Raw genomic sequence first — 55991 nt, forward strand, 5'->3', positions numbered from 1 at the left:
CCGCATGTCGAGAATGTCGTCGGCCTGCAACTCGGTGAGATCGAAGCGCGCCATCAGCGCCGGCCTGGGATCGTCGCTGTTGCGGATGGTCTCGATCACCTCGTCGAGGTTGAGCAGCACCTGCTGCCGACCTTCGAGGATGTGGATGCGCGCGTCCACCTGTTCCAGGCGATGCTTTGAACGACGCTGCACCGTGTCGCGGCGGTAGGCGATCCACTCGCGCAGAATGTCCATCAGCCCCTTCTGCCGAGGCTTGCCGTCGGCGCCGATCATCACCAGGTTGATCGGCACGCTGGTCTCTAGGCTGGTGCGGGCGAGCAGGGTGTTGACGAACTCGGCCTGATCGATGCGCGAGCTGCGCGGCTCGAACACCAGCCGCACCGCGGCTTCGCGGCCCGACTCGTCGCGCACCGTGTCGAGCAGATTCAGCAGGGTGGCTTTCAGTGCGATCTGCTCGGGCGCGAGCGCCTTCTTGCCAGGGCGGATTTTGGGGTTGCTGAGTTCCTCGATTTCTTCGAGCACCATCTGCGTGCTGGTGCCGTGCGGTAGTTCGTTGATCACCAGTTGCCATTGGCCGCGCGCGAGTGCTTCCACCGTCCAGCGGGCGCGCACCTTCAGGCTGCCGCGGCCGACGGCATAGGCGGCGGCGATGTCCTGCGGGCTGGAGATGAGCTGGCCTCCGGTGGCGAAGTCGGGCCCGGGCATCAGCGCCAGGGCGTCGGCAAGTTCGAGGCGGGGATTCTTGAGCAGGGCGACGCAGGCGCTGGCCACCTCGCGCAGGTTGTGCGCCGGAATCTCGGTGGCCATGCCCACGGCGATGCCGCTGGCGCCGTTGAGCAGCACGAAAGGCAGTCGCGCGGGCAGCAGCCGGGGCTCGGTGGTCGAGCCGTCGTAATTGGGAATGAAGTCGGCGGTGCCCGCGTCGATTTCGCCCAGCAGCAGCCGGGCGATGGGCGCCAGGCGCGCCTCGGTGTAGCGCATGGCGGCGGCGCCGTCGCCGTCGCGCGAGCCGAAGTTGCCCTGACCGTCAATCAGCGGATAGCGCTGCGCGAAGTCCTGCGACAGCCGCACCAGGGCGTCGTAGGCGGCCTGGTCGCCATGCGGGTGGAAGCGGCCGAGCACGTCGCCCACCACCCGCGCCGACTTGACCGGCTTGGCATCGAACGCCAACCCCATGCGCCACATGGCGTAGAGAATGCGCCGCTGCACCGGCTTCAGACCGTCGCACACATCGGGCAGGGCGCGGCCCTTGACCACGGAAATGGCGTAGTCGAGATAGGCGCGGCGTGCATAGTCGCCCAGCGCCAGCGAGTCGGTGTCGTCTTCAGGCCGGTTGTCGAATTCGAGGGTGGCTTGTTCGCTCATATCAGATGTCCACTTCGATCTGGTCGCCGTATTCCTCCATCAGCCCGCGGCGCGCCTGGGCTTCACCTTTGCCCATGAGCTGATGGAACAGAGCTTCTGCGTCGTCGGGCCGCACGCGGTACAGACGGCGTGTGTCGGGGTTGAGGGTGGTGTCCCAGAGTTGCTCGGCGCTCATTTCGCCCAGGCCCTTGAAGCGCGAAATCTGCCAGGCGCCGTCCTTCAGGCCGTCCTTGCGCAGTTTGTCTTGTGCGGCCTGCAGTTCGGCGTCGTCGAGCACGTAGATCTTCTGCGCCGGTTTCTTGCCGCGCGCGGGCGCGTCGAGGCGGTAGAGCGGGGGGCGGGCCACGCAGACATGACCGCGCTCGATGAGCTTGGGAAAGTGGCGGAAGAACAGGGTGAGCAGCAGCACCTGGATGTGCGAGCCGTCCACGTCGGCGTCGCTCAGAATGCAGATCTTGCCGTAACGCAGGTTGCTTAGGTCTGGCACGTCGTCCTTGCCGTGCGGATCGACGCCGATGGCCACGGCGATGTCGTGGATCTCGGTGTTGGCGAACAGCCGGTCGCGTTCGACCTCCCAGGAATTGAGCACTTTGCCGCGCAACGGCAGCACGGCCTGGAACTCCTTGTCGCGGCCCATTTTGGCCGAGCCTCCAGCGGAATCGCCCTCCACCAGAAACAGTTCGGTGCGTTCGGTATCGCGGCTTTCGCAGTCGGTCAGTTTGCCTGGCAGCACGGCCACGCCCGAGCCTTTTTTCTTCTCTACTTTCTGCGCCGCGCGCAGGCGGCTCTGCGCCTGGCGGATGACCAGTTCAGCGAGCTTTTTGCCCTGATCGACCCGCTCGTGCAACCAGAGTTCGAGCGTGGGCCGCACGGCCTGGCCGACCAGGCGCAGCGCATCGCGGCTATTGAGCTTTTCCTTGATCTGACCCTGGAACTGCGGATCGAGCACCCGCGCGGAAAGCACAAAGGACGCCCGCGCGAACAGGTCTTCTGGCAACAGCTTCACGCCCTTGGGCTGCAGGTTGTGCAGTTCGATGAAGCCCTTCACCGCCTGGAACAGCCCCTCGCGCAAGCCGGCTTCGTGCGTGCCGCCAGCCGGGGTGGGAATGAGGTTGACGTAAGACTCGCGCAGCACCGCGCCCTCTTCGGTGAAGGCCACGCACCAGGCCGCGCCCTCGCCTTCGGCGAAACTCTCCTGCTCTGAAGCGCTGGCGTAGTGCTCGCCTTCGAACAGGTCGATGAAGGGCTCGGCGGGCAGGCTGCTGAGCAGATAGTCGCGCAGTCCGCGGGCATATTCCCAGTGCGTGGTGTCGTCGGTTTTTTCCTGAATCAGATCGACCTTCACCCCGGGCAGCAGCACCGCCTTGCTGCGCAGCAGATGGGTGAGTTCGGCCAGCGGAAGATGCGGGCTGTCGAAGTATTTGGCATCGGGCCAGACGCGCACACGGGTGCCGCTTCTGCGCTCATCGCGTGCGGCCTTGCGCACCGCCAGGGGTTCGATAACGTCGCCACCTGCAAACACCAGATGCGCCACCTGGCCGTCGCGCCAGACCGTCACTTCAAGCCGTGCCGCCAGTGCATTCGTGACCGAAACGCCCACGCCGTGCAGCCCGCCCGAAAAGCTGTACGCGCCGCCCTGCAGCTTGTCGAACTTGCCCCCTGCATGCAGCCGGGTGAACACCAGCTCGACCACCGGCGCGTTCTCTTCCGGGTGCAGACCGAAGGGGATGCCGCGACCGTCGTCTTCCACGCTGATGCTGCCGTCGGCGTGCAGGGTGACGGCGATGTGCTGGCAGTACCCGCCCAGGGCTTCGTCAGCGCTGTTGTCGATGACTTCCTGCACGATGTGCAGCGGGTTGTCGGTGCGGGTGTACATGCCCGGCCGCTGGCGCACGGGCTCCAGGCCCTTGAGCACGCGGATGGACGATTCGGAATAGGCGGGAGGTCGGCGACTGGCCATGGAGGGTCAGAAAATTATCCACAGGGGTGCCACCGGTGCCCAGTTATCCCCAGCGGCTGGGGAAAATGTCACACCGGATGGGCGGAAAGCCCTGATTTCATGCGGGTTGATCGGGCTGCCCAAAAAAAAGGCAGGCCGTTGTGTCGGTCAGTTCTGCGCGGCGCGAGGTCGCGCAGAACTGAGTGAGGATTGTAGGCAGGGGCGCGAGTAGGGAAAACCAGGGAAGAACAACGGGAAACGCGAGGGGACGCGCAGGCCCTTACTGCATTTCCAGATCGGGCAAGACTGCGTCGAGTCCGGCCTGGGCGCATTCCTCGTCGACCTTGCCGTCCGGCGCGCCGCTCACGCCCACGGCGCCGTACATCCGGCCCCCGGCTTCGATCGGCACGGAACCCGCGGTGAAGGCCAGGCCGTCGCCCAGCAGCGCCAGGGGCGACGCGGCTTGCGGCCCCATGGCGGTGCCTTTGATGCCGAACATGGCGGCGGTGTAGGCCTTTTGCCGACTGATGGCCAGCGAGACCGGCGGGGCCAGGGTGTCGCGCAGCGTGGCCTGCACGATGCCGTTGCGATCGACCACGGTCACGCTGACCTGCAAGCCCTTGGCGCGACAGGTCTTGATGGCGCCCTGCGCGATGCGCTCGGCGGTCTCAAGGGTAAGTCGGTGGACCGTGACGGTGAGCGGCTCGGCCGCGAAGGCGGGTGCGGACAGCAAGGCGCACAGACCGAGCGCCGCGGGCAAACGAAGGGAAGCTTTCATGTTGTCTCCTGCAGAATTTTTTTGGGAATGGGCAGGCAGTGTGCGTGGCGCAGTATGGCACAGCAAAAGCCGCTTTGCCTGCGGGCAGGAAGGCCGGTTCAGCGAGCCATCAGCCCACCCCGAAACCCTTCGCTTCGCTCGGCTCTCTGTTCTGGGCACTATGGACTCTTGGGACGGTCCGGCGAGATTCTCATGAGTCTGTCAAGCGTGGGCGCGATCGCCTGGGCGATGCGTTCCATGCCTTGCGCATCCGGGTGGAGCAGCACAGTTTGATGCGCCACGTGCCCTTCGAGATAGAGCGAGGGATCGGGCTGGCCTTGGGCGTCGAGCAGCACATGGCCGACATTCAGGAAGGTCACAAAGGGGCTGTGGGCATAACGCTGGGCCAGCGCGGCGTTGATCTTGAGGGTTTCGGCGCTGATCCAGGCCGAGCGCTTGCTGGGCAGCACGCCGAGCAGCAGCACCGCGGTGTGCGGCAGCAACTGGTGCACCTTGTCCACCACCGCCTCGATGCCCGGCACGGTCAGGTGTGCGCCCCAGTGCGGCCGTCCCAGATTGTTGGCGCCGATCAGCAGAGTGCAGACCTTCGGAGACAGCCCCTGCACCTGCCCGTGATCGAGCCGCCACAACACACTGGCGGTGGTATCGCCGATGAAGCCGAGATTGAGCGGCTGGTAGCGTCCGTATTCGCGTTGCCAGATGGGCTGGTAGTCGGCCCAGGGCTGCGGGCTGCTGCGCTCCCAGTTCTGGGTGATGGAGTCGCCCAGCCAGACGAGTTCTGGCTGGCTGCGGCGCACCTGTTGCAGCGACGCTTCAAAGCGCTTGCGCCACCACGGCAGATCCATGCGGCCGATGGGCGTCGCGGCCAGATTGACTGCGGCTCGCGCCTGGGCGGCTTTCAGCCACGGGCTGAACAAAAGCGTACCTGCCGCGGCCCTCAGCAGTAAGCGACGCTGCATCGCAGGCGACGAGAAGGACGGTTCGGGGTCGGGCAGTGGGGGCATGGGAGAGGGTTCAGTAAGAGAAACAGCCAGAGAAACGCCGCGCTTACGGTGCTGAGTTCGTGAAGCAGTGCGCAATTTTCAACAATTCCTAGCGCTGCGTGACAGGCTACGGGCCGACAACGTGACGGATTTCACGGACAGGGCGACGCAACTTCCAGAGAATCCAGTCAAGCCAGAGCAGTCAGCGAATCTGGTGCAGGAATAATGCTTATCTTTCGTTGATTTCTCCAGTTTGTCTGGATTGTCAACAAGTTTGGTTCTTTGCTGACAATTATCAACCGATTTTTTGGGATGTTTTTCTCTTCATGAAATGTCGTTTTCTGCCCTGAAACTTTGACTCACTGACCCTACTGCAACGCCCTCATGTGCTCCGTGTCCACCCGCTCCGTGATTCGCTGGCTGCTCTGGTCAGTGGGCCTCGCTGCGTGTTACATCCTGGTGGCCTGGCTGGTGCTCGGGGTGCGGTCGAGCGAGCTCATTCTGTGGCCTTCGGCGGCCGTGGCGGCCTTCGGCCTGATTGCGCGCGGGCCGTCGATGGTGCCGGCCATCGCGCTCGCGTCCTGGGTGAGCGACTACATGCTGTTGGGCTGGGGACTGCAGGCCAGTGCCTTGATCGCGGCGGGCGACGTCCTCGGGCCGCTGCTCGGTCTGTGGCTGTTGCGGCGACGCGCGCGTTGGCAGGGTTTCGAGACGACGGCCGACGGTCTCTGGTTCATCGGCGCCATGGGCGTAATCGGCGCGGGGGTCTCTGCGGCCGTGGGGGCCGCTGCCGCGGCCACCTTCGGTTTTGGCCGGACGCCCGTTTCGCCTGATCTGGGCGTGCAATGGTGGGTGACCGATATGGCCAGCATCGTGGTGCTCACCCCCGCCGCCGAACTGCTGCGCCGGGCGTCGCTGCAGACCTTGCGGGCGGCGTTCAACGGGGAAATGGTGTGGCTGCCGGCGCTCGCGGTGATCGGCACCCTGCTGGTCTATCTCATGCCAGTCGGCCAGAGCGCGCTGCCCATCGGGCTGGCGAGCCTGGTCATGTTGCCGCTGCTGTGGTCGGCGATGCGTCTGCCGCTGGCGGTTTCAGCTGCCTTGAGCGCGGTCATCAGCCTGCTGATCGTGACGGCGACCGTGCTGCAGCAAGGCCCGATGTACAGCATGCTGGGCAGCGACCGCTTCATGTCCATGCAGATCATTCTGCTGGCGTTCGCCAGCGCCATGCTGCTCGCCGGATTGCTGGCCAACGAGCGGACCGTGGCACTCAAACAGGTGCGCGACATCAATGCCACGCTGGAAAAAAAGGTCAACCGCCGCACCGCCGCGCTGCAGATCAGCCAGGCCACCACACAGGCGCAGTTGCGGTTTCAGGAATCGCTGCTCAACGCCCTGCCCAACCCGGTGGCGTTCAGCGATCCGCAGGGGCGGTTCACCCGGGTGAACGTCGCCTTCAACCTGCTCGTCGGGCTCAGCGGCCCGGAAATTCACGGCCGCACCGGGACGCAGATCCTCGGCACGACGCTGGGCCGCATCTGGGAAGACATGGACAGCGAGTTGCTTTCCGGCAGCCTGCAGGTCACGCGCGAAGCGCCTTATCTGCATCCCGATCATGAGCCCACGGTGTGGATTTTGAACAAGGCGCTGGTGCGCGACGCGGTCAGCCGCCAGATCGTGGGCGTGGTCACCAGCATGCAGGACATCACCGCCATCAAGCAGTTGCAGCAGCAACTCAGCGAAGACGAGCAGCGCTTTCGCTTCCTCGCGGAAGAGTCGCCGGTGCCGCTGGTCATCACCCGCACCAGCGACGCGGCGCTGCTGTTTTCCAACAAGGCCGCCGACAGCCTGTTCCGCGGCTCGTATGCGGAGCACGCCGGGCAGTCGATGCGGCCTCTTTGGGGCGATTCGGTCGATCGCGATCAACTGCTGGCTCGGCTGCAGCGCGAAGGCGGCATCGTGCGCGGCGTGGAGGCCCAATTCCGTCGGTTCGACGGCACCGAGGTCTGGCTGCTGCTGTCGGTCACCCGGGGGCGTTACCGCGACGACGACGCGCTGATCTTCGCCTTCAAGGACATCACCGAGGCCAAGGCGCGCGAAAGCGAATTGCGCAATCTGGCCTACACCGACACGCTCACCGGCATTCCGAACCGCCGCTACTTTCTGGCCCGCGCCGCACTGGAGCTGCGCCGCGCGCAGCGTGAGGGCAGCCCGTTCGTGGTGCTGGCGCTGGACATCGACCGTTTCAAACAGATCAACGACCGCTTCGGCCATCAGGTGGGCGACGCTGTCATTCGCTGTTTTGCGCAGACCTGCATGCAGCAGTTGCGCGGGCCCGATCTGTGTGGACGGCTGGGGGGCGATGAGTTCGCCATTCTGCTGCCGCAGACCACGCGGCAGGTCGCGTTCGATGTGGCGCAGCGCCTGCGGCTGTCCATCCAGGAAGCCAGCTGCCTGCCCACGAGCGCGCCTGATGGCTTGACGCTGACCACCAGCATCGGCATTGCCGAGTTCCTTCCCACGTCCACCCTGATGGACGCCGACGAATTGCTCGACCGCGCCGACCAGGCGCTCTACCGCGCCAAACAAGCCGGACGCAACCGGGTGGAAATCTGGACGGGTGAAGCCCCGGCGCCGGTGTGAGGCGGGGCGCCCGATCAGCCCGTTTATTAGCCCTGTTTTTGATCGAGCAACCAGCGGTAGAGCGCATCGCGCTTCAGCCCGGTGAGGTCGGCCGCCACCGCCGCCGCGCGTGAGGCGGGCAACTCCTGCGCCAGCCGCTGCAGCAGGGCGATGGCTCGGGTGTCGAGTTCCGCCACGGCCGCGCGCGGCTGCAGCAGCAGCACGAATTCGCCCTGCGCCCGCCGGGGAGCGGCATCGAGCCAGTCGAGCGCGGCTTGCGGCGTGCAGGGCAGCAGGGTTTCGAACTGTTTGCTCAACTCCTTGGCGAGGACGAGTTGCGCTTGCGCGTCCAGCTCCAGCAAGGTGAGCAGGCAGTCGCGCAGCCGGTGCGGGGCTTCGAAAAACACCGTCACCCGCGTAGCCTGTAGCGCGGCCTGCAGAAAGGCGCGCAGTGCCACGACCTTTTCGGGCGCGAATCCCGCGAAGCAATAACCCGAGTGCAGATCGAGGCCGCTGGCGCTGAGCGCCGTCGTCACCGCGCTGGCACCCGGCAGGGGCATTACCCGCAGCCCTGCGGCATGAGCGGCGGCGGCGATGCGGCTGCCCGGATCGCTGATGCCCGGCGTGCCCGCGTCGCTGACAAAAGCCACGCGCTCGCCCGCGGCCACCGCGGCGACGATGTGCTGCGCGGCCTGCGCCTCGCGGTGCCGGTCGCAGCGCAGCGTGGGTTTGCGCAGACCGTAGGCTTCGAGCAGACGCTGCGCCATTCGGGTGTCTTCGGCCGCGATGCGGTCGGCATGGTGCAGTACGGCCAGGGCGCGCAGGCTGATGTCGGCCAGGTTGCCGATGGGCGCGGCCACCATGTAGAGCGCGGGCGGAAAATCCTGCTGGGCGCAGAATTCCAGTGCGGTTTGGAGGGGAGTGGACATGGCGGGCATGTTGCAAATGTGGAAGCAGCGCGCGGCGCGCCGTCTGGGGCAGTCGGCAGAAGCGCAGGCCTGCGCCGAGCTGCAGGCCCGCGGCTTGCGGCTGGTCGAGCGCAATTATCGGGTGCGGGGCGGCGAGATCGACCTGATCATGCGCGCGGCCGACGGCACGCTGGTCTTTGTCGAGGTACGCGCCCGCAGCAACGCGGCGGCGTATGGCGGGGCGGCGGGCAGTGTCGATGCGCGCAAACGCCGCCGTATTGTGCTGGCCGCGCGTCACTATCTGGCGCGTCTGGTCGAGGAGCCGACATGCCGTTTCGATGTGGTTGCGCTGGAAGCGGGCAAGCTGGAGTGGCTGCCCGGCGCGTTTTCGGCGGAAGAATGATGACGCAGGCAGGACAACACGCGGGCCGCACAGGCACTCGACCCCGACTAACATCGCCCTTTTGTCTCTCAGTCACATCATGCTAGAGCAGCGTATCCAGCAGCATTTTTTCGACAGCGCCGATCTGAAGTACCAGGCGGCCGAGGCGCTGACCGGGCCGATCGCGCGCGCCGTCGATGTGCTGGCGACGGCGGTGTCGAATGGGCACAAGATTCTGATCTGCGGCAACGGCGGATCGGCCGCCGACAGTCAGCATCTGGCCGCTGAACTGGTCGGCCGCTTCGAGCGCGAGCGCCCCGAGCTGGCCGCCATCGCCCTCACCACCGACACCTCCACCCTCACCGCCGTGGCGAACGATTACGGTTTCGACCATGTGTTCGCCAAGCAGGTGCGGGCGCTGGGTCTGCCCGGCGACGTGCTGGTGGCGTTCAGCACCAGCGGCAATTCGTCGAGCATCGTCGAAGCCGTGCGGGCCGCGCAGGCCAGAGAGATGAGCGTGCTGGCGCTGACCGGGCGCACTGGCGGCCGGGTGGCCGGCCTGCTGCGCGAAGCGGATGTGCATATCGCCGTGCCCAACGACCGTACCGCCCGCATCCAGGAGGTGCATCTGTTGACATTGCATTGCCTTTGCGATGGCTTAGACTGGGTGCTGATGGGCGAACCGGAGTCTTTGGCATGACACAGATGAACGTGGATATTTGTTCTAAATCGACTTCCGCTGCGAGCGGCGTGCGTCGTTCGCGCGGTTTGTGGCGCGCGGCCAGTCTGCTGGCCGTCGTGCTCGCGGCCACGCAGTTGCAGGGCTGCTTCGTGCTGGGTTTGGGCGCGGTGGGCACCACCGCCTATGTGGCAACCGACCGACGCACGGCGGGCTCCATCCTCGAAGACAACACCATCGAGCTCAAGGCGGACAACCGCATTTCTTCCGCCCTGGGCGCCGGTGTCAATGTGCGCGCCGTGAGCTACAACCAGCAGGTGCTGCTGGTCGGCCAGGTGCCGAGCGAGGCCGATAAACAGAAGGCCGAAGGGGTCGTCAAGGGCGTGCCCAATGTCAAGGCCGTGCTCAACGAAATCGACATCGGGCCTGTGGCCGACCTCAACCGCAGCGCCACCGACACCCTCATCACCACCAAGGTGCGTGCCCGCCTGATCGACGCCCGCGATATTTTCGGCAATGCGTTCAAGGTGACCACGTCCAATAGCGTGGTCTATCTCATGGGCATCGTCACGCAGCGCGAGGCCGACCGCGCCGTGCAGATCGCACGCGACACCACGGGCGTGTCGAAGGTCGTGACCATGTTCAACATCATCAGCGAGCAGCAGTTGCAGGACATGCGCAACCCGCAAAAGGAAAACGCACCGCCGCCCGAGCCACGCGGCAATAATCCTGCCTAAATTTTTTCTACCTCTCTCTTAACCCAAGGACTGATTATGAGTTTGCGCGACGTGCCTGCGGGCAAAAGCCTGCCTGACGACTTCAACGTAGTGATCGAGATTCCCGCGCACGCGCCGCCGGTGAAGTACGAGGTGGACAAGGCCAGCGGGACGCTGTTCGTCGATCGCTTCATGTCCACCGCGATGCACTACCCGTGCAACTATGGCTACATTCCGCAGACCCTGTCGGAAGACGGCGACCCGGTGGACGTGCTCGTGGTCACCACCATTCCGCTGGTGCATGGCTGCGTGGTGCGTTGCCGCCCCATCGGCATGCTGAAAATGACCGACGAAGCCGGGGTGGACGCCAAGCTCATCGCCGTGCCGGTGGAAAAACTGCTGCCGCAGTACCGCCACATCCAGAAGCCCGAAGACCTGCCGCCCGAACTGCTCAAGCAGATCGAGCATTTTTTCAACCACTACAAAGACCTCGAAGCGGGCAAGTGGGTGAAGACCGAAGGCTGGGCCGGGATTGATGCCGCGCGGGCCGAAATCACCGCCAGCGCCGCGCGCTACACGGCCAAATAATCGTCGTCAGTAAAAACAAAGGCCACTCTCGGGTGGCCTTTGTCGTCTTTGTCTTTTGTGGCGCCGCAGTTTCAGTTGCTTTTATCACGCAGCCGCTTGAGCAGCGACGAGGTGTCGAGCCGCCCGCCGCCTGCCGCCTGCACATCGGCATAGAACTGATCGACCAAGGCAAGGACCGGCAGCCGCGCGCCGTTGTGGCGGGCCTCCTGCAGACACAGACCGAAGTCCTTGCGCATCAGATCGACGGCAAAGCCGAAGTCGTAGCGGCCTTCGATCATGGTCGAGCCGCGGTTGTCCATCTGCCAGCTCTGCGCCGCGCCTTTGCCGATCACCTGCAGCACCGTGGACAGATCCAGCCCGGCGTGCTCGCCAAAGGCGATGGCCTCGGCCAGGCTTTGCACCACGCCGGCGATGGCGATCTGGTTGACCATCTTGCAAAGCTGCCCGGCGCCGTTGTCGCCCAGACGGGTGACGGCGCGGGCGAACGCGGCAATCACCGGCTGCGCCCGCTCGAACGCTGGGGCCTCGCCGCCGCACATCACGGTGAGTGTGCCGTTCTGCGCACCGGCCTGCCCGCCCGAGACGGGGGCGTCGAGAAAAAATAGGCCGCGTTCGCGCGCCGCAAGGCCCAGCTCGCGGGCGACATCGGCCGAGGTCGTGGTGTGGTCGATGAACACCGCGCCGGGCTGCATGCCGGCGAAAGCGCCGTCTGGGCCGAGGGTCACGGCGCGCAGGTCGTCATCGTTGCCGACGCAGGAGAACACGAAGTCGGCCCCCGCCGCGGCTTCGCGCGGTGTCGCCGCTGAATGACCGCCGTTGCGGCGCACCCAGTCGTGGGCCTTGCTCGCGGTGCGGTTGTAAACAGTCACGCGGTGCCCGACGCGGGCCAGATGCCCGGCCATCGGGTCGCCCATGACGCCCAGGCCGAGAAAAGCGACGGTGTGAGTTGCGGAGTCAGGGAGGGTGGGAGTATTCATAGGTTAGGAAAGCGTTTGGAAAAATGGATCACAGCAGCCAGAAGCAGCCCATCGCCACTGCGGTGGGCAGCAGGGCGGCGGCCAACAGGCCCAGCGGCTGCACCGCTCCTTCGTCAAAACAGCTGCGCAGCAGGGCGATGCCAGCCGGATTGGGGGCGTTGGCGATGACCGTGAGGCCGCCGCCGCTGACCGCCCCCGCCACCAGCGCGTATTTGAATTCGGGGCTCAGTCCCTGCACCAGCGAGCCGAGGTAGGTCAGCGCCGCGTTGTCGGTGATGGCCGTCAGCGCCGTGGCGCCGAAAAATACCGCCGTGGCATCCATGCGGGTGAGCAGCGGTTGCAGCCACCATTGCTGCAGGCCGCCCAGCACCACCAGCCCGCCCAGAAAGAAGCCCACCAGCATGCCTTCCTTGAGCATCAGGGCGTCTTGATAGCGCGCGTAGGCGGTGGCAAAACCGACGAAAAACAGCAGCAGGGGAATGAACACCGCCGGGTGGTGAGCGAACACCACGACGGCCACCAGAAACAACAGGTGGATGCCGATGACGCTCAGCGGCGCGCGTTGTTGTGTGGGGTCGGGCGTATCCACCGCGGCCGGTCGCGCCAGCCCGGCCAGTTCGCGGCGGAACATCAGGGTGGCGCCCACGGCGTTGATGGCCACCGCGATGGCGGCTTTCCAGCCGAAATGGGTGAACATGAAACCCAGATCCCACTGCCAGGTCGAGGCCACCATGAGCACCGGCGGCGCGGCGAAATGGGTGAGCGTGCCGCCGATGGATACGTTGACGAACAGCACCCCCAGGGTGAGGTATTTGAGCCGCAGCGACACTTCGGCGCGAAAAATGCGGTCGCGCAGCAAAAGGGCGGCCAAGGTCATGGCTGCGGGTTCGGTGATGAACGAACCCAGCAGCGGCACGAGCACCAGCAGAAGCAGGTAAAACATGATCGCGCCCGGCAGGGGAAGGGCGCGCTCCAGCCCGTTGACGACGTCGCCCGCAGCCTGAAGAATGGGCCGGGTGCCTGCGATGACCATGATGGCGAAGACGAACAGCGGCTCGGTGAAATCGCGCGAGTCGATGTAGCCCACCGCTTCATGCTGCCCCAGCGTGGCGAACAAAAACACCATGAGCACCATGGCCCAAAACCCAAACACCACCTCGACCTCGCCGAGCAGATGCCACAGCCCGGCGTGCGCGGGCTGGCGGTGCGCCAGGCCCTCGAAGAATTTGGTGGAAAAGGTATGGATCACCGCAATGGCAAACAGGGCGGCGCCTACGTACTGAACATAAGCGGGGGTCGAGTCGGTCATGGGTTCGGGTGGATTGAGTTGCGCAACAAGCAGGGATGGTATCGGCCGAAGCGGCGCCGCGCCGCGGGGTGGAGCCATAATGCAGTGCATCCAATCTTTCGCGAGGTTTTGATGTCTGCCACTGCTTCGTCCGTCTGGAGGCGACTGCGCCGCGTGCTGCTCAGCCTGCCGGTGCTCATTGTGGCGGGCCTGTTCGTGTTTTACGTGGCTTTTGGCTACCTTGCGGTCGGGCCGCTGGCCGAGCATTACATCCCCAAGCTGGCGCAGTCGCGGCTCGACAGCCGGGCCACGGTGGGCAAGGTGGCGTTCGACCCCCTGCACCTGAATCTCACGGTGGACCAGCTGCAACTGAGCACGCCGCAAGGGGTGCCGCTGGCGGGGTTTGGCAAGCTGTTCGTTGATTTCGCCCCGGTCAGCCTGTTTCGCTGGGCGTGGACGTTTCATCAAATCCGCGTCGATCAGCCGCAGGTGAACGTGGCCATTGCGCAAGGCGGCGCGATGAACTGGGACGCTCTGGTGCGCGCCCTGCAGCGCGGCCCCAAACCGGCCAAACCTTCCGACACCCTCCCGCGCGTGGTGATCGAGCAGTTGCAGATCGCAGGCGGCACGCTGCGCTACGCCGATGCCAACCGCCCCCATCCCTATGCCACGCAGTTGACGCCTTTGAACGTGCAGGTCAACGATCTGTCCACTCTGCCCAAGGCGCGCGGGCAATACGCCATCAGTCTGGTGCTGCCCGAGCAGAAGGCCACGCTGCGCTGGAAGGGCTATGTGGGCGTCAATCCGCTGGTGTCCGGCGGGCAGGCGGAACTCACCGGGCTCGACCTGGCAGCCGCGGCGCGGGCCGTGCCGAATCTATCGAGCAGCTTGCAGATCACCTCGGGCACGGCGTCGATTCATGCGGCCTACAGCGCGGTGCAGGGGCAGCAAGGCTGGCTGTGGGCGATCAATGACCTCGGCGCGCAAATTCAGACCTTGGCCGCGCGGGTGGGCGCCGCCGCCGTGCAGTGGCAAAGCCTGAAACTGGATGGGGCAAAAATCGATGGCGCCAAACGCACCGTGTCGATGCAGTCTTTGTCGCTGGACGGATTGAGCGCCGCCTCAGGCAGCGATCAGCTGCAGTTCCACACTGCGCAACTACAAGGTGGGCAACTCGACTGGGCTCGGCAACACGCAGGTTTCGGGCCGCTGCGCGTGCAAGACATCAGCGGGCAGATCGGCCAGGCCGCACTGCAGGCGGGCAGCCTGCAGACGCAGCCGGGCACGGTCGATCTGGCCCAGCGCACCCTGCAACTGCCGCAAATCACCCTGCAGAACAGCCAGTTGCGCGCAGAAGTTGCACAGGCGGCGCCTTGGCTTTCGCTGCCCATGCTGCAGGTCGATGCGGTGCAGGCCGATCTGGCGCAGCGCCGCCTGCAACTCGGCGCCGTTCAGCTCGACGCGGCCCGAGTTCAGCTCAAGCGTCTGGCGAACGGGCAGATCGATCTGCTGCAGGCCATGAGCGCTTCCAAAGCGTCGAAGCCGCCGAGCCCGCCCGCTTCAGTTCCCGCCTCAGTGCCCACTTCAGCGCCTGCATCAGCCGTTCAAGCCGCTCAGCCCGCACCCGCCTGGACCTTGGAAGTGCAGCGCGTCGCCACCCGGGTGCAGGCGCTGGATTACACCGACCAGAGCTTCAAGGCGCCGCTGCAACTGCAGCTCAGCGACCTCAAGATGAACTCCGCGGCCAAGGTGGTGCTGCCTGCGGGCAGCCCGGCGCAGGTTCAGGCCAAAGACCTGCAACTGCAACTCGGCGCGATGCAGCTCGACAGCGCCCGTCAAGCGCTGGCGCGGTGGAAAAGCCTGCAACTCGGCTCCAGCGAAATCAGTCTGCCCGCGTCCGGCGTGGCCCATATTCGCGCCGGGGCCCTGCAAGTGGACGGCTTCAATACCGAGGTGACTCTGGCGCAGAACGGCCTGAACTGGGCGCAGGCCTTTGTGCCCCTGTCCGCGACCCCCGCCTCCGCAGCGCCACGACCCGCCAAGCCTGCCGCACAAAACCCGGCTGCCAAGCTGCCCGATCTGCAACTCAAAAGCCTTGCTCTGCGCGACTTCTCGGCTCAGGTCGAAGATCGCCAGACTTCCGCGCCCCTCCGTCTGGATGTGGTGCAGGGTCAGGCCAGCGCCCGCAACCTCAGTCTGGATTTGCGCAAACCCGTTGCGCTGCAAGTGCGCTTCGCGCTCAAGCAGGGCGGGCAGTTCAGCGCCCGCGGCCAGGTCGTCCCGCAACCGCTGGCCGGTTCGCTGCAGGTGCAACTTCAGCAGCTTGCGCTCACCCCCTACGGCAGTCTGCTGGCGCCTTATGTGCGGCTGCTGCTTACCAGCGGAACCGCCTCGGCCGACGGCACGGTGAAGCTGGGCAAGGGCCAGGGCAGCGTGCCGAAGGTGAGCTATGACGGCCGTGCGCAGATCGACAACCTCGCGCTGGTCGAGCCCGAAGGGCGCACGCCGTTTCTGGGCTGGCGCAAGCTGGCGGCCACCGGGCTGAGCGTCGATAGCGCGCCGCTGTCGGTCAGCATCAACGCGCTGCAGGCGGTGGAGCCCTATGGTCGCATCGTCATCAACCCCGACCGTACGCTCAATGTGCAGGCCATCCTGCTCACGCGCAAAGCCGCCCAGAGCCCGCCGCCTGCCGCTGTGGGCCACAGTGCGGAAAAGCCCTTGCCGCTGGCGCTGCGCATCGACCGCACCGCCATCGAAAATGCCGACGTGGACTTCACCGATCAGTCCATCAAACCCGACTTCCGGGTGCGCATGCAAAAGCTCTCCGGGGTGATCAACGGTCTGTCAGACGCGCCCGATAGCAGCGCCCAGATCGAACTCGACGGTCAGGTCAACGACTACGGCTCGGCCAAGGTGCGGGGGCAGTTGCAGCCCTTCCGCGCCACCCAGAACACCGACGTGACGCTGGATTTCCGCAACCTGAACATGGCCTCGGTTTCGCCGTACTCGGGCAAGTTTGCCGGGCGCACCATCGAATCGGGGCGGCTCGATGCCAAGCTGCAGTACAAGATCGTCAAGGCGCAGATGCAGGGCAACAACCAGTTCACCATCACCCACCTCAAGCTGGGCCCGCATGTCGACAGCCCCGGCGCGATGAACCTGCCGCTCGATCTGGCCATCGCCGTGCTGGAAAACAGCGACGGCGTGATCGACATCGACCTGCCGGTGCATGGCGACCTGAACAACCCCAAGTTCAGCTACGGCGGCATCATCTGGCAGGCCATCGTCAACGTGCTGACCAAGATCGTCACCGCGCCGTTCCGCGCGCTGGGCGCACTGTTCGGCGGCGGGGGCGAGCAAACGTCGCAGAACGTGGCTTTCGCCCCCGGCAGCGCAGTGCTGGCGCCGCCCGAGCGTGAAAAGCTGCTGCATATCGCCGAGGCGCTGCGCAAGCGGCCGCGGCTGGAATTGCAGGTGCCGCCCACGCTCGATGTCGCGCGCGACACCGCCGCGCTGCAGCAGGCCGCTGTGCGTCGTCAGGTGCTGCTCAAGCTGGGCGTGACCGTGCCGCCCGATGTCAGCCCGGGCCCGCTCGATCTGGGCAATGCCCGCACCCGCAATGCCATCACCGCGCTCTACCTCGACCAGCACCCGACTAGCGCGCTCGATGCGCTGAAAAAATCGCTGCCCAAAACCGATCAGCCGGAGCAGGCTTTGCTGCACGCCATGCTGGCGCAGTTGGCCAAGGCGGTAGTGATTCCCCAATCGGCTCTCGACGCGCTGGCGCAGGCGCGGGCCAAGGCCGTGGTCACGGCGCTGACCACCGGCCCCAAGGCCTTGCCTGCGACGCGGGTGCAGACGGGGACTGCGATCAAGGCCGCAGAAAAGACGGCGGACAAGATGGCGGGCAACGGCGACGAGAAAGACCAGGAAAAGGACGTGGTGCTCACGCTCGGCCTGGCTTCAGGTCAGGCCACTGCAAGCGCACCATCCGGAGTGCCGACCGCTGCGCCGACCACATCGCCAACAACGGCACCGCAAGCGCCCGCTGCTGCGTCTGTCGCTTCTGCCGCCGCCGCTCAGGGCAAGTAAGTCACCGGCCGCATGGCGAGAAAACGCTCCAGCGCGGGGGGGCGGTAGTCGGGCAGGGTGGAGTGTCGGCTGAGGGTGGAGGTATGCACGCCCTCGTGACCGGCGGGGTTGGCCTGTCCCGGCTGGCGTTCGCGCTGACCCAGCAGGCGGTAGAACAGCGTCAAGGTCTCGCCCATTTGCGCGGCGGGGTCGCCATGCGGGGGAAGCAGGGCCGGGTCGAGCGCCAGACCGCAGCGTTGCGCCCGGTCGGCCATCCATAGCAGCGCACCGTCAGAAAGGCCGGTGAGCGTTTGCCCTCCGCCCACATCGCCATGCACGCCCGGAAACCAGGCCTGCTCCACCACCTGATCGGTGGCGTGGCTTTGCTTCTGCCAAAGCGTCGGCACGAAAGGCTTGCGGCGCTCGTCCAGCGCCAGTGCCTGATAGCCGTAGCGCACATGGCTGCTCAGCGCCACGTCGTGAAACTCGTACAGAGGTTTAGTCCAGAAGCGCAGCGGGGTGACGGGTATGCCCAGGGCGCCCACCGTGTCCCAGACGCCGATGAGTTCGATGGGCGCGTCCGGCCAGGCGTAGGCCTCGCGAAAGGCGACGGATTGCGGCGCGTTGGGGTGGCTGTCGGGCGAACGGTCGCGATAGAGCGCGTAGGCCTCGCCCACGCGGCCGACATGCTGCGGACGCAGGATGCCGCAATTGCGAATCAGCCCGCCCACGCTGCGCACCGTGTACGCGCCGCGGCTGTAACCGAACAGAAAGATCTGGTCGCCCGGGTGATAGTTCTGCACCAGAAACAGGTAAAGCTCGCGGATATTGGCCGAGATCCCCAGGCCAAACGCGCCCCCGGTGATCTTGTCCCATAGGCCGCCCTGTTCGCCTAGACCTTTTTGGTAGAACACCACCTGATCGATGCCATGACTGTCTTGCGGCGCGACGGCGACCGAGAGCTTGACCACATTGGTCGGCGTGGGCGCGTTACCGTCGTTCTGGTCGGGCTTGCTCCAGGTGCCGTCGGCGAACAGGGCGATGCGTTTCATGTGAGGAATCCGCAAAGGTGTTACGTTTTTTCACGTTTGGACTTTGCGAATGATGGGGCGACCCGTGCAGCTTGCCCACCCCCAAACCCGGTGTCGCGCAGGGCTTCGATTCGGGGGGATAGACTGAGGCTGAATGACCGCATTCGCTTTAGCCATGACCCATCGCCTTCCCATCGCCTCGGCAGAACAAACGCCCCCCGCGCCAGAGACGCAGTCCGCAGTGGATGGCGCGATTACTTCGCGCCGTTCCATCCGCCGCTTTCTGCCCACGCCGGTGCCGCGCACCACGCTCGAGGCCATCCTGCAAGTGGCCGCGCGCGCGCCGTCGGGCACCAACACCCAGCCCTGGCAAGTGCATGTGCTCACGGGCGCGGCGCTGGCGCGGCTGTCCGCTCGCATCCTGGCGGCGTATGACGACCCGTCACAGGCCGCGCAGCACACCGAGGAATACGCCTACTATCCGCGTGAATGGCGTTCGCCCTATATCGACCGCCGCCGCAAGGTCGGCTGGGACTTGTACGGCCTGCTGGGCATCGCCAAGGGCGACAAGCCCGCCATGCACGCACAGCATGGTCGCAACTACCGGTTTTTCGACGCGCCGGTCGGGCTGATTTTCACCATCGACCGGGTGATGGAACAGGGCAGCTGGCTCGACTACGGCATGTTTTTGCAGAACATCATGGTGGCGGCGCGCGGTCGCGGTCTCGACACCTGCCCGCAGGCCGCGTTCACCCAGTTTCACCGCCTCATCGAAGACGAATTGAAGCTCGACGCCGCAACGCAGCAAGTCGTCTGCGGCATGTCGCTGGGCTGGGCCGATCCTGCGGCCATCGAAAACACCCTGGTCACCGAGCGCGCACCGGTGGCCGAATTCACCCGGTTCCACGACGCATGAATGCGCTGGCCTTCATCGGCGAAACCCGCATTGCCCAAGCCGTGCAGGAGGGCATGCTCGACAAACTGCCCGGCGCCGGACGCCCGCTCGATCTCACCGTGCGCGACGGCGCGCTCGAAGCCCAGGCGCGCCTCGGACTCCAACTGCTCGACCGGGCGCGCCGCGTGCGCACCGATGCTGCGCAAGACCAGCGCGAACGCGCCGTGCTGCGCCTGCTTTGGGCCAAGGCGCTGTCACGCGAGCGCCGCAACTCGTCCAACCCATGATCATCGAATCGCTGCTCGACACTGACCTCTACAAGTTCACCATGATGCAGGTGGTGCTGCATCACTTTCCCGGCGCCCAGGTGGAGTACCGCTTCAAATGCCGCACGCCCGGGGTCGATCTGGTGTCGCGGCTGGGCGAGATCAACGCCGAACTCGACGCCCTCTGCACCCTGCAATTCAAACCCGACGAACTCGACTACCTGCGCAGCCTGCGTTTCATCAAGAGCGATTTTGTCGATTTCCTTGCGCTGTTCCGCCTCAACCGCCAGCGCATCCGCGCCACACCCGCTGTCGACCCGGCTGCACGCGAACGCGGCGAGATCGACATCGCCATTCAAGGCCCCTGGCTGCACACCATTCTGTTCGAAGTGCCGGTGCTAGCCATCGTCAGCGAGGTATACGCCCGCCACGCCCATGCCGATGCCGACCAGCACGCGGGCCTGGCGCGTCTTGCCGACAAGATTGCCCTGCTCCATACCCCGGAGCTGCAAGACTGCCGCATCGCCGACTACGGCACCCGCCGCCGCTACTCGCGGCGCTGGCAGGCCCAGGTGCTTGGGCGGCTGCATAGCGGCCTCGGCCCCCAGCTTGCGGGCACCAGCAATGTGCTGCTCGCCAAAGACATGGGCCTCACCCCGCTGGGCACTATGGCGCACGAATACCTGCAGGCCTGCCAGGCGCTGGGCCCGCGCCTGCGCGACACCCAGGTGTTCGCCTTCGAGATGTGGGCCAAGGAATACCGCGGCGACCTGGGCATCGCCCTGGCCGACGTGTATGGTCTGCAAGCCTTCCTGCGCGACTTCGATCTGTATTTCTGCAAACTGTTCGACGGCGCCCGGCACGACTCGGGCGATCCCTTCTCATGGGGCGAACAGATGATTGCGCACTATGCCAAGCACCGCGTCGATCCCCGCACCAAGACCCTGGTGTTCAGCGACATGCTCACCATTCCCAAGGTCATCGCGCTTTACCGGCAGTTTCACCAGCGCGTCGGCCTGGCCTTCGGCATCGGCACCAACCTCATGCACGACCTCGGCTTTGAAGCGCCGCAGATGGTGCTCAAAATGACCCGCTGCAACGGCCAGCCCGTTGCCAAGGTCAGCGACGCGCCGGGCAAGAATATGTGCGACGACCCGGCGTATCTGGCCTATCTACGTGAAGTCTTCCAGATCCCCGCCGACCAACTGGTCGAGCATGATGGGGAAGACGGGTGACTCCAGTTAAAGACTTCGCTTGGGTGCGGTGTTTTATTCGTCTGCGATAAAGCTGCCGATGGTCTGCGCAAGGTGCGGATTACTCTTGGTCAGAATCAATCCGTAGATCACCGACAGCGCCAAGACAGCGAGGGCGACGTAGGGGAAGAGATTGAATGGTTCCGGCTGTCCGGGCTCCACCAGTCCCCACAAGGGCATCAGCATCAGCAAGGTTCCCAGAATCGGCAGAATGAGATGTTTGGTCAACTGGAATTCCGCGCGGTGGTGTTTTCGCATGTAGACCGGCAAGGCGAGGTTGGTAATCAGGTAAGTGAGGATGATGGGAATCGTCCCCAGTGTGGCGGCATAGCCGAACAGATCCACGGGTTTGATGTGCCTGCCGTAGACCGCAACAATCAACACGGCAATGGCGATGAAGGTCCACATGGCGATATGGGGCGTTTGGTGTTTTTGGTGGACGCGCCCGAAAAATTTGGGCAGCAAGCCTTCGCGCCCCGAATTGAACAGAATGCGCGCTTGAGAGTTGGTCAGCCCGATCAAAGATGAAAAGATGCTGCTGATGCCCGCGAGATAGGCCACGATGAGCAGTGCAGCGGCAGAGGCTTTGAGCGCATCGACAAAGGGGATTGATGACGCACTGATGGCTTTTACGTTGTGATGAAAGCCGATCTCGGTGGCATAGGCCAGAAATGCATAGAGTGCTCCGATGGCCAAAGTGGCAGAGCGCAATGCTCGCGGAACATTGCTCCGGGGATCTTTTGTTTCCTCGGCCAGCATGGCCGAGTTTTCCCAGCCGATGAATAGATAGATGGCCAAAGGGAAACCTAGGCTGAGGCCCTTGAAGCCGCCGGCAAGTTGCGACCATGAAAACGGCGACAGGTTGATCCACTGCGCGTTTTTAACCAGCATGATGACGGCGCCAATCAGCAGCAAGACGAGCTCGAAGTAGAAGAAACCCGCCGCCCACCTCGTCGATAAACCGATGCCTCTGGACACCAGAAACCCAACGATGAGCGCTGATGCGACGCTCAGAATTTGCCAGGGCACATTGATGCCGAGAAAAGTCTGCAAGGTGTCATGCGCCCAACCGCCGGAAATCACAACAACGGCAGATGCCCCGATGACATAACCGAACACGACAAAAACCGACGCCGCAGCACCCGCAACGGGACCGAAGCCCATGCCGATAAAAGTGACAAACGACCCGGCGCTGGGCCGGTACTTCGAGAACTCGGCCAGCGTATTTGTGAGGAAGAGCACGACCACCATTGCGGCGATGATGGTTAGCGGCGCCGCCAGCCTGCACCCTGAACAATGGTGCCGAATCCGAAATAGAAACTCATGGCTGGCGCGATATTGGCCAGCGTGGATGCCACGATTTGCGGCAGACCCAGCGCATTGCGCTGTAATCGTGAGCCTTGTTGGTGTGGGGTATGCATAGTGTCTCCGAGACGATTTTTTTGTGATAGGCGACGCTGAGCATAGAAACCCGTCACATGACAGTCGGTCAGTATTGGTAACAAACTGTCTGTTGGAGTTAACGACAGGGGCAAGCGCGGGGTTGGCCTCCTAGAATCTCCCGCATGAATACCGACACCGCCCGCGCCGCGATCCTGGCGCAGATTCGTGCCCGTCAGGGGCGACCGGCCGCGCTACATGACATCGAGGCGGCCGATGCCGAGGTCGATATCGGCCGCCATGTGCGTGGGCCGCAGCCGACGATTGCCGACCGCATAGCGGGTTTCACCACGCAGGCGCTGGCGCTGCAGACCAGCGTGGTCCGGGTCGCCAGCGCGCAGGACGTGCCGCCCGCGGTGGCGGCTTATCTGCGCGAGCAGGCCTTGGGTGTGCAGGGTGTGGCCTGGGAAACTCTGGCCGATCTGCCCTGGGTCGACGCGGGCGTGACCCTGGAGTTCCGTCCGCCGCGCGATGAAGACAAGCTCGGCATCACCGGCTGCTTCTGCGCGGTGGCCGAGACGGGTTCGCTGGTGCTGGCGAGTTCGCCCGCCACGCCGTCGTCCACCCATCTGCTGCCGCAAACGCATATCGCCATCGTGCCGGCCAGCCGCATCGTGGCTGCGCTGGAAGATGCCTACGCGCTGCTCAGGGCCGAACTGGGCGAATTGCCGCGTGCCTTGAGCACCGTGTCCGGCCCGTCGCGCACGGGCGATATCGAGCAAACCATCGTGCTCGGTGCGCATGGGCCGTACCGCGTGCATGTGGTGATCGTCGATGCGGCGTGAGACCCGTGCTGCGGCCACGGTGCTGCTGAGCCTGTTGCCAGGTCTGGCATCGGCCGCCACCGTCCAGACCGGCCCCGACCCGGCGACGCTCAGCCTGTGGTGGGGGCTGCCCTTCGCGGCCATGCTGTTGTCCATCGCGCTCATGCCCTTGTTTGCGGCGAAGGTGTGGCATCACCATCAGGGCAAGATCGCGGCGGGCTGGGCTGCGCTGTTTCTCATCCCCTTTGCCATCAGTTTCGGCGTGCAGGCCACTTGGAGCGCTGCGCTGCACACCCTTTTGCACGAGTACCTGCCCTTCGTCATTCTGCTCACAGCGCTCTATACCGTGAGCGGCGGCATTGCGGTGCGCGGCAATCTGCACGGCAGCCCGGCGCAGAACACCCTGCTGCTGGCCATTGGCACGGTGCTGGCCAGCGTCATGGGCACCACCGGGGCGGCGATGCTGATGGTGCGTCCGGTCATCCGCGCCAACGATGGCCGCAGGCACAACGCGCATGTGCTGGTGTTTTTCATCTTTCTGGTGGCCAATGCCGGCGGCGCGCTCACCCCGCTGGGCGATCCGCCGCTATTTCTCGGCTTTCTCAAGGGCGTGGATTTTTTCTGGACGCTCAAGCACCTGCTGGCCCCCACGGCTTTGCTCTGCGCCCTGCTGTTGGCCGTGTTTTATGCGCTCGACCGCTGGTTCTGGAGCCAGGAGGCCGAGCGCCCGGCCATCGACCCCACGCCGGACAGCCCGCTGGGCATCATTGGCGCGTGGAATGTGCTGTGGCTGGTGGTCATTGTCATCGCGGTGCTGCACAGCGGCCTTTGGAAACCGGGCATCACCGTGACGATACTCGGCCAGAGTCTCGATCTGCAGAACCTCACGCGCGACGCAGCGCTCGTCCTCGTGGCGCTGTTGTCGCTGGCCACCACGCCATGGCAGGCGCGGCATGAAAACCAGTTCACCTGGGGGCCGATGATCGAGGTGGGCAAGCTGTTTCTCGGCATTTTTCTCACCATCATTCCGGTCATCGCCATCCTGCGGGCGGGCAGCGGCGGAGCGCTGGCCGGGCTGGTCTCGCTTACTTCCGATGCGCAGGGTCAGCCCATCGCGGCCGCGTACTTCTGGCTCACCGGGGCGCTGTCGTCCTTTCTCGACAACGCGCCGACCTATCTGGTGTTTTTCAATCTGGCGGGGGGCGACGCGGCGCAACTCATGGCCCATGTCACCACCCTCATGGCGATTTCGGCCGGGGCGGTGTTCATGGGCGCGGTCACTTATATCGGCAACGCGCCCAACTTCATGGTCAAAGCCATCGCCGAGCATCGCGGCGTGCGCATGCCCTCGTTCTTCGGCTATATGGGTTGGTCGCTGGCCGTTCTGATGCCGTGCTTTCTTCTCCTGACCGTGGTGTTTTTCCGATGAGCAATCTTGTTGCAGACGGCCCGCTGCGCGTGCTCGTGGCGCGCGCCGTGTTTCCCGACGTCATCGAGCCGCTGCGTGCCGTGGCCGAAGTCGAAACCACGCCCGACGACGCCATCGCCACGCCCGAGGCGCTGCGCCAGCGTCTGGCCGACAAGCACGGCGCCTTCATCACCGGCAGCGAGCGCATCGATACCGCCTTGCTCGATGCCTGCCCGCAGCTCTTGGTCGTGAGCACCATGACCGTGGGAGTCGATCACATCGATCTGGCCGCCTGCGCCGAGCGCGGTGTCATCGTCACCCACGCGCCCGACGTGCTCACCGAGACCACTGCCGATTTCGGCTTCGCCCTGCTGCTGGCCGCGGCCCGGCAGGTGGGCGAGGCCGAGCGCTATCTGCGCGCGGGGCAGTGGAAAAAATGGAGCGTCGATCTGTTCGCCGGTGCGGATGTGCATGGCGCCACGCTGGGCATCGTCGGCATGGGACGCATCGGCCAGGCCATTGCGCGGCGTGCGGCGCATGGCTTCAATATGCGCGTGCTCTATCACAATCGCAGACGGCTGGCCGCGCACCTCGAAGACGATCTGCGCGCCAGTTATCGCGAGCTGCCCGAGTTGCTGCGCGAAAGTCGGCATGTGCTGCTGGCGCTGCCCTACAGCCCCGCCGCCTATCACCTCATCGGTGCGACCGAGCTGGCGCAGATGCAGCCCGGCGCCACGCTGGTCAACATCGCCCGCGGCGGCGTAGTGGACGAAACCGCGCTCGCCCACGCCCTGCACAGCGGCCATCTGGGCGCCGCCGGGCTGGATGTGCTCGAGGGTGAGCCCGCCGTCAACCCCGCGCTGCTGGCCGCGCCGCGGCTGGTGCTCACGCCGCATATCGCCAGCAGCAGCATTCCCACCCGCCGCGCCATGGCCCAACTCGCGGTGGACAACCTTGTCGCGGTGCTGCAAGGCCAGCCGCCCATCACGCCCGTTACGGGTTGAACCTACATGTCTCTTGAACTGGTGTTGCTCCTCCTCGTTGCGCTGTTGTTGCTCATCTTGCTGGGCATGGCCTGGACGCTGTTGTCGCGTCTGCGCGGTCTGGCCGAGTTGCGGCGCGAAATCGGCGCAGAACTGGCCCCTCAGATGGAGCGTCTGGAGCGCGAACTGCGCAGCGCGGTGCAGACCAGTGGCCAGAGCCTGCGCACCGAGCAGGCCGGGCAACTGGCGCAATTCCAGCAAATGCTGCTCAACCAGCAGGGCGAGAGCACGCGCACGCAAAACGCCCAGCTCGACGCCGTCAACCTGCAACTGCAAAGCCTGCAAAAAGCGGTGGGCGACACCCTGGTGCAGCAGGTCGGCCATCTCACCCAGACCAACACCCAGAGCCTGCAATCGTTGCAGGCCCAGCTCATCGAGCGCCTCGACGCCTTGCGCAAGGCCACCGACCAGCGCTTGATCGAAGCGCGCCAGAGCGCCGAGCAGGGCCAGACCGCCATGCGCGAGTCCACCGAGTTGCGCCTCACCGAGCTGCGCCAGTCCACCGACAAGAACCTGAACGAAATGCGCGGCACGGTGGAACTGCGCCTGCGCGAATTGCAGGCCGACAATGAGAAAAAACTCGAACAGATGCGCGCCACCGTGGACGAAAAACTCCACGCCACACTGGAGCAGCGGCTGGGCGAGAGCTTCAAGCAAGTCGCCGAGCGGCTGGAACTGGTGCACCGTGGCCTGGGCGAAATGCAGACCCTGGCGCAAGGCGTGGGCGACCTGCAGCGGGTGTTCACCAATGTGAAATCGCGCGGGGTGTTCGGCGAAATTCAACTGGCCGGCCTGATCGAGCAGGTGTTCACCCCCGAGCAATACGGCGTCAACGTGGAAACCGTACCCGGCAGCAACGCCCGGGTGGAATACGCCATTCGCCTGCCGGGCAAGGGAGAAGGCACGGTCTGGCTGCCGATCGACGCCAAGTTCCCCCGCGAAGACTATGAGCGCTTGCTCGACGCGCAGGAGCAGGCTGACAAACCCGCCGCCGAGGCCGCTTCTAAGGCGCTTGAACTACGTCTGCGCGAGGAAGCCAAGACCATCCAGAGCAAATACATTGCCGCGCCGCACACCAGCGATTTCGGCATTCTGTTCCTGCCCACCGAGGGCCTGTATGCCGAGGCGCTGCGCCGACCGGGCTTGGTGGAGGCGCTGCAGCGCGAGTACCGCGTGATGCTCGCCGGGCCCACCACCCTGCTGGCCCTGCTCAACAGCCTGCACATGGGTTTTCGCACCCTGGCGCTGGAACAACGCTCCACCGAGGTGTGGAAAGTGCTCGGTGCGGTGAAAACAGAATTCACCAAATTCGGCGACGTTCTTGCAAAAACGCGCAAGAAGCTCGACGAAGCGAGCAATACCATCGGCCAGGCGGAAACCCGTACCCGCGCCATGACGCGCCAGCTCAAGCAGGTGGAAGCGCTGCCGGTCGATCAGACGCAAACCCTGCTGGGTTTGACCGAGGTCGAACCCGACGATCACGAAGACGCGGTATAAACCGAGCATCGATTTTTCGCGCCGCAGGCATTCCGCCGTGCGGCCTTTGCGTTTTTAGGCTCCCATCATGCAAGCACAAGACATCAGTCTCGACGTTCTGGCGGAGAAATACGCCAAGGGCGATGAGCGCACCATCGCAGACATTCACACCCGCGTCGCCCGCGCCCTGGCGGTCGAAGAGGCCGACCCGGCCCGCAGCGAAGCGCTGTTCCGGCAGGCGCTGGCCGACGGGTTCGTGCCCGCCGGACGCATCATGTCGGCGGCGGGTACCGACATTCAGGCCACGCTGATCAACTGCTTCGTCCAGCCCGTGGGCGATTCGGTGTCCGACGACAAGGACGGCAAGCCCAGCATCTACAAGGCGCTGGCGCAGGCGGCTGAGACCATGCGGCGCGGCGGCGGCGTGGGCTACGACTTTTCGCGCATCCGCCCGGCGGGTGCGCATGTCGGCGGCACCCACAGCCGCGCCAGCGGCCCGCTGTCGTTCATGCGGGTGTTCGACGCCTCGTGTGAGACGGTGGAATCCGCTGGCAGCCGCCGGGGCGCGCAAATGGGCGTATTGAGAGCCGACCATCCCGACATCGAAGCCTTTATCCACGCCAAAGACCAAGGCGCGTTCAAGAACTTCAATCTGTCGGTCGGCGTGAGCGCCGCGTTCATGCAGGCGGTCGAAAACGACGCGCAGATCGATCTGGTGCACAAGGCCAGGCCGGGCGATCTGTGGGATCAGATCATGCAGTCCACCTACGACCACGCCGAGCCGGGCATTCTGTTTCTCGACACCGCCAACGCTGATAACAACCTCTATTACTGCGAAACCTTCGAGGCGACCAACCCTTGCGCCGAGGAGTTCCTGCCCGACTACGGCTGCTGCTGCCTGGGCTCGATCAATCTCACCCGTTTTGTGCGCGATCCGTTCACGCCGCAGGCGCGGTTCGATGCCGAGGGTTTTCAGGCCGTCACCCGTGTTGCGGTGCGCATGCTCGACAACGTGCTCGACGTGACCTACTGGCCGCTGGTCGAGCAGCACAACGAGGCGCAAAACAAACGCCGCATCGGCCTGGGTTTTCTTGGCCTGGGCGACGCCTGCGTGATGCTCGGCCAGCGCTATGACAGCGACGACGCCCGGCGCTTCGCGGCCGACATGGCCCGCACCCTGCGCGACGCGGCCTATGCCGCCTCGGTCGATCTCGCCAAGGAGAAGGGCGCCTTCCCGCTGTTCGACGCGAAAAAATACCTCGACAGCGGCTTCGCCAAGCGGCTGCCCGAAGCCCTTCGCGCCGACATCGCCGCGCATGGCATCCGCAACTCGCACCTGCTCGCCGTGGCGCCCACCGGCACCATCAGCCTGGCGTTTGCCGACAACGCCAGCAACGGCATCGAGCCTGCGTTCTCGTGGGTCTATACCCGCAAGAAGCGCATGGCCGACAACACCACCCGCGAGTACGAAGTCGCCGACCACGCCTGGCGCCTGTACCGCAGCCTGGGCCGAGACATGAGCGCCCTGCCGCCGGCCTTCGTCACCGCGCTGGAGATGCCCGCCACCGACCACATGAAAATGCTGCAGGTCGTGCAGCCCTTCATCGACACCAGTATCAGCAAAACCGTCAACGTCCCGGCCGACTACCCCTACGACGACTTCAAAGACCTCTACCTGCAGGCCTGGAAAGCCGGGCTCAAAGGGCTGGCCACATACCGCCCAAACGCCGTGCTTGGCGCGGTGCTGCAGGCCACGCCCACGGCGGCCGCGCCTGCTGCCGCATCTGCCCAGACTGCCGACGACATCGATCCGCTCACCCGCCGCATCGAGGGTCGCCCCTCGGGCGACTTGCAGGCCGTCACCAGCAAGATCAGCTACATGACCTCGGAAGGACAGAAGACCGTCTATCTCTCCGTCTCTTTCGCTGAAGTAGAGGGCCGGGTGAACGGCGAGGCCGTGCGCATCGAGCGGCCCATCGAGTTCTTCATGCCCGCAGGTCAGCGCGACGAAGGCCAGCAATGGATCGCCTCCAATATGCGGCTGCTTTCCCTCGTCGCACGTTCGGGTGGCTCCATCGCCAAGAGTTTGCAGAACATGCGCGAAGTCGTGTGGGACAAAGGCCCGGTGCGCTGCGGCGAAGTCATCAAGTCAGACGGCAGCCGTGCGCCGCGTTTCCACCAGTCCGAAGTCGCCGCCATCGCCTACGCCCTGCAGGAACTGCTGCGCCGCCGCGGTTATCTCGACGCCTCCGGCCGAGAACAATCGCTGCTCTCGCTGGCGCAGCGCGCCCACGTTCCCGAAGCACTGCGCATCGACCTCGAATCGGCCGACGCATCGCCTGAGCTGCTGCCCGGCGGCCGCATCTGCCCCGAATGCGGCGGGCCGTTTCTACGGCGAGTGGACGGCTGCGACCGCTGCGAAAATTGCGGATATATCGGCAGCTGCGGTTGAGGAACGGGGCAGGACGGCTGTACCTGTACTGCGTTCGGCCCGCGCTTCCCGTCAACCCCGCGGCGGGATTTCGATTTTCACTTCCAGCACGTCCAGCGTGTCCTGGCGTTCGAGCTTGACCTGGATGTCGTTGCTGTCGATCTTGACGTATTTCGAGATCACGTCGACCAATTCGCGCTGCAGTGCGGGCAGCCAGTCGGCGGGGGCGCCGTTGCCGCCGCGTTCGTGCGCGAGGATGATTTGCAGCCGTTCTTTGGCGACGGTGGCGGTTTTCTTTTTTTCGCCCAGAAAGAAAGAGAGGAATGACATGTTGCGTGCCCTCCTCAACCGCCGAACAGGCGCTTGAACAGGCCCGGCTTCTGATAATCGGTGAAGCGCATCGGCTTGTCTTCGCCGAGAAAGCGCGCCACCACGTCCTGATAAGCCTCGGCCACGTCGCTGCCGGTGAGGTGAATGGCCGGCGTGCCCTGGTTGGAGGCCTGCAGCACCGATTCGCTCTCAGGAATCACGCCGATGAGCTGGATGCGCAGAATGTCCTGGATGTCGGTGAGCGAGAGCATCTCGCCGTCGCTGACGCGCTTGGGGTTGTAGCGGGTGATGAGCAGATGCTCGCGGATCGGCTCGCCGCCTTCGATGGCACGCTTGGTTTTGCTCGACAGCATGCCCAGAATGCGGTCGGAGTCGCGCACCGAAGAGACTTCCGGGTTGGTGACGATGAGGGCTTCGTCGGCGAAGTGCATGGCCATGAGCGCCCCGCTTTCAATCCCGGCCGGCGAGTCGCAGACGATGTAGGTGAAGCCCATGTCGTCGAGCTCCTTGAGCACGTTTTCCACGCCCTCCATGGTGAGCGCGTCTTTGTCGCGGGTTTGCGAGGCGGGGAGGATGAACAGGTTGTCGCACTGCTTGTCCTTGATCAGCGCCTGGGTGAGCTTGGCCTCGCCCTGAATGACGTTGATGAGGTCGTACACCACGCGGCGCTCGCAGCCCATGATCAGGTCGAGGTTGCGCAGGCCGACGTCGAAGTCGATGACGGCGGTTTTGTGGCCGCGCAGGGCCAGGCCGGAGGCGAAGCTGGCGCTGGTGGTGGTCTTGCCCACGCCGCCTTTGCCCGAAGTCACCACAATGATTTTCGCCATGAGTTCTGTCCTTCTTGAATTATTTGAGTGCCAACGGTTCGATCAGCAATTGTTCGCCCTGCAGCCGCACGGTGGTCGGCTGGCCGCGCACTCCGGCGGGAAAGTCTTGTTCGGCGGTGCGGTAGATGCCGGCAATGGCGACCAGCTCCGGCTCGAAGCTGGTGCAGAAAATCCGCGCCGCAGTGTTGCCGCGCGCCCCGGCCAGCGCCCGGCCGCGCAGCGCGCCGTAGATATGCACATGCCCTTCGGCCATGACTTCGGCGCCGTGGCTGACCACGCCCTGCACTATGAGATCGCCGGGGGAATAGATGCGCTGACCCGAGCGCAGCGGGCGGTCGATGAGCACCGTGGGCAGCGTAGCGGGGGCGGGTTCCGGGGCGGGTGTTGCGGCAGGCACGGAGGGCTGCGCCGCGGCTTGTTGGGGTTCGGCGCCGGGCGCCGCATCGGCGGGTGTCGTTGCGGGTGCAGAGACGGCTTCGGTGGTTTCGGCGCTCTCGGCTGGTTTGCGAGGGTCTCGGCCGACGTCGCGGCTGTCGAGCAGGGGCAGATCGCTGGCTCCGGCCCAGGTTTGTTGCGCGGCTTGCGCCACCACGCCAAAGGGCCGCATTTTGAAGCGGCGAAGCAGGGCGGCGAGTTCGTCCAGCGGCAGGGTGGCGTCGTCGGCCAGGCGGCGCAGATCGATGGCTACGGCCTCGCCCGAGAAAAACTCGGGTGCGGCGTCGAAGCGCTGCTGCAGCGCTTCGGCCAGCGCGGCGAAGTCGGGCGTTTTCACCACCAGATGCACGGCGTCGATGGCGCCGCTGCGAAGTTCAAACAAGGTGGCTTTGGAACGGGACATGGACAAACAGGACGACTGCGGGTGTGAGGAAAAAACGAATCCAGCAATCGTAGTGGATCGGTGCGGGCGGCCGCAGGTGCGAGCCCGAACTTTCTCAGGCTTCTTGCAGCGCGCCGTTCACCAGCCGGAGCTGGCGCTGGCAGCGCGCGGCCACCGTGGCGTCGTGAGTGACGATGATGACGGCGTCGCCCTGCGCCAGCGCCACGTCGAGAAGCATGTCCAGCGCCACCGCCGAGGCTTCGCTGTCGAGATTGCCCGTGGGCTCGTCGGCAAGCACGAGCTGCGGCTGCGTGACCAGCGCGCGGGCAATGGCCACGCGCTGGCGTTCGCCGCCTGAGAGCTCGCCAGGGCGGTGCTGCAGCCGCGCGCCCAGGCCCATGCTCTGCAACATCTGCGCCGCGACGGCATGCGCAGCTTCAGCCGTTGTGCGGCGAATGCGCAGCGGCATGGCCACGTTGTCGAGCGCGCTGAATTCCATCAGAAGGTGATGGAACTGGTACACGAAGCCGACATGCTGGTTGCGCCATGCCCCCTGTGCCTTGGGGCTCATCTGCGCCCAGTCGCTCCCGCAGACCTGCACACGGCCGCCATCGGCCCGGTCGAGCCCGCCCAGCAGGTGCATGAGCGTGCTCTTGCCCGAACCCGAGGCGCCGATGATGGCCAGGGTCTGGCCGCCGTCCAGGCGCAGGTTCACGTCCTTGAGCACATCGACGGCCTGCGGCCCTTCGGTGTAGCGCTTGCGCAGGTGTTCAGCCAGCAGGATGGGGGGGGTGGACATGGGCAACGGGGTCTAGACGTGGAGCCGTGCATTGCACCACAGGCCCGCGTGTGGTGGGTCAGCGTAGCAACAGAGTGGGTATGGTCGAGGCGCGCAGCAGGTCGGCGGTTTTGCTGCCCAGCAGCAGTTTGCGCACCGGTGAATGGGAGTAGGCGCCCATGATGAGCAAATCGATGTTCCGCTCTTTGAGCACGGCGGAAATCACGCTTTCGGGGTCGCCCGCACGGGCCAGCGCCTGCGCCGTCATGCCGCGCGATTGCAGAGTTTGCCGCGCCCAGTCGAGCGCTTTTTCGGTTTGCGCTGAAGGGCTGCTGGCCATGCACACGGTGATGTCCAGCCCGGCGAGCAAAGGTTGCGCTCCGACCCATTCCACCGCACGGCGGGTCATGCTGCCGCCGTCGTAGGCAATGAGCACGCGCTGCGGTGGCGTGAACGCATCGGTCACGGTCAGGATGGGGATGTGCAGGGCGCGCACGATGGCTTCGACGTGACGGCCGATGTCGCGCCCCGACCGTTCTGCCGATGCGCCGCGCCGCCCCAGAACCAGCAGGCCGATGGCGGGGGCCTGCTCGACCAGCGTCTGCGTGAGCTCGCCCAGGCGCTGACGAATGTCCACCTCGGCGGCTCCCGCATCGAGCGCGCGCTGGCGCAGCCGGGCCAGCAGTGTGCGGCCGCGCTCGCGGGCGCTCAACAGCGTCTGGCGTTCGCTCTCGGCCAGTTCCTGCAGCAGATCGTCCTGCGCGCCCAAGCCGATGGCGCCGCTGTGGTCGCTGCTGGAGGCTGCGGTTTCGGGATGGCGATCCAGCACATGAAGCAGGTCGAGCAGCGTGCCCATGCGTTGCGCCGCCCAGGCGCCGTAGTCGGTGACGTAGTCGGCGAAGCGGGAATGATCTACGCAGGCCGTGACTTTGTTGTGGTCTGGCATGGTCGGCTCCTCAATGGCTCATCAACAGGTCTTCGGCGCCGTCCTTGTCGTGGACCGCGAACTTGTCCACCAGCGTGGCGCTGGCTTCGTTGAGCCCCGTGACCTCGACTTCGGTGGCTTCGCGACGGAATTTGAGGATGACCTTGTCCAGCGCGCTGATGGCCGTGATGTCCCAGAAATGCGCGCGGCTGACGTTGATGTGAACCTTGTCGATCACCTCCTTGAAGTCGAAGCGGGAGATGAAGGCGTCTGCCGAAGCGAAAAACACCTGCCCGGTCACGGTGTAAGTGCGGCTGCGGCCTTCGGCATCGGCCCGCGAGCTCACACGCAGGATGCTGCCGACCTTGTGGGCGAAAAAGAAACCCGACAGCAGCACGCCGGTCAGCACGCCCAGCGCCAGATTGTCGGTGGCGACGACCACGGCCACGGTGGCCAGCATGACCACGCTCGAACTCTTGGGATGCTCGCGCAGATTGCGGATCGAGCCCCAGTTGAAGGTGCCGATGGACACCATGATCATCACTGCGACCAGCGCCGCCATGGGAATGCGCGCCACCCAATCGCCGAGGAACACCACCATGACCAGCAGCACGACGCCCGCCGTCAGCGTTGAAAGTCGCCCGCGGCCGCCCGACTTCACGTTGATGACCGACTGGCCGATCATGGCGCAACCCGCCATGCCGCCGAGAAAGCCGGTGGCGATATTGGCCACGCCCTGGCCCACGCATTCACGGCGCTTGTTGCTGGAGGTGTCGGTGAAGTCGTCGATCAGCGTGGCGGTCATCATCGATTCCAGCAGGCCGACCACGGCCATGGCCAGCGACACCGGAAAGATGATGCGCAGGGTCTCGAAATTCAGCGGCACATCAGGCATGAGAAACATGGGCAGGCTATCCGGGAGCTGACCCTTGTCGCCCACAGTGGGCACATGGATGCCGAAAGCCGCCGTCACGATGGTCAGCAACACGATGGCCACCAGCGGCGAAGGCACCACGCGGGTGATTCTGGGCAACAGATAGATGATGGCCAGCCCGGCCGCTACCAGCGGATAGACGGCCCAGGGCACGCGGATCAGCTCGGGCAGTTGCGCCAGGAAAATGAGAATCGCCAGCGCGTTGGCAAAGCCCGTGATCACCGAGTGCGAGACAAAGCGCATGAGCCTGTCAAAGCCCGCCCAGCCGATGATCATCTGCAACACGCCCGTCAGCAGCGTGGCGGCCAGCATGTACTGCAGCCCGTGTTCTTTCACCAGAGACACCATCACCAGCGCCATGGCGCCGGTAGCGGCGGAGATCATGCCGGGGCGCCCTCCGGCGAAGGCGATGACCGTGGCCATGCTGAAGGCGGCGTACAGCCCCACCTTGGGATCGACCCCGGCAATGATGGAAAAGGCAATGGCTTCGGGGATCAGCGCAAGCGCCACCACGACGCCCGAGAGCAGATCGTTGCGAATGATGGACAGCCAGTCCTGTCGGAAGGTTTGCATCATCAGGGACACCTTTGTTGTAGTTGTGCGGCAACGGCATGGCCTGCTTGATCAAGGCGATCCTGCGTGGCACTGCAGCGAAGCAGCTGGGGAAACCACCCTGCAGAACCGCAGGGGAATCATCGCTCGACACACCGCAGCGAGGCGGCGGATGAGAGGGGTCGTTGCGACCCTCCGAGCGAAAACCAATGCGATTGTAGGGGTACTCGCGACGCAGCGTGCGGCTACTGCGGGGTGTACTCCTGCACCAGCGCGTGCAGCGCGGCTTTGATCTGCGCGGGTGAGTCTGCGCTGCTGGCGGCGATCCAGGCTTGCAACGCTGGCAGGTCGAGCGGATCCAGCTCGGCCTGGCGGGCGACGCGAAGTTTGGGGTGGGGCGTGGGCAGAGTGGTTTCGTCGTCGGCCAGCAATTCCTCAAATAGCTTTTCGCCAGGGCGCAAGCCGGTGAAGTGAATGGGAATTTCTTCCTCGGTCTTGTTGGAGAGCCGGATCATCAGCCGTGCCAGATCGACGATCTTCACCGGCTCGCCCATGTCGAGCACGAAGATGTTGCCGCTTTCCCCCATCAGCCCCGCCTGCAGCACGAGCTGCGCGGCTTCGGGAATGGTCATGAAGTAGCGCACGATCTCCGGATGGGTCACGGTGACAGGCCCGCCGGCGGCGATCTGCGCCGCAAAGCGCGGCACCACGCTGCCGCTCGATCCCAGCACATTGCCGAAGCGCACCGCGCAGCAATGCGTTTCGGGGTGCTGCGCGGCGTGCGCCTGCAGCGCCAGCTCGGCCAGCCGCTTGCTCGCGCCCATCACATTGGTCGGGTTCACCGCCTTGTCGGTGGAGATGAGCACGAAGCGTTGCGCGCCGCTGGCCGTGGCCGCGCGTGCCGCGCCCAGCGTGCCCAGCACATTGGTGCGCAGCGCCTCGATGGCGTTGTCGTCTTCCATCAGCGGCACATGCTTGTAGGCCGCGGCGTGCAGCACCACGGCGGGGCGGTGCCGCTTGAACAGGTCGAACAGCCGTTCGGGTTCGCGCACATTGGCGGTGTAATAGCGCACGGCCAGCTCGGGAAAGCGTGCCTTGAACTCCTGCTCCAGCGCATAAATGGCGATTTCAGACGAGTCGATGCACACCAGTTGCCGCACGCCGAAGCGCGCAATCTGGCGGCACAGCTCCGAGCCGATGCTGCCGCCCGCGCCCGTGACCAGCGCCACCTGCCCGGCGAGCAGGCTGGAGAGGCCGCGCACGTCGAGCTGCACCGCGGCGCGCCCGAGCAGGTCGGCCAGCTCGACCTGGCGCGGCGCCTGACCACCGCCTGCGCTGCTGCCGCTTTGCAGCCAGTCGTCGGCGCGCGGCAGGGTGAGCAGGGCGAGGTGCGCATCGCTGGCTTGCAGCAGCAGCTCGCGGCGGGCTGGGCTGCCGGGCTCGCTGGCGATCAGCGCGTGGCTGGCGCCCTGCGCCTGGGCCACACGGGCCAGATCGTCCACGCTGCCGGCCACCCGCACGCCCTGCACGCTGCGGCCCACTTCGCCGCGATTCGGGCTGATGAGGGCGGCCACCTGCCAGCCTTTGCTCGATCGCAGGCTTTGCAGCGCGCGCGCGGCGTCGTCGAGCGTGCCCAGCACCAGCAGCGGCTTGCCTTGCGCGGTCGAGCGGGTCAGCCGTCCTTCGGCCAGAATGCGCGCGCCCAGCCGCAGGCCAAGCAGCGCGGCGCCCGCGAACAGCGGATGCAGCAGCACGATGGAGCGCGGGAAATTGGGCAGTCGCAAGAGCAGCAGCACAGCCGCCAGCGCCAGCGCCGCCACGATCATGGCCGAGGCCAGCCGCTTGAACTCGGGCACGCTGGTGTGCCGCCACGGCGTGCGGTAAACGCCCAGCCCCGCCAGCGCTGCCACCCACACCACGGCGGCCAGCGGCGTGCTGATCCACAGAATCTGCGCCAGGTTGGACGGCGCGTCATTGCGCAGCAGGCTGAAGCGAAACAGGAAGGCGAGCAGCCAGGTGAAGGCGACGAGCAGGGCGTCGGCCGCCGCGGGGCGCCAGATCGCTCGGGTCGAAAACCTCATGCGGCGCTCCGCCAGCTCAGCTCCAGGCCGCGCGCCACCAGTTCGCACACCCGGGCGCGCTGCGCGGCGCTCATGTTCGAACCCGAAGGCAGGCAGACGCCGCCTTCGAACAGCGCGCGGCTCACATCCTGATGGGGCTCATGCGCGAAGTAGCGGCAGCCTGCGTACAGGGGTTGCAGATGCATGGGCTTCCACACTGGCCGGGCTTCGACGTTGTGGCGCTCGAGAAAGTCGAGCAGCGCATCGCGGCGGGCCTGGGGGCTCTCTCCATCTCCGTCCTCCAGCACGAAGGCCGACAGCCAGCGGGTGGACTGGTGGCCCTCGGGCTCGGCCATCCAGCGCAGACCGGGCACGCCAGAGAGCGCGTCGCGATACTGCGCGAACACTTCGCGGCGGCTCTGCACCCTTTGCTCAAGCACCCGCAACTGACCGCGGCCGATGCCCGCCAGCACATTGCTCAGGCGGTAGTTGTAGCCGTCTTCAATGTGCTCGTAATGCCGCGCCGGTTCGCGCGCCTGGGTGGAGAGATTGCGGGCGTGTTCGATCAGCGCAGCGTCGTTGCTCACCAGCATGCCGCCGCCTGAGGTGGTGATGATTTTGTTGCCGTTGAACGAAAACACCGCCAGCTTGCCGAAGCTGCCGCTGGGGCGGTCGCGGTAGGTCGCGCCGAGCGATTCGGCCGCGTCTTCGAGCATGGGCACGCCATAGCGTTCGAGCAAGGGGACGATCTCGTCCATCTCGGCGCTCTGGCCGTAAAGGTTGACGACCACGCAATGCCGCAGCCAGGGCTTGTGGCGACATATTCCAGCCCTTTGGCTCGGAATCGATGAACACTGGGGTGGCGCCGAGTTGTTTGATGGGGTTGGCGCTGGCCACGAAGGTCAGGCTGGAGCACAGCACCACATCGCCAGGCCCCACGCCCAGCAGGCGCAGGCCCAGATGCAGCGCCGCCGTGCCCGAACTCGTGGCCGCGGCGTGCTGCACGCCCACGCGAGCCGCCAGCTCGCGCTCGAAGGCATCGACATGCGGGCCGAGCGGCGCAATCCAGTTGCTGGTGAAAGCCTCCTGCACCAGCGCCACTTCGTCTTCGCCCAGATGCGGCGACGACAGATAGACGCGCTGCGACAGCTCGCGCCGCGTCACCAGATCGACCGCGCGCCGTCGCGCTGGCTGGCCTGCAGGCCGACCGTGTGCGGCGGGCGCGCAGGCAGGGCGGACAAGGGCGTCCCGTTGCTCACCCCGGCCAGCGCGGCGCGGCGCAGATCGCCGTCAGTCACGGTGCGCAGCAGACGCCCCTGCGCGTCGGTCACGAGCAGAATGCCCTGCGCCGTGGCATCGAGCCGCGCCAGCGCCTCGTGCAAGGTGACGCCGGGGGGCAGACAAAGGGCGTTGAAAGTGTTGAGATTCATGCCGAAACTCCTTGAAGGGGGCGTGCCGGCACACCGGCCCAGGCCTCGCCGTCGGGCAGGTCTTGCAGCAGCACCGCGCCCGCGCCCAGCGTAGCGCCCGCGCCCACGCGCAGATTGCGCAGCACCGTGCTGCCCGCGCCCACCAGGGCGGCTTCGCCCACCTGCACCGCGCCGCCGAGGCGCACGCCGGGGGCCACATGTGCCCAGGCGGCAATGCGGCAGTCGTGATCGACCACCGCGCCGTGATTGACGATGACGCCCATGCCCAGCTCGGCCATGGGCGCGACGACGCACTGCGCCGTGATCAGGCAGCCCGGCTGCACGCGCGCCGAGGCCGCCACGCTGGCGCTGGGGTGCACGATGGTGGCCAGCGGCCCGATGGACGCCAGCCGCGCCGCCTCGTCGCGCCGTATCGCGTTGTGGCCGATGGCCACATGCACCGCGCGCGGGCCGGGCAAGGCGCTGGCCTCGTCGATCGAGAGCACCGGCACGCCGGGCAGCAGTTCGCTGCCCCAGGTGGCCGGGTTGCGGTCTGAGGCGACCACGCGTGCAAAGGCGCCGCTCAACAACGCCGCGTCAGCCGCCACGCGGCCGTGGCCGCCGGCGCCAAACACGATCAACACAGGTTTGTCGGAGGATGGGGACATAGGGGTTTCAATAACGACTGACCTTGTGCAGCAGATCGCCAGACAGCGGCAGGGTGGCCAGCAGATGCACGATGCGCGCGGCACTCCGGCCGTCACCATAGACATTGTCTTGCGGATGCGGCCAAGGCCCGAGCGCCAGCGCCTGCCGAACGGCGGCCTCGATGGCGCTGGCCTGCGGCGGCACGTCCACCGTGTTGGCGTTGCGCTCGCGCAGGTTCTGGCGGCTGCCGACGTTGACCACCCGCGTGCCCAGACTGGCCGCCTCGATGATGCCCGACGACGAATTGCCCGCCAGCACCGCGGCGTGGCGCAGCGCGACCAGATAGTCGGCGCGCGGCAGATGGGTGATGCGGTGAAACCCCGGCCACTGCTGCGCTCGCAGCAAGGCTTCGATGTGGCCCGAACCCGCGTCGGCATTGGGCGCCAGCCACACCACGCTGAAGGCCGACCCGGCACCCGCGGCCCGAAGACCGTCAAGCAGAGCCTGGGTCTGCGCGGCGGCGTCGTCCGCCTCTTGCACTACGGGGTGGAAAAGTACGAGGGCGTAAGGACGCTCGGCCAGGCTCCCCCTCCCGGCCTCTCCCACAAGTGGGGGAGGTGAGAACAGCGCTTCGCGTTCCCTCCGGATGCCCCTCCCGGCCTCCCCCACAAGTGGGGGAGGAGCAAACCCTCTCACTGCAACATCAGTGCCCCCTCCCCACGCGTGGGGAGGGTTGGGGTGGGGAGTCTGCCGCTCCAGTGCCGCCTGCAAGGCCCGCAGCGCGGCCTCGCGCGGAAGCTGCCGCGCATCCGACAGATCATCCAGCCCCGGCGCGCCCACCACATGCACGCGCTGCGGGTTTTCGCCCATCGCGATGAGGCGCTCGCGCGACTGCACCGTGGCGCAGAAATGCAGCGCTGCCACCTTGCTGATGGCATGGCGCACCGGTTCGTCCACCGTACCCGAGCGCTCGCCGCCGTGCAGGTGAATGGACGGCACGCCCAGATGCAGCGAGGCAATCGCCCCCGCGAGCATCTCGCCCCGGTCGCCCAGCAGCAGCAGTGCGTCGGGCTGCTCGGCCTGCAGCACCGGCGCCAACCCGGCGAGCGTCTGCGATGTCGTCCACCGTGTGGCCGTAGTCGGGGTGCAGGTGCATGCCCGTGACCGCCACCGCCACCTCCAGCCCCGGATGCACCGCAGCCGCGTGCAAGGTCTGGCGCATCAGCCCGAAGTCGGCACGGGTGCCAGAGAGATAGAGAATGCGGCGGGGCATAAGAGGCGAGGGGAAATGGAGCGTGAGTCAGCCACGACGGGTGGCCAACGGGAAGATTTTTGCAGAGATTGCAGTGCGGCCACCCGGCGCATGGCGAAAAGGGTGGAATCGTGCGAAATCCACCGTGCGATGAAAACGCGGCAGCGCCGGGCAAGTGAGGCGCTGAAATGATGTTCGTCCCGAACGAAAATTGACCCACCTTTGAAGGTTATGCCGACGCAAAATTGACCCGGGTGTTCCACCTACCCTGCTGCTTTTCCAGGCATGGGGGCAGGAGTGATCACCATGGACATGATTGGCAAGATTCAGCGGATGCATTTCCGCCAGAACAAATCCGCTCGAGTGATTGCCCGCAGTACGGGGCTGTCGCGCAACACGGTGCGTACCTGGCTACGCCAGCCGGGCGATGTTGTGTCGCGGTACGCGGTCGTGCTCGGGGCGGCGTGCGGCGGTGACACGGTAGGCGGAACGATTGGAGATATCTGATATGACGGGATTCCTGAGTCCTTAGAAATGGATGGAATCCCGTGTAAGCATCAACGGCGTTGAAACAGGCCGCCCCGCAGTCACTGCCACTTGACTTTAGGTCGCCGATTCTTCGGCGCTCCAGCGCAGTCTTAGTGAACTCTACGCAGGCACACGAAACGCGACGCAAGGTGAATTGGCGCAAAAATGGAGCAAACTGTCGCCCTTTCTCAAAGGAACGACATTTACACATTTTGCACACGCTCGGTGCGATACCTCGACTTCCCGCCCAGGAACTGTCTAAATTCTTGATTTCCAAAACAACAACGGCCGCCATGTTGAAATCATGGCGGCCGTGTTAGCTTGAAAATTCTGGTCGGGGTGAGAGGATTCGAACCTCCGGCCTCTACGTCCCGAACGTAGCGCTCTACCAGGCTAAGCTACACCCCGATCTTTAGTGGTGCGCGCGCTTCGATTCATCTCACCGCTCAGGCATTGTTGCCCGTGCTGTTGTCCGAGAAATCAGACCGTGCGTCCTAAAGAGTAAGCGCATAAGTCTAGCAGAGCCTGCCGGGCAGGGCTAGGTGCCAGGGGGGAAAGCGCGCACTCGGCAACGCGGATCTCGCCCTGCGCGGCCTTGCGCACGGCCTGCATGGCGCCGCAAGCGTGCACGATGTCCATCACGTCGTCGAGTGCGCTGGTGTCGCCTTGGCGGATGGCATTTTCGATCAGAGTGCGCTGCGCGGCAGTGCCTTGTCGCATGGCGATGATCAGCGGCAGGGTGGGTTTGCCTTCGCGCAGGTCGTCGCCAATGTTCTTGCCCAGTTCTGCGGAGTTGCCGCTGTAATCGAGCAGGTCGTCAATCAACTGGAATGCGGTGCCGAAGCTGCGTCCCGCCAGGGCCATCTCTTCCTGCGTGTTCGCATCGGCATCGGCGAGTACGGCGCCGATTCGGGCTGCGGCCTCGAAAAGTTTCGCGGTTTTGAAGCGGATGACTTGGAGATACCGTTGCTCATCGACTTCCGGGTCGTGCATGTTGAGCAATTGCAACACTTCGCCTTCGGCGATGACATTGGTGGCGTGGGCCAAGATGTCGAGGATGCGCATGCTCCCCACGGACACCATCATCTGAAATGCCCGTGAGTACAGAAAATCGCCGACCAGCACGCTGGCCGAGTTGCCGAAGAGGGCGTTGGAGGTTTCGCGCCCGCGTCGCATGGATGACTCGTCCACCACGTCGTCATGAAGGAGGGTGGCGGTATGGATCAGTTCCACCACAGCGGCCATGATGTGCTGTTGCGGCCCGCGAAACCCCAGTGCCTGGGAGACGAGCAGCAGCAAGGCGGGACGCAGTCGCTTGCCTCCGCCCGCAACGATGTAGCCGCCGATGGTGTTGATCAGCGCGACTTCGGAGGCCAGGTGGGTGTGAATGGCCCGGTCGACGCTCTCCATGTCTTCGGTGATCGGCGCAAAGACGGAATGAATCGTCGGTGCTTGCGCCATGTCTGGCGTTTGTGTTGATGAAGGCGACATGGAAGAGTCGGTTGCGAATCAGATGCGGGTTGACAATATTTGAGCTTTAAGGAGAGGTTCATGAACACCCTCCTACAGGCCGCCATTCTAAGAAGGTGCGGTGGCAGGGAGGGAGGTCGAACCTGAGGACATAGTGCGTGGACGACGATGTCTGAGCATAACTGGTGAAAGACTTGAGCCGTGCTAGAATTGCAAGCTTTTTCCGGGCGAACCGGCGAGCCTCCTATTTTCTGAGGCGGCTTGCGGGGGTCTGGTTGTCCGTGCGGGGTCGATAAAAGAGGCCGTTTGCACGATTTCCAAGAGGTGAACTTATGTATGCGGTCATAAAAACCGGCGGCAAGCAGTACCGTGTTGCAGCTGGCGAAAAAATCAAGGTAGAACAGATGCCGGCAGACGTAGGTCAGGATATTGTGTTGGAAGAGGTGCTCGCCGTGGTCAACGGTGAAGACGCCAAGTTCGGCACTCCCCTGGTCGACGGTGCAAAGGTGACGGCCAAGGTGCTGTCGCACGGGCGGCACGACAAGGTGCGCATTTTCAAGATGCGTCGCCGCAAGCACTATCAGAAGCATCAGGGGCATCGGCAGAATTACACCGAGCTTCAGATTGAAACGATCTCGGCCTAAGGAGATTCAGACATGGCACAGAAAAAAGGCGGCGGCTCAACCCGCAACGGGCGCGACTCAGAAGCCAAACGACTTGGCGTGAAGGTGTATGGCGGCCAGGGCATCTCGGCTGGCGGCATCATCGTGCGTCAGCGTGGCACCAAGTTCCACCCCGGACACAATGTCGGCATCGGCAAAGACCACACCTTGTTTGCGCTGGTCGATGGCCGCGTTGAATTTGAAGTGAAGAGCGCGTTCAATCGGCAGACCGTGACGGTTGTAGCCAACTGACGTGTGAGACTCGGCCGCTGTTAGGCCGGGTTGGGGCAATGCCCCATCAACGCCCCGGCGTGGTGACACAAGGCACACAGCGTGTGTGCCGGGTTCGCCAGCCGGGGTTTTCTGTTTTTTCAGCGAAGCGAGCCCACCGTGAAATTTGTCGATGAAGTCGTGATCGAGGCGCACGCCGGAAACGGCGGCAACGGCTGCGTGTCGTTTCGCCGTGAGAAATTCATTCCCTTTGGTGGGCCGAATGGCGGTGACGGCGGGCGCGGAGGACATGTCATCGCGCGCGCAGATGTCAATCTGAACACGCTGGTGGACTTTCGGTTTTCCAAGCTGCATCGCGGACGCAACGGCGAGCACGGGCGCGGCGCGGATCAGTACGGCGCCGGTGGCGACGACAAGGTGCTGCGCATGCCGGTTGGCACGCTGATCTTTGATGCCGAAACGGATGAGCTCATCGCCGATCTGGTGCAGGACGGCCAGGAGATCATCATCGCCCGCGGCGGGCAAGGCGGCTTGGGCAATCTGCACTTCAAATCCAGCGTGAATCGCGCACCGCGCGAATCGACCAAGGGACAAGAGGGCGAGCATCGCAAGCTGCGTCTCGAACTCAAGGTGCTGGCCGATGTGGGGCTGCTGGGCATGCCCAACGCGGGAAAGAGCACCTTGATTTCCGCCGTGTCCAATGCCCGTCCCAAGATTGCCGACTATCCGTTCACCACGCTGTATCCCAATCTCGGCGTGGTGCGTCTGGGGCCTGGCCGGAGCTTCGTCATTGCCGACATTCCCGGGCTGATCGAGGGCGCGGCGGAAGGCCAGGGGCTGGGCCATCAGTTTCTGCGGCATTTGCAGCGCACCAAACTGCTGCTGCACATCGTGGATATGGCGCCGATTGAAGAGGGCGCAGATCCCGTCAGGGATGTTCGCGCCATCGTGGCCGAGCTGAAAAAATACGACGCCGACCTAGCCGCCAAGCCCCGTTGGCTGGTACTCAACAAACTCGATCTGCTGCCCGAAGACGAGCGCGAGGCGGCGGTGAAAAACCTGCTTCGCCGTCTGCGTTACAAAGGCCCGGTGTTCCCGATCTCGGCACTGGCACGCGAGGGCCTTGACCCACTGCTGCACGCGATTGCCGAACATATCGGCCAAAGCAAACCGGTAGAAACCGTCGAACTCGATCCCCGCTTCCGTGACGATTTCCGTGACGATGTCAGCCCCTGAAATGCAGCCTTCCAGCTCTGTCGTGCAATCGGCGCGGCGCATCATCATCAAGGCCGGTTCCAGTCTGGTGACCAATGAAGGGCGTGGCGTCGATCTCGATGCTGTGTCACGCTGGGCGGGGCAGATCGCCGGCCTGCGCTCGGCAGGCAAGGACGTCATTCTGGTCTCCAGCGGCGCCATCGCCGAAGGAATGCGTCGCTTGGGCTGGTCGCAACGTCCGCGCGAGATGCACCAGTTGCAGGCGGCTGCAGCCGTCGGCCAGATGGGCTTGGCGCAAGCTTACGAAACGGCCTTCCGGGAGCGCGGCATGGTCGCCGCGCAGGTGTTGTTGACCCATGCCGACCTGGCGGATCGCCAGCGCTATCTCAACGCCCGCACGACCTTGTTGACCTTGTTGGAGCAGGGTGTCGTGCCGGTCATCAACGAAAACGACACCGTGGTCACCGACGAGATCAAGTTTGGTGACAACGACACCTTGGGTGCGCTGGTCACCAATCTGGTGGAAGGCGATGTGCTGATCATCCTCACCGACCAATCGGGCCTGTACAGCGCGGACCCGCGCAAACATGCCGATGCCACGCTGATCGCCCAAGCCGACGCCGAGGACGCCACGCTGCAGGCCATGGCCGGCGGTGCTGGAACGGGAATCGGCACCGGCGGCATGGCGACCAAGGTCACGGCAGCGCGGCGTGCGGCGCGCAGTGGCGCGCATACCGTGATTGCCAGCGGACGCGAGCCCGATGTGCTGCTCCGGTTGGCGCGGGGCGAGATCGTTGGCACTCAGCTACTGGCTGGTCACGCCAAGCTAGCCGCACGCAAACAGTGGATGGCCGATCATTTGCAACTGCGCGGCTGGGTTAGGGTGGACGAAGGCGCAGCCCGGCGTTTGCGTGCACAAGGGGCCAGCTTGCTGCCGGTTGGCGTGGTGGAGGTACAGGGCGACTTCGATCGAGGTGACGTCATCGCCGTGCGCGATGCAAGCGGAGCGGAAGTGGCGCGGGGCCTGAGTAATTACGCGGCTTCACAGGCCCGGCGCATCATGCGCCACCCGTCTGCCGACATCGAGGCCATACTTGGTTTCAGCGAGGAGCCCGAGCTGATTCACCGGGACAATATGGTTTTCCTGTAGGACGCAGCGGTAGAGATGCTTCAGCGCTCATTCGTCATCAGAGAATTGTCCGAGGGCGCATGCAAGCCCATCTCGATGCGACGAGCCAAGTCAGCAGGCGTGCCGCGAACAGCCCGGTTGTGACAAAAATCGTCGCTGTAAAGCGTGGCGTGCACCCGCGTTGCACCGTTTTCGGGAATGCGCTGCCAGTCACCCCCGCTTGCGGCCACCCATTTCTGGCTGGCGTCGTTCCACAGACCATAGAGCGTCCACTGTCGCGTGGCGCAGTTGATTCCTTCATAGGTGATATTGCTCGGTCCGTCGGGCGTTTTTCCCACCAAGGTGTAGCGCACCGTCTGGCCGGGTTCGACCGAGATCGAGCCCCGATCGACATAAAACTGCAGCGCGCCGCTCGCGGTGATGTGCACATGCAACAGATCCGCCGGGGCGCGAGGAAAAGTGACAGGCGCTTCGGCAGTGCTCTGCTTGGCGCCGAACAAGCCGCTTTCGTCTGTAGACTGGGCGTGAGTCAAAGGGCTGGAGCCCAAGCCGAGCAAAAGGCCAGCCAGCAGCGTCGCGCGCAGGCGTGCTGAAGCAGAAAAGGTCATGCTGGATCCGGTGTGGTGAAAGGAGAAGCCGAAGCATCCGTCGTGACGGCCTCGTCTGCAGCGGCGGCGCCCTCATGGCGGTGCCGCAGATTGGCGCGCAGGAAACGCGTGCGCGGTTCGGTTCGGGGCAGAAAACGCGCCAGCTCAGTCAGCGCCATTTGATAGACGTCGCGCTTGAACTCGATCACACTGTCGAGCGGTATCCAGTATTCGTTCCAGCGCCAGGCGTCGAACTCAGGGTGCTCGGTGGCGCGCAGACAAACATCGCAATCGCGCCCGGTCAGGCGCAGCAAATACCAGATCTGCTTCTGGCCTTTGTAGATACCCCGACTGTCGCGGCGCACGAAATGGCTGGGCACGTCATACCGCAGCCATTGGCGGGTGCGGGCAATGATGCGGACATGACAGGGGTTAAGGCCGACCTCTTCGTGCAACTCGCGGTACATGGCCTGCTCAGGCGTTTCGCCCGGGTTGATACCGCCCTGCGGAAACTGCCACGAATGCGCTCGCACGCGCTTGCCCCAGAACACCTGATTTCTGGCGTTGAGCAGGATGATGCCCACGTTGGGACGGTAGCCTTCGCGATCCAACATCGCCTGATCCTCGATCTTTTAGAATTCTCCGTTTGATTATAGGCAGCGCGGCCGCCGAGAGAGGGTGTTTCCAGAGTGCGGCAGAGCCTGCAAACGCCCAACACGGCTAAGACCCCGACGATCACGCTGATCTTTGAATTTATTTTTCCTCAAATGCCGGCCACGCGCCGCTACGCATGAAAATTTCCCGCTTTTTCATATCCACTCAGAAGGACGATCCGGCGGATGCCGACGTTCGCAGCCAGGCGCTGATGTTGCGCGCGGGCATGATCAAAAAACATGCAGCGGGGCTCTACAGCTATCTGCCGCTGGGCTTGCGCAGCATCCGCAAGGTGGAGGCCATCGTGCGCGAGGAAATGAATCGCGCGGGCGCCATCGAGTTGCTCATGCCCGTGGTGCAGCCGGCCGAGCTTTGGCAGGAGACGGGGCGGCTGGATCAATTCGGTCCCGAACTGTTGCGCATCAAAGACCGCCATGACCGCGATTTTGTGATCCAGCCCACTTCCGAGGAAGTCGTGACCGATCTGGTGCGCAGCGAGGTGCGGAGCTGGCGTCAACTGCCGCTCAATTTCTATCACATCCAGACCAAGTTTCGCGATGAACGTCGTCCGCGATTCGGTGTGATGCGCGCGCGTGAATTCACGATGAAGGATGCGTATTCCTTCGATCGCGATTTCGAGGCGGCGCAGATCAGCTACCGCGTCATGTTCGACGCCTATGTGCGCATTTTCCAGCGTTTCGGCTTCGAGTTCCGCGCCGTGGCGGCGGATTCGGGGGCCATCGGCGGCTCGCTCAGCCACGAGTTTCACGTCATTGCCGACACCGGCGAAGATGCCATTGCTTACTGCGAGGGTTCCGACTTTGCCGCGAACATCGAGAAGGCCGAAGCTCTGCCGTTGATCGCCGCGCGCGCCGAGCCGACGCAGACGCTGCAAAAGACGCCCACGCCGGGCGCGGCCAAATGCGAAGACGTCGCCTCGCTGCTGGGCATTCCCTTGCAGCAGACCCTCAAGTCGGTCGTGCTCGCAGTGGATGGCGACAAGCCCGGACAGGCCGCAACCATCGTGCTGCTGCTGGTGCGCGGCGATCATGCGGTTAACGAGGTCAAGGTGAGCAAGCTCGCCGGTCTGGCCAGCACCCGCATGGCGACCGAGGCCGAGATTGTGGCCACGTTTGGCACGCCGCCGGGCTACCTTGGGCCGATCGGTACCGTGCACCCCGTGCGCGTGATTGCCGATCGCACCGTGGCGAATATGAGCGACTTCGTCGTCGGCGCCAATGCGGTGGATTTCCACTACACCGGCGTCAACTGGGGGCGCGATCTGCCTGAGCCCGAAGTGGCCGACATCCGCAATGTGCAGGCGGGCGATCCCAGCCCGGACGGCAAAGGCGTGTTGTCGATCTGCCGCGGCATCGAGGTGGGGCATGTGTTCTATCTGGGCACCAAATATTCGGCCGCGATGGGCGCGACATTCCTCGACGACAAGGGCAAATCGCAAACGCTGGAAATGGGCTGCTACGGCATCGGCATCACCCGCATCCTCGGGGCCTGCATCGAACAGAACCATGACGCCAAGGGCATGATCTGGCCGGATGCGATCGCCCCGTTCACTGCCGTGATCTGCCCCATCGGTTATGACCGCAGCGAAGCCGTGCGCCAGGCGGCGGACGCGCTCTACGCCGAACTCATCGCCGCAGGCGTGGATGTGGCGCTGGACGACCGCGGCGAGCGTCCGGGCGTGATGCTGGGCGACTGGGAACTGATAGGCGTGCCGCACCGCATGGTGATTTCCGACCGCGGTCTTGCTGCGGGCACGGTGGAGTATCAGCACCGCCGAGAGAGTGCGCCGACGGTGTTGCCGCTGGCTGACGCCTGCGCGCAGTTGCAGGCCCGGTTGCAGCGCTGATTCCGTCCGAGGGCTGTTGCATGCCTGACCTGTCTCGCCGTCGGTGGCTGTTGCAGGCGGCGGGAGCGGGCGCTGCGATCGGCGCGGGCTGGAGCTTGCCCACTGCGCCTGCCTGGGCTGGCGCGCAAAAGGAAGAGCAACTCAGCGACGCGGTGCGCACCGCGCTTGCCGCGCAGATTGCCGAGGCTCCGCCGCCGCAGCCGCATTTTCGCGACGCCAATCATTTCGCCCAATACTGGGTGTGGCTGGCGACCGAGTCGGCGCGGCTGCAAACCCGCATTCCGGGTTTTTCGGTGCGGCGCGATTTTCTGCAAACCGTCTGGTACGAAGCGCACCGCGCCGGGCTGGAGCCCGCGCTGATCCTGGGCTTGATTCAGGTGGAAAGTGGCTTCAAGAAGTATGCCATTTCATCGGCCGGGGCGATGGGCTATATGCAGGTCATGCCGTTCTGGACCCAGCAGATCGGCAATGGCGACATTACGGGGCTGTTTCACATGCAGGTAAATCTGCGTTACGGCTGCGTGATTTTGCGGCACTACCTCAACATCGAAAACGGCAGCTTGTTCTACGCCTTGGGCCGCTACAACGGCTCGCGCGGCAAAGCGGCTTATCCCGACGCGGTGCTCGCCGCGCGCCAGCGCTGGCTGGTGGCGGGCGGCTCCGGCTGAAGTCGCCCGTCCCGCCGAGCACTCAGCGAGGCATCATGCCGCCCATGCGCTGCATCATTTTGAACATCTTGCCGCCCTTCATTTTTTTCATCATGTCGCGCATCTGCTCGTATTGCTTGAGCAGGCGGTTGACTTCCTGCACCTGCACCCCGGCGCCTGCGGCGATGCGGCGTTTGCGCGTCGCCTTGATGACGTCGGGCTTGTGGCGCTCCTGCGGGGTCATGCTGTGGATGATGCCCTGCATGCGGCGCATGTCGCGCTCGGCGCGGGACATATCGGCCTGACCGGCCTTAGCCTGCATCTCGGCCGGCAGTTTGTCGAGCATGCCCTGCAGGCCGCCCATTTTGTTCATCTGCTGCAACTGCATCAGAAAGTCGTTGAGATCGAACTGGGCGCCCGACTTGACCTTGGCGGCCAGTTGCTGCGCAGCATCGACATCGACCTGACGCTGCGCCTGCTCCACCAGGGCGAGGATGTCGCCCATGCCCAGAATCCGGTCGGCCATGCGGCGCGGGTCGAAGGGCTCCAGGCCGTCGATCTTTTCCGACACCCCAGCGAACTTGATCGGCGCGCCCGTGACCTGCCGCACCGACAGCGCCGCGCCGCCGCGGGCGTCGCCGTCGAGTTTGGTGAGCACAATGCCGGTCAGCGGAAGGGTGTCGTGGAAGGCGCGCGCGGTGTTCACTGCGTCCTGACCCTGCATGGCGTCCACCACGAACAGGGTTTCGATGGGCTTGAGCGCGGCGTGCAGCGCTTTGATTTCGCGCATCATGGCTTCGTCCACCGACAGTCGTCCGGCGGTGTCGACGAGCAGCACGTCGAAGTGGTGACTGCGGGCGAATTCGACGGCGCGGCGGGCGATGTCCAGCGGTTTGTCGTCGGGCGAGGAGGGAAAGAATTCCGCCCCGGCCTGCGCAGTCACGGTCTGCAACTGCGCAATGGCCGCCGGCCGATAGACGTCGCACGACACGGTGAGCACTTTTTTCTTCTGCCGCTCGGTCAGCAGCCGCGCCAGCTTGGCGGTGGTGGTGGTTTTGCCCGCGCCCTGCAGACCGGCCATGAGCACGATGGCTGGCGGCTGGGTGGCGAGGTTGATCGGCACGGCGTCGCCGCCCATCAGATCGGCAAGCTCGCGCTGCACCACGCCGACCAGCGCCTGACCGGGGGTGAGCGAACCCACCACTTCCTGGCCAAGCGCCTTTTCTTTGACGCGGGCGGTGAATTCGCGTACGACGGGCAGCGCCACGTCGGCTTCGAGAAGCGCGAGGCGTACCTCGCGCAACATCTCCTGAATATTCGCTTCGGTGATGCGTGCTTCACCCTTGAGGGTCTTGACCACGCGGGACAGGCGCTGGGTGAGGTTGTTGAGCATGGTGCGTGGAAGGTTGGAGCGAGGTTTGGGCGTTTGCGCAGGCCAATGATCGCAGAGCTTGCGGCCAGTCTGGCATACACCGCACGCGGCACTGAAAAACCGCAGGGGGGTCGGTTAAACTTGGTCTATGTCGATTTTAGTGAATAGCCTCGCCTTCGCCTTCTATATGTTGGCCGCGGTGTTGTCGCGCCCGAAACCTGCGTTGGTGCTGGGCCATGCGGAAGGGGAGACCAGCGGGGCGACGCAACGTTCCGAGCGCTGGTCGACCTGGGTAATGGCGCTGGCCTGGATCGCGCAGACCATCACCTTCGCCATGGTGCTGCACGGCGAGTTGCAGCCGCATTTCGGCTTTGCCCAGGCGCTTTCGGTCACGTTCTGGCTGGTGGCGGCAGTGTATTGGGTGGAGAGCCTGTATTACCCCCTGCAGATGTTGAGAAGCTGGATCTGTCTGCTGGCGGCCATTTCCATTTTGCTGAGCTGGGTTTTCCCCGGAGGCTTTACGCCGCCTTACGGCGCCGGGCCCACTTTCGCGCTGCACTGGGCGATGGGGATCGCCGCCTATGGTCTGTTCGGCGCGGCCGTGCTTCACGGCATTTTGCTGTGGACGGCCGAGCGTTCGCTGCATCGGCGCAAGGGCGCGGTGTCGGGCGTGTCGCGCAGCCTGCCTTTGCTCACCCTGGAAAAGCTGACCTATCGTTTGGCGGCGGTGGGTTTTGTGCTGCTGACGGCCTCGCTTATTTTTGCGGCGACGTTCAGCGAGGAATTGTTTGGCAAGCCGTTCGAGTTCAATCATCAAGCGGTTTTCGGTATCGCGGCCTGGCTAATTTTTGCCGTGCTGATGGTGGGCCGGGTGTTTCTGGGCTGGCGGGGCACGCGGGCGCTGGCCTGGCTGTTCGGCGGCACGGTGCTGCTGATGCTCACCTATGTCGGTTCGCGTTTTGTGCTGCAGGTGATTTTGCACCGATGAAGTACCTCGTTCTGTTTGTGGTGGTGATCGTCGGGCTGATGCTCATCAAAAAATCGCAGCAACCCCGCAGCGTGCGACAGCCGCATTCGCCCAATAAACCGCCGCAGGTTCCCGAGGCGATGTTGCCGTGCGCGCATTGCGGCGTGCACTCGCCCGCCAGCCGCTGCGTCTGGCGCGATGGCAAGCCGTACTGCAGCGACGAGCATGCCCGTCTGGGGTCGTAAGCCGGGCGCTGCGGTCGCCGCTGAAAGCGCGTTCGCGCGATCCATGTTCGCCCCGGCGGCGGCCTCTTCAGGTTCGGCCTTCGTGCCTTCTTCGCGTCTGGGCCGAGAGCGCCTGCGAACCTACCGGGTGCTGGCTGCGGCGCGCGTGCTCATGTCGCTGATGTTGCTGGGCTGGCTGGTGCTGCTGCCCATGATGCAGGCGGCCCCCCATGCCGAAAAACCCGCCATCGCCACACTGGGTTACGGGGTGGCGCTGCTGTATGTGGCGCTGACGGTCGTGAGCCTTTGGTGGAGTTTCGTTCGCACGCAGGGCCTGGCCTGGCAGGTGCTGATCGCGATTGCCGTCGATCTGCTGGCCTTCACCACCTTGCAGTTCACTGCGGGATATCCCGCGCGCGAATTCGCCCTGATCTACGCCTTGCCCGTGTTGGCAGCGGGCATTTACGGCACGCTGTCGCTCACCTTGTTCGTGGCTGCCTTGGTGACGATGATTCTGCTGGGCAGCGCCGGGTTCGCGATGCTGGGCGGGGCGGCGGAGGCCGAGCAGCGCCTGCTCAATGCGGCCTTTGTCGGCATCGCCTATTTTGCCGTGGCGGTGCTGACTTGGCAGTTGTCGCAACGACTGGCGCGGCAAGAAGCGCGTGCGGCGGCCAGCGAGTCCGTCGCCCGGCGGCAGATGGCCTTGAACCAGCGGGTGATCGAGGCGCAGCGCGATGGCGTCATGGTGGTCGATCGACACATGGTGCTCGAAGCGCTCAATCCGGCCGCGCAACAGTTGCTGGATTTGCCCTGGAGCGATGCGGTCACGGCGCGCTGGCTCGGGGGGCGCAAGGCTTTGCGGGATCTGCCGGTGGCCGAGGTGGTGCGCAAAGAGGTGGAGCGCATGGCCATTGACGGCGAGGAGGCGCTGGAGGTCAAGGTGCGCACGCCCGCGGGTCGCAAGCTGCTGCTGCGTCTGTCCACGCTGGACAACCTGCCGGGCGGCGTGGGCTATCTCATCGTGCTGCAGGATCTGCGGGAGATCGATGCCCGCATTCAGCAGGAAAAGCTGGCGGCGATGGGGCGTCTGGTGGCCAGCGTGGCGCATGAGATCCGTAATCCGCTGGGGGCGATCGGGCAGGCCAACCAGCTCGCTCGCGAATTCGCGGGCGATGCGGTGCAGCTCGAACGCCTGCATCATCTCATCGGCCAGAACGTCGAGCGCATCAACCGCACCGTCGAGGATGTGCTGGAGCTGGGCCGCACCGCACCGCGTGAAATTGGGCTGATGCTTTGCGCGCCGTTGATGCGCGAGCTGCATGCCGAATTCGACCAACCGGATCAGGGACGCATCGGTCTGTTCATTCAGGACGACGCAGCGCAGATCCGCTTCGATGCCTTGCATCTGCGACGGGTGTTGGTCAATCTGCTGAGTAACGCGCGGCGCTATGCGAGCAACCAGCTGCGGGCGATCGAGATGCGGCAACTCGGCGCCGGGCAGGTGCGGGAAATCCAGGTCTCCAACGATGGGCCGCTGATCGACGCCGAACTGCGCGCGCAGCTGTTCGAGCCGTTTCGCACCACGAGCAGCCGGGGCGTCGGGTTGGGCTTGTATATTTCTCACGAACTGTGCTTGCGCAACGGCGCGCGCCTGCTCTACCGCCTCGAGCGCGAGGGCACGCCGCAGGAGCGCGGTTCTTTTGTCATTCAAATCGCACCGGGCTCTTAAGGCATGAATCCAGCGGATGTGCGTATTCTCATCGTCGACGACGAACCCGATCTGCGCGAGCTCTACACCCTGAGCCTGGTGCATGAAGGCTGGCAGATCGACGTGGCTGAAACTGTGGCGCAGGCGCGCGAGCAGTTGGCGCGCAGGCGCTACTCCCTCATGCTCACCGATATGCGTCTTCCTGACGGCGAGGGGCTGGAGTTGCTGCGCTGGCTGGAAGCCCAGCCCGACCGCTTTGAGAAGTCCATCGTCATTACCGCCTACGGCAGTGCGGGCAACGCGGTGGCGGCGCTCAAGGCCGGAGCGTTCGACTATTTGAGCAAGCCGGTCGATCTGGCGGCGCTGCGTCGCACCGTGCATGCGGCCCTCGCAGCGGTCGATGTGGAAGTGCAGGCGCCGACCAGCAGCGCATTGCAACGCATGGTGGGTGAGTCTGGGGTGATGCGCGCCCTTAAACAGACCTTGCAGCGCGTGGCCCGCAGCATGGCGCCCGTGCTCATCCAGGGCGAGTCGGGCACCGGCAAGGAGCTGGCCGCAAAGGCCGTGCATGAGTGCAGCGCCCGCGCCAGCGGGCCGTTCGTTCCGGTGAACTGCAGCGCCATTCCCGAGCAATTGCTGGAGGCCGAGTTTTTCGGCTACCGCAAGGGCGCGTTCACCGGGGCGATGTCCGATCATGCCGGCTTCTTTGCCGCGGCGCAGGGCGGCACGCTGTTTCTCGACGAGATCGGCGAACTGCCTCTGGCGATGCAGGCCAAGCTGCTGCGCGCCGTGCAGGAGCGGCGCGTGCGCCCGGTGGGCGAGACGGCCGAAATCGCGGTGGATGTGCGCCTGGTCAGCGCCACCCACCGACATCTGGAACGCATGGTGGAGCAGGGCCAGTTTCGGCAGGATTTGTTCTACCGCCTCAACGTCATCGCGGTCACTCTGCCGCCGCTGCGCGACCGGCTGGATGATCTGCCGGTACTGGTCGAGGCGTTGCTGGGCGACATCCGCCGCGACAATGCGCGGCCCGGTCTGCGGCTGAGCCCGGCTGCGCTTGAGCACCTGCGCCAGCATCGTTTCTCAGGCAATGTGCGCGAGCTGGAAAATCTGCTGCACCGGGCTGCGGCCCTGGCTGCACAAGATCTGATCGGCCCTGAAGACATCGAGCTGCAGGGCAGTGGCGCCCGCGTCGCCGAAGTGCTGACCTCTGCGACGGCTTTGCCGATCACCACCATCCTGCCCGACACGACGGCGCCATCCATGCCGCGACCGGCGGACCCGCCGATCACCCCAATCGTTGCGCAGCATGCCCCGGAGCCTCAGCCGCCTCAGTCGCCCCAGCCCCCCATGGCCCGGTTCGAAGCGCAATCGCCCCTGCCTCCCGACTTAGGGGCCTACCTCGATCAGGTTGAACGCAGCATCCTCTGCGAGGCGCTGCGGCGCACCCGCTTCAATCGCACCGCGGCCGCGCAGTTGCTGGGGCTGAATCTGCGTCAGATCCGCTACCGCATGGAGCGCCTCGACGTGCGCGACCCGGCTGAAGCGCCGCCGGACGATCCTCTCTGATCATGTCGCCCCCCTTCAGTACGGCTAGTCGGGACGCAGGCTGGATGCCCCACGCCCGACATATGCCGTCTCCCAATCAGGATGAGCGGCCCGCGGGCATGCCGATCGATTTGCTGGTGATCCACTGCATCGCTCTGCCGCCGCGTCAATATGGCGGCGAGGCGATCGAGCAGTTGTTTTGCAATCGGCTCGATCCGCGGGCGCACCCGGCTTTTGCCGCGCTCGAAGGTCTCAGGGTCTCGGCGCATTTTGTGGTGCAGCGCGATGGTGTGCTCACGCAATATGTGTCCTGTGACCGGCGCGCTTGGCATGCCGGCGCATCGCGTTATGCCGGGCGCGTGCGATGCAACGATTTCAGCATCGGCATCGAACTCGAAGGGAGCGACGATGAGCCGTTCGAGCCCGAGCAGTACGACACCCTGATCGCACTGGGATCTGAACTGCTCGCGCGCTATCCCTTGCGCGCATGGGTCGGGCATAGCGACATTGCGCCAGGGCGCAAGACCGATCCAGGCGTCGGCTTCGACTGGCGCCAGCTCAAAAACGGCCTGGCCCTGCCGACATCGGCCTTTCCATTTCAGCCGTTCTGAGCACCCCTGCGGGTTTGTCCGAGGCCGCTCCAGGGGCAGACTTTGTGCATGAACCTGTGCATAAGCTGTGGGCTGGCTGTCAATTTGTCCCACACTACGAATAGTGGTTGAAATTCCGCCAGACGCTAGATATAGTGTCTTGCCGGTTTGAGAGGGATGCCGGATCGCGGTCTGAGACTGCGGCTTCGCAAGGCTGGAAATGCTTGCGCGCTCTCTCGGTTCGTCCCCGATTTGCCCTCATTCGTCTTTATTGCTTTGTCCGTGCTGCTTTCTTGCGGCGTTCATGTTCGCTCGCAGCGCCGTGAGCCAGTCAGATTTGCTGCGCGGCCCATCTGCCCTCAAGGAGTCCCGATGTCCCAGACCACCGCCGCCACCGAATCCACTGCTGTCCCGCAACACCTCGCACACCCCGAGGTGGATACGCAACAGCAGGTCGCACTGGGTGATTTTTCAGACTACAAGATCATCCGACGCAACGGGGCCGTGGTCGGGTTTGAGCCGAGCAAAATCGCCGTGGCGATGACCAAGGCCTTTCTGGCCGTGCAAGGCGGGCAGGGTGCGGCCTCGGCCAGCATGCGCGAAACAGTGAATGCGCTGACCGAAAACGTCGTGCGCGCCCTGCTCCGTAGCCGTCCCAGCGGCGGCACCTTTCATATTGAAGACATTCAGGACCAGGTCGAACTCTCGCTGATGCGCACTGGCCAGCACGAGGTGGCGCGCGCCTATGTGCTGTACC

51 protein-coding genes, 1 tRNA gene and 1 pseudogene (1 of these 53 running past the window's edge) are annotated in these 55991 nt (G+C 64.9%); 27 read left to right on the plus strand and 26 right to left on the minus strand.

Annotated elements, in window-relative coordinates; translation table 11 throughout:
* The 4 genes from B7X30_RS05385 to B7X30_RS05400 all read right to left on the minus strand — a co-directional run.
* Window positions 1-1365 (minus strand): DNA topoisomerase (ATP-hydrolyzing) (locus B7X30_RS05385; RefSeq protein WP_286729610.1); only part of this gene is annotated, 1365 nt, incomplete at its 3' end.
* A 1-nt stretch (window position 1366) separates the two neighbouring features.
* Window positions 1367-3325 carry a DNA topoisomerase IV subunit B gene (locus B7X30_RS05390; protein ID WP_286729613.1) on the minus strand — a complete coding sequence of 653 codons (1959 nt, stop codon included), beginning with the start codon at window positions 3323-3325 and terminating at the stop codon, window positions 1367-1369.
* Window positions 3326-3584: 259 nt separating this feature from the next.
* Complete coding sequence (locus B7X30_RS05395; protein ID WP_013122231.1) at window positions 3585-4082, minus strand: GlcG/HbpS family heme-binding protein; 498 nt, start codon at window positions 4080-4082, stop codon at window positions 3585-3587.
* A 158-nt stretch (window positions 4083-4240) separates the two neighbouring features.
* Window positions 4241-5086, minus strand: a complete 846-nt coding sequence (locus B7X30_RS05400; RefSeq protein ID WP_286729616.1) for a GDSL-type esterase/lipase family protein — start codon at window positions 5084-5086, stop codon at window positions 4241-4243.
* Between the two features lie 363 nt (window positions 5087-5449).
* Here B7X30_RS05400 and B7X30_RS05405 point away from each other — a divergent pair, with 363 nt between their 5' ends.
* Complete coding sequence (locus B7X30_RS05405; protein ID WP_286729618.1) at window positions 5450-7708, plus strand: sensor domain-containing diguanylate cyclase; 2259 nt, start codon at window positions 5450-5452, stop codon at window positions 7706-7708.
* A gap of 26 nt (window positions 7709-7734) precedes the next feature.
* Here the strand turns inward: B7X30_RS05405 and rsmI are convergent, their stop codons facing one another.
* The gene (rsmI, locus tag B7X30_RS05410) at window positions 7735-8616 is read right to left on the minus strand and encodes a 16S rRNA (cytidine(1402)-2'-O)-methyltransferase (protein ID WP_286729620.1); all 882 of its coding nucleotides are present in this window, start codon (window positions 8614-8616) and stop codon (window positions 7735-7737) included.
* 7 nt (window positions 8617-8623) lie between these two features.
* On the opposite strand from rsmI, the gene B7X30_RS05415 reads away from it, so the two are divergent.
* From B7X30_RS05415 to ppa, 4 genes are all read left to right on the plus strand, one after another.
* On the plus strand, window positions 8624-8998 hold the full coding sequence (locus B7X30_RS05415; RefSeq protein WP_286729766.1) for a YraN family protein: 375 nt from the start codon (window positions 8624-8626) through the stop codon (window positions 8996-8998).
* A 79-nt stretch (window positions 8999-9077) separates the two neighbouring features.
* Window positions 9078-9677, plus strand: a complete 600-nt coding sequence (locus tag B7X30_RS05420) for a phosphoheptose isomerase (protein WP_013104663.1) — start codon at window positions 9078-9080, stop codon at window positions 9675-9677.
* Complete coding sequence (locus B7X30_RS05425; RefSeq protein ID WP_276708200.1) at window positions 9674-10393, plus strand: BON domain-containing protein; 720 nt, start codon at window positions 9674-9676, stop codon at window positions 10391-10393. Before B7X30_RS05420 ends, B7X30_RS05425 begins: the two co-directional genes overlap by 4 nt.
* Before the next feature lie 36 nt (window positions 10394-10429).
* Window positions 10430-10960: an inorganic diphosphatase gene (ppa, locus tag B7X30_RS05430; RefSeq protein ID WP_013104665.1), complete on the plus strand. Its 531-nt coding sequence runs from the start codon at window positions 10430-10432 to the stop codon at window positions 10958-10960.
* Between the two features lie 71 nt (window positions 10961-11031).
* Here ppa and B7X30_RS05435 read toward each other — a convergent pair whose 3' ends face one another.
* Window positions 11032-11937, minus strand: a complete 906-nt coding sequence (locus B7X30_RS05435) for an NAD(P)-dependent oxidoreductase (RefSeq protein WP_276708198.1) — start codon at window positions 11935-11937, stop codon at window positions 11032-11034.
* A gap of 28 nt (window positions 11938-11965) precedes the next feature.
* Window positions 11966-13246, minus strand: a complete 1281-nt coding sequence (locus B7X30_RS05440; RefSeq protein WP_276708196.1) for a putative Na+/H+ antiporter — start codon at window positions 13244-13246, stop codon at window positions 11966-11968.
* 111 nt (window positions 13247-13357) lie between these two features.
* Here B7X30_RS05440 and B7X30_RS05445 point away from each other — a divergent pair, with 111 nt between their 5' ends.
* Window positions 13358-17317 (plus strand): DUF748 domain-containing protein, encoded by a 3960-nt coding sequence (locus B7X30_RS05445; RefSeq protein ID WP_286729629.1) that lies wholly within the window; start codon window positions 13358-13360, stop codon window positions 17315-17317.
* On the opposite strand, the gene B7X30_RS05450 is transcribed toward B7X30_RS05445, so the two are convergent.
* A complete protein-coding gene (locus tag B7X30_RS05450) occupies window positions 17305-18348 on the minus strand; it encodes a T6SS phospholipase effector Tle1-like catalytic domain-containing protein (protein WP_276708191.1) in 1044 nt (347 codons plus the stop codon). The genes B7X30_RS05445 and B7X30_RS05450 overlap by 13 nt on opposite strands.
* A 154-nt stretch (window positions 18349-18502) precedes the next feature.
* On the opposite strand from B7X30_RS05450, the gene B7X30_RS05455 reads away from it, so the two are divergent.
* The 3 genes from B7X30_RS05455 to pncB are packed head-to-tail and all read left to right on the plus strand — an operon-like array spanning window position 18503 to window position 20723.
* The gene (locus B7X30_RS05455; protein WP_276708188.1) at window positions 18503-19243 is read left to right on the plus strand and encodes a nitroreductase; all 741 of its coding nucleotides are present in this window, start codon (window positions 18503-18505) and stop codon (window positions 19241-19243) included.
* Window positions 19240-19509, plus strand: coding sequence for a DnaJ family domain-containing protein (locus tag B7X30_RS05460; RefSeq protein ID WP_286729633.1), 270 nt, complete (start codon window positions 19240-19242; stop codon window positions 19507-19509). Before B7X30_RS05455 ends, B7X30_RS05460 begins: the two co-directional genes overlap by 4 nt.
* Entirely contained in the window at window positions 19506-20723 is a 1218-nt protein-coding gene (gene pncB / locus B7X30_RS05465; RefSeq protein WP_286729636.1) for a nicotinate phosphoribosyltransferase, read from the plus strand. Before B7X30_RS05460 ends, pncB begins: the two co-directional genes overlap by 4 nt.
* A 33-nt stretch (window positions 20724-20756) precedes the next feature.
* On the opposite strand, the gene B7X30_RS05470 is transcribed toward pncB, so the two are convergent.
* Together B7X30_RS05470 and B7X30_RS05475 are read right to left on the minus strand one after the other, a co-directional pair.
* Entirely contained in the window at window positions 20757-21992 is a 1236-nt protein-coding gene (locus tag B7X30_RS05470) for an APC family permease (RefSeq protein WP_286729638.1), read from the minus strand.
* Between the two features lie 14 nt (window positions 21993-22006).
* Window positions 22007-22162, minus strand: a complete 156-nt coding sequence (locus B7X30_RS05475) for a hypothetical protein (RefSeq protein WP_286729640.1) — start codon at window positions 22160-22162, stop codon at window positions 22007-22009.
* Window positions 22163-22306: 144 nt separating this feature from the next.
* On the opposite strand from B7X30_RS05475, the gene B7X30_RS05480 reads away from it, so the two are divergent.
* The 5 genes from B7X30_RS05480 to B7X30_RS05500 all read left to right on the plus strand — a co-directional run bounded on the left by B7X30_RS05480 (window position 22307) and on the right by B7X30_RS05500 (window position 29324).
* The gene (locus B7X30_RS05480) at window positions 22307-22966 is read left to right on the plus strand and encodes a LutC/YkgG family protein (protein WP_286729642.1); all 660 of its coding nucleotides are present in this window, start codon (window positions 22307-22309) and stop codon (window positions 22964-22966) included.
* A complete protein-coding gene (locus B7X30_RS05485) occupies window positions 22956-24374 on the plus strand; it encodes a sodium:proton antiporter (RefSeq protein WP_286729644.1) in 1419 nt (472 codons plus the stop codon). Before B7X30_RS05480 ends, B7X30_RS05485 begins: the two co-directional genes overlap by 11 nt.
* Entirely contained in the window at window positions 24371-25357 is a 987-nt protein-coding gene (locus tag B7X30_RS05490; RefSeq protein WP_286729646.1) for a 2-hydroxyacid dehydrogenase, read from the plus strand. The genes B7X30_RS05485 and B7X30_RS05490 overlap by 4 nt, the downstream gene beginning before the upstream one ends.
* Before the next feature lie 6 nt (window positions 25358-25363).
* Window positions 25364-26893 carry a DNA recombination protein RmuC gene (locus tag B7X30_RS05495; protein ID WP_286729649.1) on the plus strand — a complete coding sequence of 510 codons (1530 nt, stop codon included), beginning with the start codon at window positions 25364-25366 and terminating at the stop codon, window positions 26891-26893.
* Between the two features lie 67 nt (window positions 26894-26960).
* The gene (locus tag B7X30_RS05500; RefSeq protein WP_286729653.1) at window positions 26961-29324 is read left to right on the plus strand and encodes an adenosylcobalamin-dependent ribonucleoside-diphosphate reductase; all 2364 of its coding nucleotides are present in this window, start codon (window positions 26961-26963) and stop codon (window positions 29322-29324) included.
* A 51-nt stretch (window positions 29325-29375) separates the two neighbouring features.
* Here the strand turns inward: B7X30_RS05500 and minE are convergent, their stop codons facing one another.
* The 11 genes and pseudogenes from minE to B7X30_RS05555 all read right to left on the minus strand — a co-directional run bounded on the left by minE (window position 29376) and on the right by B7X30_RS05555 (window position 39672).
* Complete coding sequence (gene minE, locus B7X30_RS05505) at window positions 29376-29633, minus strand: cell division topological specificity factor MinE (protein WP_013104679.1); 258 nt, start codon at window positions 29631-29633, stop codon at window positions 29376-29378.
* A gap of 14 nt (window positions 29634-29647) precedes the next feature.
* Window positions 29648-30460, minus strand: a complete 813-nt coding sequence (gene minD / locus B7X30_RS05510; protein WP_013122249.1) for a septum site-determining protein MinD — start codon at window positions 30458-30460, stop codon at window positions 29648-29650.
* A 19-nt stretch (window positions 30461-30479) separates the two neighbouring features.
* A complete protein-coding gene (gene minC / locus B7X30_RS05515; RefSeq protein WP_286729672.1) occupies window positions 30480-31298 on the minus strand; it encodes a septum site-determining protein MinC in 819 nt (272 codons plus the stop codon).
* Between the two features lie 94 nt (window positions 31299-31392).
* Window positions 31393-32076 (minus strand): ABC transporter ATP-binding protein, encoded by a 684-nt coding sequence (locus B7X30_RS05520; protein ID WP_286729674.1) that lies wholly within the window; start codon window positions 32074-32076, stop codon window positions 31393-31395.
* 58 nt (window positions 32077-32134) lie between these two features.
* A complete protein-coding gene (locus B7X30_RS05525; protein WP_286729678.1) occupies window positions 32135-33001 on the minus strand; it encodes a universal stress protein in 867 nt (288 codons plus the stop codon).
* A gap of 10 nt (window positions 33002-33011) precedes the next feature.
* Window positions 33012-34490: a SulP family inorganic anion transporter gene (locus B7X30_RS05530; RefSeq protein ID WP_286729680.1), complete on the minus strand. Its 1479-nt coding sequence runs from the start codon at window positions 34488-34490 to the stop codon at window positions 33012-33014.
* Window positions 34491-34711: 221 nt separating this feature from the next.
* Window positions 34712-36547 (minus strand): polysaccharide biosynthesis protein, encoded by a 1836-nt coding sequence (locus tag B7X30_RS05535; protein WP_286729681.1) that lies wholly within the window; start codon window positions 36545-36547, stop codon window positions 34712-34714.
* Window positions 36544-37690 (minus strand): annotated as a pseudogene (locus B7X30_RS05540) (DegT/DnrJ/EryC1/StrS family aminotransferase). Before B7X30_RS05540 ends, B7X30_RS05535 begins: the two are co-directional and overlap by 4 nt.
* Window positions 37687-37956 carry a CBS domain-containing protein gene (locus B7X30_RS05545; RefSeq protein ID WP_286729682.1) on the minus strand — a complete coding sequence of 90 codons (270 nt, stop codon included), beginning with the start codon at window positions 37954-37956 and terminating at the stop codon, window positions 37687-37689. Before B7X30_RS05545 ends, B7X30_RS05540 begins: the two are co-directional and overlap by 4 nt.
* The gene (locus tag B7X30_RS05550) at window positions 37953-38603 is read right to left on the minus strand and encodes an acetyltransferase (protein WP_013122256.1); all 651 of its coding nucleotides are present in this window, start codon (window positions 38601-38603) and stop codon (window positions 37953-37955) included. Before B7X30_RS05550 ends, B7X30_RS05545 begins: the two co-directional genes overlap by 4 nt.
* A 7-nt stretch (window positions 38604-38610) precedes the next feature.
* Window positions 38611-39672, minus strand: coding sequence for a UDP-N-acetylglucosamine 2-epimerase (locus tag B7X30_RS05555; RefSeq protein ID WP_286729768.1), 1062 nt, complete (start codon window positions 39670-39672; stop codon window positions 38611-38613).
* A 469-nt stretch (window positions 39673-40141) separates the two neighbouring features.
* On the opposite strand from B7X30_RS05555, the gene B7X30_RS05560 reads away from it, so the two are divergent.
* A complete protein-coding gene (locus tag B7X30_RS05560) occupies window positions 40142-40342 on the plus strand; it encodes a hypothetical protein (RefSeq protein WP_013122258.1) in 201 nt (66 codons plus the stop codon).
* 352 nt (window positions 40343-40694) lie between these two features.
* Here B7X30_RS05560 and B7X30_RS05565 read toward each other — a convergent pair.
* Window positions 40695-40771 (minus strand) — tRNA-Pro (locus B7X30_RS05565).
* A gap of 72 nt (window positions 40772-40843) precedes the next feature.
* Window positions 40844-41854 carry a polyprenyl synthetase family protein gene (locus B7X30_RS05570; RefSeq protein ID WP_286729686.1) on the minus strand — a complete coding sequence of 337 codons (1011 nt, stop codon included), beginning with the start codon at window positions 41852-41854 and terminating at the stop codon, window positions 40844-40846.
* Window positions 41855-42165: 311 nt separating this feature from the next.
* On the opposite strand from B7X30_RS05570, the gene rplU reads away from it, so the two are divergent.
* From rplU to proB, 4 genes are all read left to right on the plus strand, one after another.
* On the plus strand, window positions 42166-42477 hold the full coding sequence (gene rplU, locus B7X30_RS05575) for a 50S ribosomal protein L21 (RefSeq protein ID WP_013104730.1): 312 nt from the start codon (window positions 42166-42168) through the stop codon (window positions 42475-42477).
* A gap of 12 nt (window positions 42478-42489) precedes the next feature.
* The gene (rpmA, locus tag B7X30_RS05580; RefSeq protein WP_013104731.1) at window positions 42490-42747 is read left to right on the plus strand and encodes a 50S ribosomal protein L27; all 258 of its coding nucleotides are present in this window, start codon (window positions 42490-42492) and stop codon (window positions 42745-42747) included.
* Between the two features lie 138 nt (window positions 42748-42885).
* Window positions 42886-43962 (plus strand): Obg family GTPase CgtA, encoded by a 1077-nt coding sequence (gene cgtA / locus B7X30_RS05585; RefSeq protein ID WP_286729691.1) that lies wholly within the window; start codon window positions 42886-42888, stop codon window positions 43960-43962.
* Window position 43963: 1 nt separating this feature from the next.
* On the plus strand, window positions 43964-45091 hold the full coding sequence (gene proB, locus B7X30_RS05590) for a glutamate 5-kinase (protein ID WP_286729769.1): 1128 nt from the start codon (window positions 43964-43966) through the stop codon (window positions 45089-45091).
* A gap of 20 nt (window positions 45092-45111) precedes the next feature.
* On the opposite strand, the gene B7X30_RS05595 is transcribed toward proB, so the two are convergent.
* Both B7X30_RS05595 and B7X30_RS05600 read right to left on the minus strand, forming a co-directional pair.
* The gene (locus B7X30_RS05595; RefSeq protein WP_286729694.1) at window positions 45112-45678 is read right to left on the minus strand and encodes a CNP1-like family protein; all 567 of its coding nucleotides are present in this window, start codon (window positions 45676-45678) and stop codon (window positions 45112-45114) included.
* Window positions 45675-46271 carry an RNA pyrophosphohydrolase gene (locus B7X30_RS05600; RefSeq protein ID WP_286729696.1) on the minus strand — a complete coding sequence of 199 codons (597 nt, stop codon included), beginning with the start codon at window positions 46269-46271 and terminating at the stop codon, window positions 45675-45677. Before B7X30_RS05600 ends, B7X30_RS05595 begins: the two co-directional genes overlap by 4 nt.
* A gap of 176 nt (window positions 46272-46447) precedes the next feature.
* On the opposite strand from B7X30_RS05600, the gene B7X30_RS05605 reads away from it, so the two are divergent.
* Both B7X30_RS05605 and B7X30_RS05610 read left to right on the plus strand, forming a co-directional pair.
* A complete protein-coding gene (locus tag B7X30_RS05605) occupies window positions 46448-48178 on the plus strand; it encodes a proline--tRNA ligase (RefSeq protein WP_013122271.1) in 1731 nt (576 codons plus the stop codon).
* Window positions 48179-48198: 20 nt separating this feature from the next.
* Window positions 48199-48846 carry a lytic transglycosylase domain-containing protein gene (locus tag B7X30_RS05610; protein ID WP_286729698.1) on the plus strand — a complete coding sequence of 216 codons (648 nt, stop codon included), beginning with the start codon at window positions 48199-48201 and terminating at the stop codon, window positions 48844-48846.
* A 22-nt stretch (window positions 48847-48868) separates the two neighbouring features.
* On the opposite strand, the gene ffh is transcribed toward B7X30_RS05610, so the two are convergent.
* Window positions 48869-50218 (minus strand): signal recognition particle protein, encoded by a 1350-nt coding sequence (gene ffh, locus B7X30_RS05615; RefSeq protein WP_286729701.1) that lies wholly within the window; start codon window positions 50216-50218, stop codon window positions 48869-48871.
* Window positions 50219-50345: 127 nt separating this feature from the next.
* Here ffh and B7X30_RS05620 point away from each other — a divergent pair, with 127 nt between their 5' ends.
* The 6 genes from B7X30_RS05620 to B7X30_RS05645 all read left to right on the plus strand — a co-directional run.
* A complete protein-coding gene (locus B7X30_RS05620; protein WP_013104739.1) occupies window positions 50346-51185 on the plus strand; it encodes a cytochrome C assembly family protein in 840 nt (279 codons plus the stop codon).
* The gene (locus B7X30_RS05625) at window positions 51182-51409 is read left to right on the plus strand and encodes a PP0621 family protein (protein WP_286729705.1); all 228 of its coding nucleotides are present in this window, start codon (window positions 51182-51184) and stop codon (window positions 51407-51409) included. Before B7X30_RS05620 ends, B7X30_RS05625 begins: the two co-directional genes overlap by 4 nt.
* Window positions 51390-53117, plus strand: a complete 1728-nt coding sequence (locus B7X30_RS05630; protein WP_286729708.1) for a sensor histidine kinase — start codon at window positions 51390-51392, stop codon at window positions 53115-53117. Before B7X30_RS05625 ends, B7X30_RS05630 begins: the two co-directional genes overlap by 20 nt.
* A gap of 3 nt (window positions 53118-53120) precedes the next feature.
* The gene (locus B7X30_RS05635) at window positions 53121-54665 is read left to right on the plus strand and encodes a sigma-54-dependent transcriptional regulator (protein WP_286729709.1); all 1545 of its coding nucleotides are present in this window, start codon (window positions 53121-53123) and stop codon (window positions 54663-54665) included.
* A 44-nt stretch (window positions 54666-54709) separates the two neighbouring features.
* On the plus strand, window positions 54710-55255 hold the full coding sequence (ampD, locus tag B7X30_RS05640; RefSeq protein ID WP_502694408.1) for a 1,6-anhydro-N-acetylmuramyl-L-alanine amidase AmpD: 546 nt from the start codon (window positions 54710-54712) through the stop codon (window positions 55253-55255).
* Window positions 55256-55606: 351 nt separating this feature from the next.
* On the plus strand, window positions 55607-55991 hold the beginning of the coding sequence (locus B7X30_RS05645; protein ID WP_286729713.1) for a ribonucleoside-diphosphate reductase subunit alpha. It continues 2552 nt past the right edge of the window; the window shows 385 of its 2937 coding nt (coding positions 1-385); the start codon lies at window positions 55607-55609; the stop codon falls past the right edge of the window.

This window comes from Thiomonas sp. 13-64-67 (assembly GCF_002282795.1).
Classification (GTDB): domain Bacteria; phylum Pseudomonadota; class Gammaproteobacteria; order Burkholderiales; family Burkholderiaceae_C; genus Thiomonas; species Thiomonas arsenitoxydans.

What these genes read in the sequence shown, in the direction of transcription:
- B7X30_RS05500 (WP_286729653.1), top strand. Translation starts at nt 26,961, where the DNA reads ATGCAAGCACAAGACATCAGTCTCGACGTTCTGGCGGAGAAATACGCC.
- B7X30_RS05545 (WP_286729682.1), bottom strand. Translation starts at nt 37,956, where the DNA reads ATGAATCTCAACACTTTCAACGCCCTTTGTCTGCCCCCCGGCGTCACC.
- B7X30_RS05455 (WP_276708188.1), top strand. Translation starts at nt 18,503, where the DNA reads ATGACCCATCGCCTTCCCATCGCCTCGGCAGAACAAACGCCCCCCGCG.
- B7X30_RS05405 (WP_286729618.1), top strand. Translation starts at nt 5,450, where the DNA reads ATGTGCTCCGTGTCCACCCGCTCCGTGATTCGCTGGCTGCTCTGGTCA.
- rsmI (WP_286729620.1), bottom strand. Translation starts at nt 8,616, where the DNA reads ATGTCCACTCCCCTCCAAACCGCACTGGAATTCTGCGCCCAGCAGGAT.
- B7X30_RS05435 (WP_276708198.1), bottom strand. Translation starts at nt 11,937, where the DNA reads ATGAATACTCCCACCCTCCCTGACTCCGCAACTCACACCGTCGCTTTT.
- B7X30_RS05495 (WP_286729649.1), top strand. Translation starts at nt 25,364, where the DNA reads ATGTCTCTTGAACTGGTGTTGCTCCTCCTCGTTGCGCTGTTGTTGCTC.
- B7X30_RS05395 (WP_013122231.1), bottom strand. Translation starts at nt 4,082, where the DNA reads ATGAAAGCTTCCCTTCGTTTGCCCGCGGCGCTCGGTCTGTGCGCCTTG.
- proB (WP_286729769.1), top strand. Translation starts at nt 43,964, where the DNA reads ATGCAGCCTTCCAGCTCTGTCGTGCAATCGGCGCGGCGCATCATCATC.
- B7X30_RS05630 (WP_286729708.1), top strand. Translation starts at nt 51,390, where the DNA reads ATGCCCGTCTGGGGTCGTAAGCCGGGCGCTGCGGTCGCCGCTGAAAGC.
- B7X30_RS05470 (WP_286729638.1), bottom strand. Translation starts at nt 21,992, where the DNA reads ATGGTGGTCGTGCTCTTCCTCACAAATACGCTGGCCGAGTTCTCGAAG.
- ampD (WP_502694408.1), top strand. Translation starts at nt 54,710, where the DNA reads ATGCCCCACGCCCGACATATGCCGTCTCCCAATCAGGATGAGCGGCCC.
- B7X30_RS05450 (WP_276708191.1), bottom strand. Translation starts at nt 18,348, where the DNA reads ATGAAACGCATCGCCCTGTTCGCCGACGGCACCTGGAGCAAGCCCGAC.
- B7X30_RS05625 (WP_286729705.1), top strand. Translation starts at nt 51,182, where the DNA reads ATGAAGTACCTCGTTCTGTTTGTGGTGGTGATCGTCGGGCTGATGCTC.
- B7X30_RS05530 (WP_286729680.1), bottom strand. Translation starts at nt 34,490, where the DNA reads ATGATGCAAACCTTCCGACAGGACTGGCTGTCCATCATTCGCAACGAT.
- B7X30_RS05490 (WP_286729646.1), top strand. Translation starts at nt 24,371, where the DNA reads ATGAGCAATCTTGTTGCAGACGGCCCGCTGCGCGTGCTCGTGGCGCGC.
- B7X30_RS05400 (WP_286729616.1), bottom strand. Translation starts at nt 5,086, where the DNA reads ATGCCCCCACTGCCCGACCCCGAACCGTCCTTCTCGTCGCCTGCGATG.
- rplU (WP_013104730.1), top strand. Translation starts at nt 42,166, where the DNA reads ATGTATGCGGTCATAAAAACCGGCGGCAAGCAGTACCGTGTTGCAGCT.
- B7X30_RS05475 (WP_286729640.1), bottom strand. Translation starts at nt 22,162, where the DNA reads ATGCATACCCCACACCAACAAGGCTCACGATTACAGCGCAATGCGCTG.
- ffh (WP_286729701.1), bottom strand. Translation starts at nt 50,218, where the DNA reads ATGCTCAACAACCTCACCCAGCGCCTGTCCCGCGTGGTCAAGACCCTC.
- B7X30_RS05550 (WP_013122256.1), bottom strand. Translation starts at nt 38,603, where the DNA reads ATGTCCCCATCCTCCGACAAACCTGTGTTGATCGTGTTTGGCGCCGGC.
- B7X30_RS05440 (WP_276708196.1), bottom strand. Translation starts at nt 13,246, where the DNA reads ATGACCGACTCGACCCCCGCTTATGTTCAGTACGTAGGCGCCGCCCTG.
- rpmA (WP_013104731.1), top strand. Translation starts at nt 42,490, where the DNA reads ATGGCACAGAAAAAAGGCGGCGGCTCAACCCGCAACGGGCGCGACTCA.
- B7X30_RS05595 (WP_286729694.1), bottom strand. Translation starts at nt 45,678, where the DNA reads ATGACCTTTTCTGCTTCAGCACGCCTGCGCGCGACGCTGCTGGCTGGC.
- B7X30_RS05445 (WP_286729629.1), top strand. Translation starts at nt 13,358, where the DNA reads ATGTCTGCCACTGCTTCGTCCGTCTGGAGGCGACTGCGCCGCGTGCTG.
- B7X30_RS05605 (WP_013122271.1), top strand. Translation starts at nt 46,448, where the DNA reads ATGAAAATTTCCCGCTTTTTCATATCCACTCAGAAGGACGATCCGGCG.
- B7X30_RS05425 (WP_276708200.1), top strand. Translation starts at nt 9,674, where the DNA reads ATGACACAGATGAACGTGGATATTTGTTCTAAATCGACTTCCGCTGCG.
- B7X30_RS05610 (WP_286729698.1), top strand. Translation starts at nt 48,199, where the DNA reads ATGCCTGACCTGTCTCGCCGTCGGTGGCTGTTGCAGGCGGCGGGAGCG.
- minE (WP_013104679.1), bottom strand. Translation starts at nt 29,633, where the DNA reads ATGTCATTCCTCTCTTTCTTTCTGGGCGAAAAAAAGAAAACCGCCACC.
- B7X30_RS05480 (WP_286729642.1), top strand. Translation starts at nt 22,307, where the DNA reads ATGAATACCGACACCGCCCGCGCCGCGATCCTGGCGCAGATTCGTGCC.
- B7X30_RS05620 (WP_013104739.1), top strand. Translation starts at nt 50,346, where the DNA reads ATGTCGATTTTAGTGAATAGCCTCGCCTTCGCCTTCTATATGTTGGCC.
- B7X30_RS05415 (WP_286729766.1), top strand. Translation starts at nt 8,624, where the DNA reads ATGTTGCAAATGTGGAAGCAGCGCGCGGCGCGCCGTCTGGGGCAGTCG.
- B7X30_RS05520 (WP_286729674.1), bottom strand. Translation starts at nt 32,076, where the DNA reads ATGTCCACCCCCCCCATCCTGCTGGCTGAACACCTGCGCAAGCGCTAC.
- B7X30_RS05485 (WP_286729644.1), top strand. Translation starts at nt 22,956, where the DNA reads ATGCGGCGTGAGACCCGTGCTGCGGCCACGGTGCTGCTGAGCCTGTTG.
- minC (WP_286729672.1), bottom strand. Translation starts at nt 31,298, where the DNA reads ATGTCCCGTTCCAAAGCCACCTTGTTTGAACTTCGCAGCGGCGCCATC.
- pncB (WP_286729636.1), top strand. Translation starts at nt 19,506, where the DNA reads ATGATCATCGAATCGCTGCTCGACACTGACCTCTACAAGTTCACCATG.
- B7X30_RS05525 (WP_286729678.1), bottom strand. Translation starts at nt 33,001, where the DNA reads ATGCCAGACCACAACAAAGTCACGGCCTGCGTAGATCATTCCCGCTTC.
- B7X30_RS05390 (WP_286729613.1), bottom strand. Translation starts at nt 3,325, where the DNA reads ATGGCCAGTCGCCGACCTCCCGCCTATTCCGAATCGTCCATCCGCGTG.
- B7X30_RS05535 (WP_286729681.1), bottom strand. Translation starts at nt 36,547, where the DNA reads ATGAGGTTTTCGACCCGAGCGATCTGGCGCCCCGCGGCGGCCGACGCC.
- minD (WP_013122249.1), bottom strand. Translation starts at nt 30,460, where the DNA reads ATGGCGAAAATCATTGTGGTGACTTCGGGCAAAGGCGGCGTGGGCAAG.
- B7X30_RS05570 (WP_286729686.1), bottom strand. Translation starts at nt 41,854, where the DNA reads ATGTCGCCTTCATCAACACAAACGCCAGACATGGCGCAAGCACCGACG.
- B7X30_RS05560 (WP_013122258.1), top strand. Translation starts at nt 40,142, where the DNA reads ATGGACATGATTGGCAAGATTCAGCGGATGCATTTCCGCCAGAACAAA.
- B7X30_RS05635 (WP_286729709.1), top strand. Translation starts at nt 53,121, where the DNA reads ATGAATCCAGCGGATGTGCGTATTCTCATCGTCGACGACGAACCCGAT.
- ppa (WP_013104665.1), top strand. Translation starts at nt 10,430, where the DNA reads ATGAGTTTGCGCGACGTGCCTGCGGGCAAAAGCCTGCCTGACGACTTC.
- B7X30_RS05460 (WP_286729633.1), top strand. Translation starts at nt 19,240, where the DNA reads ATGAATGCGCTGGCCTTCATCGGCGAAACCCGCATTGCCCAAGCCGTG.
- B7X30_RS05420 (WP_013104663.1), top strand. Translation starts at nt 9,078, where the DNA reads ATGCTAGAGCAGCGTATCCAGCAGCATTTTTTCGACAGCGCCGATCTG.
- B7X30_RS05600 (WP_286729696.1), bottom strand. Translation starts at nt 46,271, where the DNA reads ATGTTGGATCGCGAAGGCTACCGTCCCAACGTGGGCATCATCCTGCTC.